This window comes from Stappia indica, assembly GCF_020177335.1.
Taxonomy (GTDB): Bacteria; Pseudomonadota; Alphaproteobacteria; order Rhizobiales; family Stappiaceae; genus Stappia; species Stappia indica_B.
Map to the genome: position 1 here is coordinate 1 of NZ_JAIVMG010000019.1, position 54,809 is coordinate 54,809.

The 54,809-nt window shown below is 58.0% G+C and carries 44 protein-coding genes and 8 pseudogenes; 24 read left to right on the plus strand and 28 right to left on the minus strand.

The window, feature by feature from the left end:
• Positions 1–369: integrase core domain-containing protein (locus LC062_RS19585; protein WP_224912700.1), on the plus strand; the 369-nt coding region annotated here is incomplete at its 5' end.
• A 74-nt stretch (positions 370–443) separates the two neighbouring features.
• Here LC062_RS19585 and LC062_RS19590 read toward each other — a convergent pair.
• The 4 genes from LC062_RS19590 to LC062_RS19605 all read right to left on the minus strand — a co-directional run bounded on the left by LC062_RS19590 (position 444) and on the right by LC062_RS19605 (position 4,966).
• On the minus strand, positions 444–2,426 hold the full coding sequence (locus LC062_RS19590) for a mechanosensitive ion channel family protein (protein ID WP_224912701.1): 1,983 nt from the start codon (positions 2,424–2,426) through the stop codon (positions 444–446).
• A 230-nt stretch (positions 2,427–2,656) separates the two neighbouring features.
• Positions 2,657–3,199, minus strand: coding sequence for a hypothetical protein (locus LC062_RS19595; RefSeq protein ID WP_224912767.1), 543 nt, complete (start codon positions 3,197–3,199; stop codon positions 2,657–2,659).
• Complete coding sequence (locus tag LC062_RS21590; RefSeq protein WP_404829755.1) at positions 3,123–3,878, minus strand: SH3 domain-containing protein; 756 nt, start codon at positions 3,876–3,878, stop codon at positions 3,123–3,125. The genes LC062_RS19595 and LC062_RS21590 overlap by 77 nt, the downstream gene beginning before the upstream one ends.
• A 167-nt stretch (positions 3,879–4,045) precedes the next feature.
• Positions 4,046–4,966, minus strand: a complete 921-nt coding sequence (locus LC062_RS19605) for an ABC transporter ATP-binding protein (RefSeq protein WP_224912703.1) — start codon at positions 4,964–4,966, stop codon at positions 4,046–4,048.
• A gap of 516 nt (positions 4,967–5,482) precedes the next feature.
• On the opposite strand from LC062_RS19605, the gene LC062_RS19610 reads away from it, so the two are divergent.
• Together LC062_RS19610 and LC062_RS19615 are read left to right on the plus strand one after the other, a co-directional pair.
• Complete coding sequence (locus LC062_RS19610) at positions 5,483–6,628, plus strand: hypothetical protein (RefSeq protein WP_224912704.1); 1,146 nt, start codon at positions 5,483–5,485, stop codon at positions 6,626–6,628.
• A 261-nt stretch (positions 6,629–6,889) separates the two neighbouring features.
• Entirely contained in the window at positions 6,890–8,203 is a 1,314-nt protein-coding gene (locus tag LC062_RS19615) for a glycosyltransferase family protein (protein ID WP_224912705.1), read from the plus strand.
• A 16-nt stretch (positions 8,204–8,219) separates the two neighbouring features.
• On the opposite strand, the gene LC062_RS19620 is transcribed toward LC062_RS19615, so the two are convergent.
• The 4 genes from LC062_RS19620 to LC062_RS19635 all read right to left on the minus strand — a co-directional run bounded on the left by LC062_RS19620 (position 8,220) and on the right by LC062_RS19635 (position 12,942).
• Positions 8,220–9,323, minus strand: a complete 1,104-nt coding sequence (locus LC062_RS19620; protein WP_224912706.1) for an AI-2E family transporter — start codon at positions 9,321–9,323, stop codon at positions 8,220–8,222.
• Positions 9,324–9,394: 71 nt separating this feature from the next.
• Positions 9,395–10,624: an HlyD family secretion protein gene (locus LC062_RS19625; protein ID WP_224912707.1), complete on the minus strand. Its 1,230-nt coding sequence runs from the start codon at positions 10,622–10,624 to the stop codon at positions 9,395–9,397.
• Between the two features lie 3 nt (positions 10,625–10,627).
• Positions 10,628–11,101, minus strand: coding sequence for a hypothetical protein (locus LC062_RS19630; protein WP_224912708.1), 474 nt, complete (start codon positions 11,099–11,101; stop codon positions 10,628–10,630).
• A gap of 191 nt (positions 11,102–11,292) precedes the next feature.
• On the minus strand, positions 11,293–12,942 hold the full coding sequence (locus LC062_RS19635; RefSeq protein ID WP_224912709.1) for a hypothetical protein: 1,650 nt from the start codon (positions 12,940–12,942) through the stop codon (positions 11,293–11,295).
• Positions 12,943–13,145: 203 nt separating this feature from the next.
• Here LC062_RS19635 and LC062_RS19640 point away from each other — a divergent pair, with 203 nt between their 5' ends.
• The 4 genes from LC062_RS19640 to aspT (LC062_RS19655) all read left to right on the plus strand — a co-directional run bounded on the left by LC062_RS19640 (position 13,146) and on the right by aspT (LC062_RS19655) (position 19,870).
• Positions 13,146–13,394, plus strand: coding sequence for a hypothetical protein (locus LC062_RS19640; RefSeq protein ID WP_224912710.1), 249 nt, complete (start codon positions 13,146–13,148; stop codon positions 13,392–13,394).
• A gap of 139 nt (positions 13,395–13,533) precedes the next feature.
• Complete coding sequence (locus LC062_RS19645) at positions 13,534–16,275, plus strand: decarboxylase (RefSeq protein WP_224912711.1); 2,742 nt, start codon at positions 13,534–13,536, stop codon at positions 16,273–16,275.
• A gap of 67 nt (positions 16,276–16,342) precedes the next feature.
• A complete protein-coding gene (aspT, locus tag LC062_RS19650) occupies positions 16,343–18,040 on the plus strand; it encodes an aspartate-alanine antiporter (RefSeq protein ID WP_224912712.1) in 1,698 nt (565 codons plus the stop codon).
• A gap of 141 nt (positions 18,041–18,181) precedes the next feature.
• Positions 18,182–19,870, plus strand: a complete 1,689-nt coding sequence (aspT, locus tag LC062_RS19655; RefSeq protein ID WP_224912713.1) for an aspartate-alanine antiporter — start codon at positions 18,182–18,184, stop codon at positions 19,868–19,870.
• 80 nt (positions 19,871–19,950) lie between these two features.
• On the opposite strand, the gene LC062_RS19660 is transcribed toward aspT (LC062_RS19655), so the two are convergent.
• Together LC062_RS19660 and LC062_RS19665 are read right to left on the minus strand one after the other, a co-directional pair.
• On the minus strand, positions 19,951–21,606 hold the full coding sequence (locus tag LC062_RS19660) for a bifunctional aspartate transaminase/aspartate 4-decarboxylase (protein ID WP_224912714.1): 1,656 nt from the start codon (positions 21,604–21,606) through the stop codon (positions 19,951–19,953).
• Positions 21,607–21,944: 338 nt separating this feature from the next.
• The gene (locus tag LC062_RS19665) at positions 21,945–22,355 is read right to left on the minus strand and encodes a histidine kinase (protein WP_404829756.1); all 411 of its coding nucleotides are present in this window, start codon (positions 22,353–22,355) and stop codon (positions 21,945–21,947) included.
• Between the two features lie 235 nt (positions 22,356–22,590).
• Between LC062_RS19665 and LC062_RS19670 the strand changes: the two genes are divergently transcribed.
• Both LC062_RS19670 and LC062_RS21595 read left to right on the plus strand, forming a co-directional pair.
• The gene (locus tag LC062_RS19670; RefSeq protein ID WP_224912716.1) at positions 22,591–23,574 is read left to right on the plus strand and encodes an IS1595 family transposase; all 984 of its coding nucleotides are present in this window, start codon (positions 22,591–22,593) and stop codon (positions 23,572–23,574) included.
• A gap of 63 nt (positions 23,575–23,637) precedes the next feature.
• The gene (locus tag LC062_RS21595) at positions 23,638–24,138 is read left to right on the plus strand and encodes an HNH endonuclease (protein WP_224912754.1); all 501 of its coding nucleotides are present in this window, start codon (positions 23,638–23,640) and stop codon (positions 24,136–24,138) included.
• Here LC062_RS21595 and LC062_RS19680 read toward each other — a convergent pair.
• Positions 24,090–24,278 (minus strand): hypothetical protein, encoded by a 189-nt coding sequence (locus tag LC062_RS19680; RefSeq protein WP_224912769.1) that lies wholly within the window; start codon positions 24,276–24,278, stop codon positions 24,090–24,092. The two genes, LC062_RS21595 and LC062_RS19680, sit on opposite strands and share 49 nt — an antisense overlap.
• Positions 24,279–24,728: 450 nt before the next feature.
• On the opposite strand from LC062_RS19680, the pseudogene LC062_RS19685 reads away from it, so the two are divergent.
• From LC062_RS19685 to LC062_RS19705, 4 genes and pseudogenes are all read left to right on the plus strand, one after another.
• Positions 24,729–26,992: pseudogene (locus tag LC062_RS19685) on the plus strand (DUF3141 domain-containing protein).
• A 265-nt stretch (positions 26,993–27,257) separates the two neighbouring features.
• Positions 27,258–27,572 carry a CoA-transferase gene (locus LC062_RS19690; protein ID WP_263625823.1) on the plus strand — a complete coding sequence of 105 codons (315 nt, stop codon included), beginning with the start codon at positions 27,258–27,260 and terminating at the stop codon, positions 27,570–27,572.
• A 446-nt stretch (positions 27,573–28,018) separates the two neighbouring features.
• Positions 28,019–28,748 (plus strand): annotated as a pseudogene (locus LC062_RS19700) (phosphate acyltransferase).
• A gap of 3 nt (positions 28,749–28,751) precedes the next feature.
• A complete protein-coding gene (locus LC062_RS19705; RefSeq protein WP_224912718.1) occupies positions 28,752–29,204 on the plus strand; it encodes a hypothetical protein in 453 nt (150 codons plus the stop codon).
• Here LC062_RS19705 and LC062_RS19710 read toward each other — a convergent pair.
• Positions 29,152–29,367 (minus strand): annotated as a pseudogene (locus tag LC062_RS19710) (IS3 family transposase); the annotation flags it as partial. The gene LC062_RS19705 and the pseudogene LC062_RS19710 sit on opposite strands and share 53 nt — an antisense overlap.
• A 119-nt stretch (positions 29,368–29,486) precedes the next feature.
• Positions 29,487–30,035: a hypothetical protein gene (locus LC062_RS19715; RefSeq protein WP_224912719.1), complete on the minus strand. Its 549-nt coding sequence runs from the start codon at positions 30,033–30,035 to the stop codon at positions 29,487–29,489.
• 169 nt (positions 30,036–30,204) lie between these two features.
• Here LC062_RS19715 and LC062_RS19720 point away from each other — a divergent pair, with 169 nt between their 5' ends.
• The 4 genes and pseudogenes from LC062_RS19720 to LC062_RS19735 all read left to right on the plus strand — a co-directional run.
• Complete coding sequence (locus tag LC062_RS19720; protein ID WP_224912720.1) at positions 30,205–31,215, plus strand: helix-turn-helix domain-containing protein; 1,011 nt, start codon at positions 30,205–30,207, stop codon at positions 31,213–31,215.
• Positions 31,216–31,392: 177 nt separating this feature from the next.
• Positions 31,393–32,823: pseudogene (locus tag LC062_RS21600) on the plus strand (DUF1254 domain-containing protein); the annotation flags it as partial.
• 1,464 nt (positions 32,824–34,287) lie between these two features.
• Positions 34,288–35,955, plus strand: a complete 1,668-nt coding sequence (locus tag LC062_RS19730) for a YncE family protein (protein WP_224912722.1) — start codon at positions 34,288–34,290, stop codon at positions 35,953–35,955.
• A 236-nt stretch (positions 35,956–36,191) separates the two neighbouring features.
• Positions 36,192–36,844: pseudogene (locus LC062_RS19735) on the plus strand (IS5 family transposase); the annotation flags it as partial.
• 218 nt (positions 36,845–37,062) lie between these two features.
• On the opposite strand, the gene LC062_RS19740 reads toward LC062_RS19735, so the two are convergent.
• Both LC062_RS19740 and LC062_RS19745 read right to left on the minus strand, forming a co-directional pair.
• A complete protein-coding gene (locus tag LC062_RS19740) occupies positions 37,063–38,808 on the minus strand; it encodes a hypothetical protein (RefSeq protein ID WP_224912724.1) in 1,746 nt (581 codons plus the stop codon).
• A 74-nt stretch (positions 38,809–38,882) separates the two neighbouring features.
• On the minus strand, positions 38,883–39,215 hold the full coding sequence (locus LC062_RS19745; protein WP_224912725.1) for a hypothetical protein: 333 nt from the start codon (positions 39,213–39,215) through the stop codon (positions 38,883–38,885).
• A gap of 291 nt (positions 39,216–39,506) precedes the next feature.
• On the opposite strand from LC062_RS19745, the gene LC062_RS19750 reads away from it, so the two are divergent.
• Genes LC062_RS19750 through LC062_RS19760 form a run of 3 tightly spaced genes read left to right on the plus strand, consistent with a single transcriptional unit; the run spans position 39,507 to position 41,344 of the window.
• Positions 39,507–39,983 carry a hypothetical protein gene (locus tag LC062_RS19750; protein ID WP_224912726.1) on the plus strand — a complete coding sequence of 159 codons (477 nt, stop codon included), beginning with the start codon at positions 39,507–39,509 and terminating at the stop codon, positions 39,981–39,983.
• A gap of 3 nt (positions 39,984–39,986) precedes the next feature.
• Positions 39,987–40,955 carry a DNA-primase RepB domain-containing protein gene (locus tag LC062_RS19755; protein ID WP_224912728.1) on the plus strand — a complete coding sequence of 323 codons (969 nt, stop codon included), beginning with the start codon at positions 39,987–39,989 and terminating at the stop codon, positions 40,953–40,955.
• Positions 40,952–41,344: a helix-turn-helix transcriptional regulator gene (locus tag LC062_RS19760; RefSeq protein WP_224912730.1), complete on the plus strand. Its 393-nt coding sequence runs from the start codon at positions 40,952–40,954 to the stop codon at positions 41,342–41,344. Before LC062_RS19755 ends, LC062_RS19760 begins: the two co-directional genes overlap by 4 nt.
• Positions 41,345–41,369: 25 nt before the next feature.
• Here the strand turns inward: LC062_RS19760 and LC062_RS21510 are convergent, their stop codons facing one another.
• Genes LC062_RS21510 through tnpA form a run of 4 tightly spaced genes read right to left on the minus strand, consistent with a single transcriptional unit; the run spans position 41,370 to position 43,665 of the window.
• Entirely contained in the window at positions 41,370–42,449 is a 1,080-nt protein-coding gene (locus LC062_RS21510) for a tyrosine-type recombinase/integrase (protein WP_224912732.1), read from the minus strand.
• Entirely contained in the window at positions 42,368–42,847 is a 480-nt protein-coding gene (locus LC062_RS19770) for a transposase (RefSeq protein WP_224912734.1), read from the minus strand. Before LC062_RS19770 ends, LC062_RS21510 begins: the two co-directional genes overlap by 82 nt.
• 54 nt (positions 42,848–42,901) lie before the next feature.
• Positions 42,902–43,252 carry an IS66 family insertion sequence element accessory protein TnpB gene (gene tnpB, locus LC062_RS19775; RefSeq protein ID WP_263625826.1) on the minus strand — a complete coding sequence of 117 codons (351 nt, stop codon included), beginning with the start codon at positions 43,250–43,252 and terminating at the stop codon, positions 42,902–42,904.
• Complete coding sequence (gene tnpA / locus LC062_RS19780) at positions 43,252–43,665, minus strand: IS66-like element accessory protein TnpA (RefSeq protein ID WP_224912736.1); 414 nt, start codon at positions 43,663–43,665, stop codon at positions 43,252–43,254. Before tnpA ends, tnpB begins: the two co-directional genes overlap by 1 nt.
• Positions 43,666–43,749: 84 nt before the next feature.
• On the opposite strand from tnpA, the pseudogene LC062_RS19785 reads away from it, so the two are divergent.
• The 3 genes and pseudogenes from LC062_RS19785 to LC062_RS19795 form a co-directional block, all read left to right on the plus strand.
• A pseudogene (locus LC062_RS19785) lies at positions 43,750–44,559 on the plus strand (IS3 family transposase); the annotation flags it as partial.
• 335 nt (positions 44,560–44,894) lie between these two features.
• Positions 44,895–46,445, plus strand: coding sequence for a Fic family protein (locus LC062_RS19790; protein WP_224912760.1), 1,551 nt, complete (start codon positions 44,895–44,897; stop codon positions 46,443–46,445).
• Positions 46,446–46,452: 7 nt separating this feature from the next.
• A complete protein-coding gene (locus LC062_RS19795) occupies positions 46,453–46,665 on the plus strand; it encodes an AAA family ATPase (protein ID WP_224912737.1) in 213 nt (70 codons plus the stop codon).
• Positions 46,666–46,731: 66 nt separating this feature from the next.
• On the opposite strand, the pseudogene LC062_RS19800 reads toward LC062_RS19795, so the two are convergent.
• The 9 genes and pseudogenes from LC062_RS19800 to LC062_RS21605 all read right to left on the minus strand — a co-directional run.
• Positions 46,732–46,848: pseudogene (locus LC062_RS19800) on the minus strand (ATP-binding protein); the annotation flags it as partial.
• A gap of 145 nt (positions 46,849–46,993) precedes the next feature.
• Positions 46,994–48,238, minus strand: a complete 1,245-nt coding sequence (locus tag LC062_RS19805; RefSeq protein WP_224912739.1) for a His-Xaa-Ser system-associated MauG-like protein — start codon at positions 48,236–48,238, stop codon at positions 46,994–46,996.
• Positions 48,222–48,560 (minus strand): TIGR03982 family His-Xaa-Ser system protein, encoded by a 339-nt coding sequence (locus tag LC062_RS19810; RefSeq protein ID WP_224912741.1) that lies wholly within the window; start codon positions 48,558–48,560, stop codon positions 48,222–48,224. Before LC062_RS19810 ends, LC062_RS19805 begins: the two co-directional genes overlap by 17 nt.
• Before the next feature lie 25 nt (positions 48,561–48,585).
• A complete protein-coding gene (hxsA, locus tag LC062_RS19815; RefSeq protein WP_224912743.1) occupies positions 48,586–49,131 on the minus strand; it encodes a His-Xaa-Ser repeat protein HxsA in 546 nt (181 codons plus the stop codon).
• Complete coding sequence (hxsC, locus tag LC062_RS19820; RefSeq protein ID WP_318246123.1) at positions 49,128–50,258, minus strand: His-Xaa-Ser system radical SAM maturase HxsC; 1,131 nt, start codon at positions 50,256–50,258, stop codon at positions 49,128–49,130. Before hxsC ends, hxsA begins: the two co-directional genes overlap by 4 nt.
• Positions 50,207–51,616 (minus strand): His-Xaa-Ser system radical SAM maturase HxsB, encoded by a 1,410-nt coding sequence (gene hxsB, locus LC062_RS19825; protein WP_224912745.1) that lies wholly within the window; start codon positions 51,614–51,616, stop codon positions 50,207–50,209. Before hxsB ends, hxsC begins: the two co-directional genes overlap by 52 nt.
• On the minus strand, positions 51,613–51,927 hold the full coding sequence (locus tag LC062_RS19830; RefSeq protein ID WP_224912748.1) for a hypothetical protein: 315 nt from the start codon (positions 51,925–51,927) through the stop codon (positions 51,613–51,615). The genes hxsB and LC062_RS19830 overlap by 4 nt, the downstream gene beginning before the upstream one ends.
• A gap of 116 nt (positions 51,928–52,043) precedes the next feature.
• Positions 52,044–52,847 carry a thermonuclease family protein gene (locus tag LC062_RS19835; RefSeq protein ID WP_224912765.1) on the minus strand — a complete coding sequence of 268 codons (804 nt, stop codon included), beginning with the start codon at positions 52,845–52,847 and terminating at the stop codon, positions 52,044–52,046.
• Between the two features lie 45 nt (positions 52,848–52,892).
• Positions 52,893–52,991 (minus strand): annotated as a pseudogene (locus LC062_RS21605) (hypothetical protein); the annotation flags it as partial.
• A gap of 204 nt (positions 52,992–53,195) precedes the next feature.
• On the opposite strand from LC062_RS21605, the gene LC062_RS19845 reads away from it, so the two are divergent.
• Positions 53,196–54,308 carry a hypothetical protein gene (locus LC062_RS19845; protein WP_224912750.1) on the plus strand — a complete coding sequence of 371 codons (1,113 nt, stop codon included), beginning with the start codon at positions 53,196–53,198 and terminating at the stop codon, positions 54,306–54,308.
• Positions 54,309–54,809: the final 501 nt, after the last annotated feature.

Genomic DNA, 54,809 nt, shown 5'->3' on the forward strand with positions numbered 1-54,809 from the left:
CGCGGCGAGGATGTCGTCCAGACGCTCGAGCGAGTATGTGGCCGTATCGGCTATCCGAAGACGATCAGGGTCGACAATGGCAGCGAGTTCATCTCCCGCGACCTCGATCTGTGGGCCTACGCGAACGACGTCACCCTCGACTTCTCACGGCCCGGCAAGCCTACGGACAACGGCTTCATCGAAGCCTTCAACAGCAAGCTGCGGGCCGAATGTTTGAACGCACACTGGTTCCTGAGCCTTGCGGATGCCCGCGAAAAGTTGGAGGATTGGCGTCGATACTACAACGAGGTTCGGCCTCACTCGGCGATCGGATACAACGTCCCGATCGCGTTACAGAATCCCGGTGGCGCAGCCAGCCCGTCACCGTGAAAAAAGCCGGAAAACTCCAGCCACCGGCGCTCCAAAGTTCGGTCTCAGAGCAACCTACGGTAACGACCCGAGAGTTACCTGCTCAACTCCTCGGCATTCTGCTCAGGTGGATTTGACAACGGCTCCGCAACCTCGGGATCTATTCTCTTCTCCTCTCCGGCGTCAGGGCTTCCGAAAGGTGGATAGTCAAGAGTGCCTTCCAGCCGGTCCAGTTCAGACCGCGTAAGACTCGGAAACGGTAACTGCCCCGACTCACGCCATCCCTGAACAACCGTCTCGGCACGAGTACTACGTGCATTGTCGCGTCCACTGTCTTTTGCCATGTAGACGGTTTGCGAAGGAAACGCGAAATCCGTGCCTGCTTCGCGTACTGCCTTCAATATCCGAAGGTCGATATCCTCACGCACAGCATAAAAATCATTCCATTCGCGTGTTTGTGCATAGACCCGGATATCAAATTTGAGTGAACTGTCACCGAAGCCGGAAAATCGCACCCGCACCGTGTCGCCATCAATCCGCGGATGAGCGTGAAGCATGCGCCGGAGCTCAACCAATAAATAGCGAAGTTGATCGTCTGTGGTATCGTAGCGCAAGCCGATTGTTTCCTTGATCAACATCTGGTCACATTGAGCCCAGTTGATTATCTGCATATCGGCAAACTGCGCATTTGGAATTGATATGACGGTACGATCCAAGCCGCGCAATTTGGTTGAACGAATACCAATCCCCTCAACTGTCCCCTTCTGGTCTCCAACACTGCAGAAATCACCTACCCGGACAGGCCTATCGACGAACAGAATCACCCCCCCAATCAGGTTTTCAAAAGTAGGCCGCACTGCCAAAGCGACCGCGAGCCCCCCGATACCTAGCCCGGCCACCATACTCAGAACTGGCAAGCCGACCGCCTGACCAGCCAATGCGAGAATACAGACCGAACCAACCGCCCCTAGGGTAGCGCCGCCGAGACGAAGCAGATCGGCATCCAGACTCTCATCCGGGATATGCGGAAAAAGTATTATCGCCTCCACCAAGATCCTGACCGCAAGCCAAAAGATGAACGCAAGTCCGCCATAAGTGGCCACGGTTAGCGTCACATCGTAAAATCGAGCAAACGTGCCAGAAAGATGCACCTGAAGTGCGATGAAGGGAAGTAAGGATGTGGTCGAATAGACCAGAAGGACTGGCGCGAGGGTTCTCGCCAGCAGAATTGAAATTCGCCCCGAGCGGACACGCGAGCGCACCATTCGGTGAATTCCCAGAATCGCGATCACGACAACGACAAGCAATACGATCTGGAAAATGACCTTCCAGGCGGGCGTCTCTAACCAGATCTCGTGCAGCGCTTCCGGCACAAGTTGTATTAGTTCTGGGGGGACGAGCGGTCCAGTTTGCTGCGGCCCGAAGTTCGTCCAACTTTCAATGTCCAATGAAGTTTTGAGCGGCAAATGGTTTACTGCAACAAAGAAACGTGGCGCGACACGAATTGTCTCATCTGCAAAAAGGAACTCTCCTTTCCGAGGCCCCTCTTTAACCCGCTCAATACGAAGGGGCGTCTGTGGGATCCGAAAACCATCAGCGTTGGTCCTGGCCAAGGCGTCCAGATCCGGAAAGCCACGCGTCTCTGGTTTTCCGATGCGCCCAAAGATGTCCATGAGGTATTCAAATGTCCTGATCCCCGTCTGGCGACGTGTGGCTACGGGCACACCATCCAAGTCAATGAGATCTACCAGAACATCCGACAGTAGTGCGATATCGGCCTGAAGTTCGAGGCTTGGATCTTCCATGTACTTAGAGACGCTTTTTTCCAAGGCGTTCGCCGCAAAAAGGAAGGACTCCATCGTGTAGCGCGGAGTATCTGTACGGACCTGGGCCCAAAAATCATTGGCAAATAATTCATCGACTGTCTTCTGTGCCCTTGCGGTCTGTGGCGCGACGACAAAAACCGCAAAAAAGAACACACTTATACATACCGAAAAGTAAAAATTAATTTGAATTGCTTTCCTTTGACACGTTCTTTCAGGAAGAGCCTCAATATTTTTTCTGAGATTTCGTGTCATGATTTCTCCAGATATCTACTGCGTTGGCTCGGCTAAAGTAGCCACCGACAGGATTCTTCGCGACGAACCTCACACATTAGATATTTCAGAACTGAAAATTGATTAATGACATCAGCCATTTTCACTGAATCACTTTGAGTGAATTCAAACGAAGCGCATATGGAAATGCCCCCGCTCTATCGCGCGCAAATTCAGAAGAATGAATCCAAAAACAAATGCATAAAACTACCCTAAAGAAATAATACTATCTCTCCCACTCCCTTTTCGCAGTAAATACGCCTGTCAGCAATATTATAAACTTCCTTATATCTCATACCCTCCCACTCTGCAATGCCACAGCTAAATGTGATCGCACGATCAGGAGGCAGAAAGGAGAAACGTTTCTCTTTGAGAGCCGCTCTCAATCGCTTGCTCTGATCCCCGCAAAACTGTGCGGGCAATACGAGAGCGTCGGCCACGCCCGTGGCGACGTCGATCTCGAACCCTATGCGCGCGCCTTCCTTGTCGGTCGCAAGCCACGGTGTGAAATTCTCGCTCGCGACCCCGACCCTCAGTGCCCCTCTGGACAGGGCCTGCTCGAAGGCATCCGCGTGGGCTGGTGCCGCGGTCGCGGGAACGACCAGCAGCACGACGGCGAAAAAAAGGGTTTCATGGACATGGTTAATATGCTCCTCGGAGCGTTGGTGACGGCAATTGTCATCTGCCTCGTCCACCGGCACGGCCACCGCCACCAAAACCTCCTCGACCGCCACCACCTCCCCGATATCCGCCACCCGGCCGCCCTCCTGCGCCGACGCCGGGGCGCGGCCTGTAACTGGGAGGTCGCGCGGTCGAATGCGACGGACGGGGCGGACGCACGATCGGATGGGACGGGCGCGGCGGCCTGACGCCGGGAGGCAGGTCTCCAGGTGGGCGCGCAATCGGATGAGCAGGTCTGGGAGGCCTTGGCGAAACGGCGCCGGGCGGACGATTGCCGGGCCTGCCCGGGCCATAGACCGGATAATCATCCCAGAAGATCGGAAGGCCCACATAAATACCGCTGGAATAAAGCGGATAGCCGTAATACGCACCGCCGCCGGCATAGGCCAGATACTTGCCGGAAGCCCAGCCACGCTGACCGGAGTAGTTGATATCGCACCAGCGATAGCCGTTGGTGCAGCCGAAAACAGTCACGGTACCGCCGGCGGGGATTGCCCCGATCACGTCGTAACTGGTGCCGGGTCCCGCGCGCAAATTCAGGGTCCTGGTCGCTGTGGCGCTGTAGGACTGGGCCAACGCGCCGAAACCTGGCTGGATCGCCAAATACGAAAGGAAGGCAACGACGACCCTTCCGAAATAACGCACCCGCATGCCCCTGGCTCCCGGCGTTTTCCGAACCTTAAACATCGTCAGGCATCGCCCGATAGACCACGCTCTCCGAATGGTACCATATGCGGATTGCCCGACTTGCATGAATTTTCCGGCCCTTCGGCAAGAAGTCCCCGGCAGGTGAACGGAAAGCGGCCAGCGCGCGGGCACGAACGATACTCACCATCCGCTCGCCGCCCGACGGCTTGCCGCGCGCAAGAGCCCGCCAAGGCTCCCGCACAGGTCCTGCGGAGACTTTGCCCTCACGCCCATCATTCGATTTTTGCTGATTGCTGGACGGCGGCCGCACGCAGCAGGTCGAATTTGACCGAGGTGGCGCTCACTTGCCTGTAGAAGGCAATCAGGAAATTGGTGGGGCCCTGAATACGTAACAATCCCGCGGTCGCGGCAACGACTGTGCCCACGTCCGTATTTCCCGCCAACACCTGCCAGCCGCCAATAAGAAGTACCGCAATCATTCCAGCGCCGTTCAAGGCACTCAGGAAAAATTTCGCCGATTGCTTCCACAAGAAGATTCTGGAACGGCTTTCGTAAATTTCGTCAAACTCGGCAGAAAGTTTCGAAATGTCCGGATGCGCCCCGACCAGATTGTCGGTTGCCTTGCGCAAAATTCTGACGCGACTGGCAATCAGCAAATTGACCTGCCGCTGGATGGTCAGCACCAGGACAGCTTGCGGCAGGATCATCGCCAAAGCGATTATCCCGAGCACGGGCTGCGTTGAGGCGATATAGCCGATAATCACGACGAGGGTACCGGCTTGAAGAAGAGGCTCGGAGATCGCCGATCCGGTGAACATGCCGACGTCTTCCGCCTCGGCGGAAACCATGGTCGCGAATGTGCCGCCACCGATACCTTCGCGGTCCTTGCCGGCCTCGCACGTTAAAAGTCCGACCCTGTTTCTGATGGTGCGAACGACATCTTCGCCCAGAATGCTGGAGCGATACCCGAGCAACCATTTCAGGGCGAGGCTGAGAAGTATAAATCCGCCCATTGCCGCGCAAAACGACAACAACGCGGACGGTGAGAGTGACGCGTCTGTCAGGCCGTTGATGATGTTCTTCTGATAATCTAGAGGAACGGCGGCCAGTCCCGCTATCGCCAATGACAAAAAGACGAGAAAAATCTGCCGCGATCCCGTGACCACCCAGATGGCCTTGTAAAGTTCGATCATCCCGCCATCTGCCCCTCAAGCTATTTGTCAGAAGAAGGCTTCAGCATGTTTCCAGATGCGCGCCTGCGCGTCGGCGAAAGGATTGTTGCCTCTGTCGGGTCCTGAGACCGGCCATCCACACAATGGCCTGAGACGAAACGAACGCTTTTCACGACAGAGCTAAGGGCGAATGCCCGAGACAGACGGAACTAAGAAATTGCGCATCACCGGTTCGCCCGCATGCTGGCATCACTCACTCAGAATACATCGGAAGACAGCCCTGTTGCAGGAACTCAGCTCGTCCCTCAGACCGGAGCAGTTTCAAAGGCGGCGGCTGATTCCCTGATTGACCGAAACTGTTGAAACTTCCCCGATGCAGAGGAAATCTGATCAACGGATAATTGATGAAGAAGCGCCTGCAAAGCATATTAACAGTAACTTACATCGTCCCGGTTCGACGCCGGGAATTTTTCGCCTAGACTGATTGCCAAATAACCAGCTTGGAATGAGCAAAAGGAAAAGTGACCGGGGGCCGCAATGTTTGACTGCAAAAGATTTGCAAGTTCCATCAATCTGTTAGCCGTCCTCCCGCTGGCAACTGTGGTGGTCTCTCTTCCGACCCCGGGCTCCGCGGAAGGCCTGAAGCCGTTTGAATACGTCTTTGCGAACGGCACGAAGATCAAGGTGTCCGGCCAACTGAATATGGGCGTGCTGAGCTACGATGACGGCGCCGCGACCAACACCAACTTCGTCGACAACGACAATTCCAGCTCCCGTGCACGTGTCCAACTTTTTTCCGCCCTGGGCGCCTGGAATCTCGAGACCATTCTCGAAGCCGAATACCAACCGCTGGCGTCCAACACGGTCAGCCAGGTGAACACAACGCCAAACTGGAATTTCCCCAAGACCAACCTCCGGAAGGCTGAAATCATCCTCTCCAACGACATGTACGGCAACTTCTATTTCGGACAGGGAAGCATGGCCAGCGACGGGACGGCGGAAGTGGACAAGTCCGGCACGGGGGTTATTGCCTATGCGAGCGTTTCCGACTCTGCCGGCGGATATTTCTTTCGCTTTTCCGGCGGAGGCCTGTCAACGCGAACTGTCGGGTCGGCGTTTTCGGATTTCGACGGTCTGAGCCGCAAGGCGCGCGTCCGCTATGACACGCCTGATTATAACGGCTTCGGCCTGCGGGCTTCATGGGGTCAAGATGTACTCGCGGAGCGGAACAATCCGCTTTACGACATCGCGGCCGTCTACAACGGGGAGACGGAAGCCTTCTCTATCGGCGCGGCCGCGGCCATAGCCCGCAACACGCGCTCGGATACCAATATCTTTTCGGCATCCGTATCGGGTCTGCACAAGCAAAGCGGCGTCAGCCTGACGCTGGCTACCGGAGGTCAGAGCGACGGGGGCATGGGGTATTACGGCTACGCCAAGCTCGGGTACGAGCACAAGTTCTTCCCCGTCGGCACCACCGCGGCGTCGATCGATGTCTATGTCGGGAACGATATTGCCACCACCTCATCGAACAGCAATTCGGTTGGCCTCGCGCTCGTTCAGAACTTCGATGACCAGAATATCAAGCTCTGGGGAACTTGGCGCACCTACCGATATGACGACAACACGGCAAGCTACGAGAATGGCCAGGCGGTCTTTGGCGGCGTCCTGTTCAAGTTCTGAGATCCGTTGCCCGTCAATACAATCTGTCCGGCACGAGGATAGCCGATATCGGCGTTCCCATTTCCATTCGTCCGGGACACTGGGAGAACCGCTCCATAAATATGCGCTGACACTGCAACCGATATCCTGCTCGTGAATATCAATGCGGAAGCGCCGGCTGCACCCTGCCCGATTGATCTGGAGACCAGGGCACAATGAAAGCGAAAGCGGATACGCCAGCTTTCAACCGCCGGCTTGCCTGAGACCGGGGAACCACATTCCATGCACCTTGGCGAGGCGATCGATCATTTGCACAAGACCGACGAAATGTTGCGGCGTATTTCATTGGAGCAGGATCCGATTGATAGCCGAGATCAGGCAGATGGCAGGTCCCGCAAGGTTCTGATTTACAGCAGCGATTCCTTCAGTCCGGGACACCTGCGCCAATGCAGGGCCATCGCCAATTCGCTTGTCGGCTCCTTCGACAAGTTGTCGGTGCTGATCCTCTCCGGATCTCCGATCATCGGCAGGTTCGAATTCCGGTCCCGGGTTGATTTCGTTCGTGTTCCCGGCGTCGGCCAGGTGAGCGATGGTGAACATATGCCCCTGTCGCTCTATCTGAACATCGATCAAACGGTTCAGATCCGCTCGGCGATCATCCGGAACACCGCAGAGGTCTTCGAGCCGGATATCTTCATTGTCGACAAGGAGCCGCACGGGTTGTGCGGCGAAGTGCTGCCAACGCTAACGATGCTGAAAGAGGCCGACACCCATATTGTTCTCGGCCTGCGTGATGTGGTGAACGCTCCCCCACTCCTGCAACGGGAATGGAACCGACTGAACATCGTTCCTGCGCTGGAGAACCTCTACTCTGAAATCTGGATCTATGGTTCGGATGAAACATGCAATCCGGTCGACGGGCTCGATCTGCCGAAGTCTGTCACAGACAAGATCCACTACACCGGTTTCCTCCGCCGCCATTTGCCGGAAAGAACCGAAACCGTTCCCAAGCAGTCCCCCGTGGGTTCAGAACCATATATCCTGGTGAAGCCCGGTGGAGGCAGCGGCGGTGGCCTGGAACTCATCGAGTGGGTCTTGCGAGCCTATGAAATACGCACGAAACAGCTTTTACCTGCTCTCGTGATCCTCCCGCCGTTCCTGCAGGGAGCTTCCGCCGCCAGACTCATCGAGCGCGCCCGGCACTTGCGGGATGTCACCATCATCCGGTTCACGCCGCAGATCGAACCTTATCTCGCCAACGCGGCGGCGATCGTCGGTATGGGCGGTTATAACACCTTCTGTGAAGTCCTGTCCTTCGACAAACCGGCACTCATGGTGCCTCCGGCCACACCGGATGCGGAACAGGCGCTCCGCATCGAACGGGCCGCGTCCCGCAGGTTCGTAAACCGGCTGAGAATCGACAGTCACCTGGACCCAACCGCCTTGGCCGATGCACTGTCGGTCCTGCCGGAAGCGCCTCGCCCTTCATCGGTCGGTATCAAGAACCTGCTCGGCGGCCTTGATGTCATCGGGGAGCGGGTCGGCAGGATGTTCGCATCGACTACCGCCGCTCAATCGGTCGGCAGTTCCCGATAGCTTTGCCACCCTTGCCTTACCCCGTGTTCGGCGGGTCGCTTTCGTCCTCGACGGGCCGGTCGAACAGGGCCCAGGACCGCAGCAGATCATAGAAAACCGCGAGTACCGCGGGACCGAGGAAAAGACCGATCAACCCGTAAGTCAACGTGCCCCCCATGACACCGAGGAAGATCACGAGCGTCGGCGTTGACAGGCCCTTCCCCATGATCATCGGCTTCAGGACATTGTCCATGAAGGTCAATGGTACAAGCAGCGCCGTCAGGAGGATCGCCTGGCCTGCAGTTAATGTCACCCAGGCCCAGATCAGCAATGGCAGGACCACTAGACCCGGCCCGATCTGGAGTAGGCACAGAAATAGGATCACAAAGGCCAGAAGCCCGGCGCTCGGCACCCCAAAAACCTCGAGAACGACGCCGATCAGCAGACTTTGAAGGATCGCCACTCCCACAACCCCACGCGACACGTTGCGAATGGTCGCGCCAGCGAGATCGACAAATTGCGCGCCCCTGGGCGCCAGAATGCGCGAGGCAAGCCGCTTTCCGCTGCCAGCCAGCAGCGGTCCGGGCACAAGAAGGATGCCGGCAACGATTGTAGACACCATGAATTTTATCAGGTCGAAGCTGATCGAAGACAACAGCTTGAGCAGCCGCCCGCCAACCGGCCCTATGATCTCGCGAAAACGCACGAGCGCCTCGTCCAGATCGGTCGAGACCAGCGTCCACGCCCCGGCGATACGCTCACCCACAAGCGGAAACGTTACGACGAACGCAGGTGGGCCGGGCAGTTGCAGGCTATGGTCGCCAGCACCTACGACAAGGCTTTGAACGGTCTCTATGAAGCTGGTCGCGAGAGCAGCAAGAGGCCCAACAATGACGATCAGAGTGGCCAACGTGAGTAGGGTCGAAGCGAGGCCCCGCCGTCCGCCAAGCAGCACGGTCAGCCACCGATGAATTGGAGCCAGAGCCACCGCCAGGACGATCGACCACACAATGATGGGCAGGAAAGGCCTCAGGAGAGCAACGGACCAGTAGACGAAAAGCGCCAGCAACATCAAGCGGATGACAAGGTCGATCACCCGCCCTTCGATCTGGCTGATCTGTTCTTCGTCGATCTTTGCCACCGCAACGTCCTCACACCATTTCCGGCGACCGATCGCGCGGTCTCAGCACTCCGCTCGACCGGTCACGCCTGTCAATGGCCTTTCAGAACAAGGGTCTGAATCGGCAGCAGAAGAGCCTGGATCCGCAGGATGAGCGCGTGAACCAGCCCGACCGCATCGAGCGAGTGATATCCGACTTTCTGAAGGGTGCTCAGGTTCGGGTCGTCAAGTCTGTCGTGATAGCTGGAATAGGCATTGGCGATGCAGGTCGCGCCCTGCGGGAGCCCATCCAGCCCGCCCCTGAAGAGCGGTTCCATGATGACCGTTATGGTACCGGAACTCGACATCTGCCCAACGTCCACAAGTTGGTCGGTGGGCCTGACCTGACCCGAAGCGATGACATCCTGAACCTCGGTCACCACCATCGGAATGATCTGCCAGGGTTTGGAGGGACAGGTGACCTCGCCGATCATGCCCGGCTTGATCACCTGGGCCTCGATCTGACCGAAGCCGGCTGCCAAGGCGTTCACCTTGCGCGTTGGAACAAGAATACCCGCCGGACGCAACATCGGGTTTATCACATCGCCGGGACGCAACGAAAATTGCTGAACGACACCGTCGGTGCCGGCGACAACGAGTGTTTTGTCGAGTTCTATCTGGGCCTGCGCCAGAACTGCTTCCGCGCTTGCCTTTTGCGCCGGCAACTGGAATTCGATCTGGGTATTGAGAGATTCGCGCGCGGCGATCGCCGCGTCTGCCTGGCCGCGCTGGGTTTCCACCCGCACCGCGGCGCGCTCGACCTCCCGCCGTGCGATCGCATCGGGATTGCGTCTGTAGAGTTCACTGCGGGTGTTGTAGTCGTCCTGGGCCTGCTTAAGCATCCCTTGCGCCTGGGCAATACGCCCGTCGGCTTCCTTCAACTGGGCCTTGGCCACGCGTATCTGCGCCTCGATTTCCTCTACTCGGCGCTTGGCTGTTTCCACCGCAGCCTTCTGATCGACATCGTCTAGACGAAAGATCGGTTGGCCTTTAGTCACGGCTTGGTTGATATCGACAAAGGTCTCCGCGACGCGCCCCCTGTATTCCGGCAGGATCGTGACCGTACGAAACACGGAATTCGCAGCCTTGGTCGACGGATGGAAGTAGAAGATCGTGGTGATCAGGCTGAGCGTGAGGATCAGGCAGAGGGTGATGCCCCACCGCAGCTCGTACCAGACCGAGAACAGCGTGATCTCGTATCCCAGACGCTTTCCCTGAACGAACCGGCGAAAGAGAAAATCCGGCAGGACAGTGACGGTCGAACACACCATCAGTTCAAACATCGCTCAAGCCTCCTTCGGCCCCTGCTCGCCGTCGAGACCGTGCGGCCGGCCGGGTTCTTCGGAGTCCGGTTGCTCCGTTTCGTCGACAGGCGGTTCGACCTGTAGGTCGGCATCGCTCTTTCCCGCCATACGGCCGAGTGATTGCGCCATGGAAGACAAAGGCGTGGTCAGGTCGGGCAGCGGGACGAGGGCCAGAAGCAGCGCGGCAATCCAGAAGGCATGATTGTGGGTGAACAACGCGATAAGGCAGAGAACAGCCACGATCTCGAACTGTATCTTCTGCCCCTTGTGCGCCATTTGCTCGGGCAGGTGATGTAGCTTGAAATAGAACACGCCGAGCCCGATGATCATCCCCAGGAGGAGGATCCCGGTCGCCCACATCAGCCAGTCGGTCTGACCCGGCAACGGGATATAGGGGGGCAGGTGATCGATGGCCTCCGGATGTAGCAGGTCTGCGCCGGGGTGTTCTATGGCCACGGAATACTTCCTCGCAATTTCGCGCTACTGAGGTCCACTATAACCGTGAAAACCGGCCCGCACATCAGATGACCGGTCTCTGTCGCGCCGGCACCGTCGATCTGTTCAGGCAATCTAATCAGAGATATATTTTCCGCTGAACGCGCGGCATGTAAATTACTGTTAATCTGGAGATACGCGCTCCCCGCAGTTCATTCGGACCGTATTCGTTTCAGCCGGACATCAGGGGTCCAACCCGGGTCAATCTGTCCGATGGCACAGACGATGTCTTCGATCAGATCCGGATGAATCTGGCGAAATGCGAGATCTGTTTCAAGCCTGGTCCGCAAGGTCGGGATAATCCGCTCGACTTCCCGCAACTCCTCCCGTGCCGGCCCCAACCTGCCAAGCCGCCTCAGAGCCGCGGCGGCCGCCAGATGGACATATCCGTTCGCTGGAGCTCCGATGGCAGAGGTTTCCTGAAGGGCCTTTTCGTAGCGGCCCTCGGTGAAATGATAGAAGAAAAGCCCCATCCTGTAGCTTCCGGGTTGCAGGGGATTTCGCGCATAGGCTTCCTCGATCAGCGGGACGCCGGTTTCCCACTCCATACGCATCGCCATCCGGAAACCGAGTTCGGCGAGCAGTTCGGAATCGTTCGGATTGAACGAACGAGCAATCTCAAGGCTTTTGACGCTCTCTTCCTGCATGCCGGAAAACCACTGTGCAATGGCCCTAGCGTGATAGGCTCGACTGGACCCTGGAGCAATACGGATTGCCTTGTCCGCAAGATCCAGAGCGTGCTCAAGCGGGCGGGGACTGCCTTGCGGCAGGTCATATCCATAGCGCGCCGCATCCGAGTAAAGCATTGAAAGGCATGAATATGCCGCCGCAAAGCCCGGATCCTCGACAACGGTTCGTTCAAGATCACGGCGGAGCGGTTCGAACAATGCAGGATCCAGCGACCTCCAGTAATCCTGAAAATCGAGAATTTTCTGGTATCCCGAGAAGTGTTTCGGTGTCTCGCCCGAAGATTCCCGTGCTTGGCTGTCCAGAATTCCGTCTCGCTGCGCAATGACAGCTGTGACATCCGCAGCTATTCTGGCGCAAAGACCATTGAACTGCTGAGGCTTGAGTTCTCCATCGATCTCGGGCTCTGCTCCATAGGCCCAAATGAAACGTCCGTCCGGCCTTTTCAGCAGCATTTCCACATGCATGGATTCCGCCGATACCGTCACTGAACCGCTCAGGCGGTATTCCGCCCTAAACTCATGCGGGCCTTTTCCTTCCGCGCCGGGCACATCGCTCAGTTCCGTTGTGTCGAATCCATAGACGAACAACTCGGTAAATCTGGTAAGCGCCGCGATCACATTTCGTGTCAACTTGCGGCCTATGCCCGGACATGGAGTGCAATCCCCGTCCTGTTCGAAGGGCTCCACCAGAATACGCGGGCCGCGCAACTTAATTTCAAGGTCCAGAGATCGGCTACCGTGTTCAGCAGCAGGAGGCGACTGATCGCGAAGCCGGAATTCCGGCACATATGCACCTTTCGGGATTTCAATCCGAAGATCGGACGGATCAGTATTCTTGAGATAAAAATGTTCGATTGCCCGGCGCAGGCGGGCCGCCTCGATACGAACGATGGAATCCTGCAGGGGATCGAAATCGTCACCGCGTTTGAATACGCTCGTGGCGATGCTGTAGGCCTTTATCCGGTCGCTACGGCCCGCCAGCGTTTCTTCCACGATGTATGTCAGAAAATTGCGATTGCGTTCCGATGCTTCAAACTCCGAAGCGTCAAGTACACGCTTCAACTCGCGACGAACTCCTTCCACGGAAACTGAATTTTCAATATCGTCACTCATCTCCTAATTACCCTTGGCAACAAGACACAACACAACAAAAATTTCTACAATTCGATGACCCCTGCCCGCCACAGGCATAGATACCAAGGTGAAACGTCACCGTAACGTACCCGTAAAAATGATGATTATTCGTGCCTCTCGGAAATAATCAAGAAAATTCGTGATCCTTCGAGGGTGCTTCGATTTTAGGGGGATACGGGGCCGTGCATGCAATTGATCATGTTGTGGCGCGCTTTCCTAAACAGGCTTCGATCGTCCGCAGATTGTATCTCAGCGACGAACATTTCCGTGCAGTCTGTGAGGATTACCTGCTGTGCATCAACTCACTGACCAAGTTCGAAGCCCGCCCGGACGCGAACTCGCGACCCGAGGTCGCGGAGTATCGCCAATTGCGACAGGAACTCGAACTCGAAATGGCGACTTATGTGAAGGCATCCAAGGTTCTGCGGTGACCCGCGATCGAGAGCAGCTTGGGTCGGCATGATTGACAGTAAACTACATACGCCCAATGGAGCCCAAACAGCAGGAAGAATTAAGATTTCCCTGAGGAAGAAGGGCGAACACAGCGTCGTATAACGGAAGGATTCTGAAGTGGCAAAGAACGGTAGAGCACCCGAAAGCGCCGAAAAGGCGAGAATTGACCATTTTTTTTCACTTCCCGGCGCGCGCGCGGATCGTTGGCGGGCCCTGCATGGCGCCGCGCGAGACTGGGCTCGTGGAAGAGGCCAGGAGAACGAAGTCCGCTCCCTGTTTGAGGTACTCGGTGCCGATGAAGCTTTTTTCGCCTATCCCGGACGCCAGTTGCTCGCCACGCTCCGCGAACGCATCGAAGACGGTCAGGCCGAGGCAGCCGCAACATTGGCCCGCCGCATTTCGGAATCCATCCTGACCCGCTCCTACAAGGACGATGAAGACGGTTGGCAGGCAGCCGAAACCGCCGCTGACGCCCCCCCGGAAGTCAACACGACGACACTCGCACGCGGTCAATTGCATCGCCCCTATTTCGAGATGCTTGTCGTTGCGCCCGGCGCAGCAACCCGAGGCGACAAAATAGTCGAAGGATCGCGCCGCCTGCGTCGCGCCGAAGATCCCTTCATCTACGAGGCTGTGCCGGTGGCCAGCTTCGAAGAAGCGCTCTGCGCCATCATCCTGAACCCCGCGATCTCGGCTGTGACGCTGTATGAGGGATTCGACGTCGAATCCCGGAACGAAGTTCCGATCCTGCGCAGTTTTCTCAAATCTGCAGGCTTTGGTGCTGATAATTTCGACACGGACGATTTGCCATTGGCACTTGCCGACGCAATTAATCGAATTCGTCCCGAGCTGGATGTTTACCTGCTTTCGGACCGTCATGTCGAAAGCATCGCTGGCGATCCCCGTGCGGCCAACATCCGACGCGTGCTCTATTCGGTCGAGGAACTCCTGGAATTGCATCTTTGCGTCCTTGAGGGCGTCGCCGACCGCTTCCGGACGCCGTTCTTCGACAATCTCAAGAAATACGCGATGCGGCCGATCAGCACGTTCCATGCCCTGCCGATCGCCCGCGGAAAATCGGTGTTCAAGTCCGACTGGATTCGCGACATGGGTGAGTTCTACGGCCTGAACATCTTCCTGGCGGAGTCGAGCGCCACCACCGGCGGCCTGGACAGCCTGCTGGAGCCCACCGGCAACATCAAGGGAGCCCAAGAGATGGCCGCCCGGGCCTTCGGGGCCGACCATGTCTTCTTCGTCACCAACGGCACCAGCACCTCGAACAAGATGGTGCACCAGGCGCTGGTGGCGCCAGGCGATATCGTTCTGCTCGACCGCAATTGCCACAAGTCGCACCACTACGGGTTGGTCCTGGCCGGCGGCCAGCCGCTCTACATCGATGCCTTCCCGATGACGGAATACTCAATGTATGGCGCGGTACCGCTTTCCAGCATCAAGAAGGCATTGCTTGATCTCAAGGCCGATGGCCGTCTTGACCGCGCAAAAATGGTCGATCTCACCAACTGCACCTTCGACGGTCACATCTACAACACCCGCCGGGTGATGGAGGAGTGCCTCGCAATCAAGCCGGACCTCATCTTCCTTTGGGACGAGGCCTGGTTCGGCTTCGCGCGCTGGTCGCCTTTCCTGCGGCCCCGCACGGCCATGGGCGCCGCCGATGCGATCGAAGAATGGATGAAGGATCCGGCTTCGGTGGAGGTCTATGAAAAGCAGCAGAAGGAACTCGGCAAGAACCCCTCCGCCGAAAAGCTGCTGGGCACCCGACTGATCCCGGATCCGCGCAAGATCCGTCTGCGCGTCTACCAGACCAACTCGACCCACAAGTCGATGTCCGCTCTTCGCCAGGGTTCGATGCTTCTGGTCAAGGATGTCGATTTTTCCAACGTCGAGGCTCAGTTCCACGAGGCGGTCTTCACCCATGCCTCAACAAGTCCGAACCAGCAGCTCATCGCGAGTCTGGACATTGCCCGGCGGCAGATGGAACTGGAAGGGTACGGTCTCGTCGCAAATGCCATCGAGATCGCCCTCGATATCCGCAAGGAAGTCAACTCCCACCCGATCATCTCGAAATACTTCAAAGTGCTTGGCGCCGACGAAATGGTGCCGGCGGAGTACCGGAAAACCGGCTTCGTCGACTTCCTCAAGCCCGGCACGACCTGGGCCGACCAGGTGCGGTCGATGCACGAGGACGAGTTCTGCCTGGACCCGACCCGCATGACACTCGTTTGCGGCACCGCCGGCTACGATGGCACCCAGTTCAAGAAGCTGATGGCCGACGAATACGACATCCAGTTCAACAAGACGTCGCGCAATTCGGTCCTACTTCAGTCGAATATCAACAACACCCGCAGCGACGTCGCGAACCTCATCCGTGTCCTGCTGCAGATTTCCAACCGGATCGAGCACGACCTGGAAAAGAACGGCGAGAACGGCCGTGCGGCTTTCGCGGCTCGTGTAAAGTCCCTCATGGAGGACGTGCCGGACCTGCCGAACTTCAGCCATTTCCAGGAAGCCTTTCGCTGGGATGCGGGCAAAAAGACGTCAGAAGGCGACATGCGCTCGGCCTTCTACAGCGCCTATTACGCCGACGGCTGCGAGTACCTGCCGCTCGACAGCGAGGAGGTCGACAAGCGCCTGAAGAAGGGACCGGAGATGATTTCGGCCAACTTCGTCATTCCCTACCCGCCCGGCTTCCCGATCATGGTGCCCGGCCAGGTGATCACCAAGGAAACAATCGACTTCATGCGCAAGCTCGACGTGAAGGAGATCCACGGGTTCGAACGCGCCAGGGGGCTCAAGCTGATCCGGCCGGATCACGCCAAGGACCACGTGCGCAAATAGGACAAACGGCGCCGGTACCGATCGTCGCCGCGAACAAGCGGCGCGAATTCAGAACAGGGTGGCAATCATGTGGACTTACATTGCGGAAACTCTCCAAGCGAATCCCCAACTCGCAATCTTCTTCACACTCGCGGCCGGCTATTGGATCGGAGCTCTGCGCTATGGCAGTTTCAGTCTCGGCGCAGTCACCGGAACGCTGCTTGCAGGCGTGGTGATCGGCCAGATCGGCATCGAGATTTCAGGCCAGGTGAAGTCGATCTTCTTCATCATGTTCCTGTTCGCGGTCGGCTTCGGCGTCGGGCCGCAGTTCGTTCGCGGGATAGCCACGGATGGTCTGCCACAGGCGATCTTCGCGGTGGTCATATCGGTTCTCTGTCTGCTGGTCGTCTATATCGCAGCGATCGTTGCGGGCTACGGCCCCGGCTTGGCGGCAGGCCTACTCGGAGGCGCTCAAACGATATCCGCGTCCATCGGCCTTGCGACGGATGCGATCAATAACTCGGGATTATCCCCGGAAGACGCAAAGGCTCAGGCCAACCTCATTCCGGTTGCCTATGCCATCACCTATCTGTTCGGAACGATCGGTACCGGCTGGATCCTCGCGTTTCTCGGGCCGAAAATGCTCGGCACGAACATTGCGGATGCCTGCAAGCGCTATGAGCGCGAAGTGCTTGCTGGCAGTTCGAAAGAGACAAGCATGATAAGCGCATGGCGGGCGCGCGAACTGCGTGCCTATCGCGTGCGGGAAAACGGCGTTGCGGTCGGCAAGACCATCAAGGACGTCGAGGACATGGCGTCTGCCAGGGGCGAACGGCTGTTCGTCGAGCGCCTTCGCCAGAACGGTGCCATCATTGACTTTGCGCCAGACACGGTGCTTCAGGCCGGCGACGTCGTCGGCGTGTCCGGCCGCCGCGAGGTGCTGGTCAAGGTACTTGGACAGGGCGAGGAAATTGAGGATCGCGAGCTCCTCGATATTCCCGTCGAAGGCGTTGACGTGCTGATAACATCCAAGGTGCTTGACGGCCGCGACCTGATTTCGATCGCGAAAGACCCCGCGAGCCGCGGCGTCTACCTCAACTCGATCAAACGCGGATCCATGTCGGTCAACATTCCAGTCATGCCCAAGACCCAAATTCAACGCGGGGATATCGTACGCGTGACCGGTTCGAAGGACAACGTGGAGCGCTTCATCAAGGAATTCGGTTTCGCCGACCGACCGCAGACAATCACCAACATGATACTTGTCGGATTGGCGATCATGATCGGAGGTCTCGTCGGGTCCCTTGTCCTACCGGTCGGTGGCGTACCGATTACGCTCAGCACTTCGGGCGGGGCCCTGATTGCCGGCATCATTGTGGGCTGGCTTCGGACCGTAAAACCTCAGATCGGAAACGTTCCGGCGCCGACGCTGTGGTTCATGAACTCAGTCGGCCTCAACGTCTTCATCGCCATCGTCGGCATCAGCTCCGGTCCGACCTTCATCGCAGGGCTTAAGGAAGCAGGCTTCGGCCTGTTCTTCTGGGGAATATTTGCGACCTCTGTGCCCATGATGCTTGCTCCATGGATCGGCAAGTACATCTTCAAGTTCGATGACGCGATCAATCTCGGCTGCTGTGGCGGCGCCCGTACATCAACAGCTTCGGTGGCAATGGTCGGTGAACAGGCCCAGAGCGACGTTCCGATGCTCGGCTATACGGTTCCCTACGCCGTCAGCAACACGCTCCTGACCCTATGGGGCCTTATCATTGTCCTGATGATCATGTGATCGGGGACGGAAGCCTCTCGACTGAATGCAGTCATCCGGCACAATGCCGGATGATCTTCTTTATAGAAATGGACTTGGCCGGCATGCCCAGAGTCCCGCAAGAGGGCCAAACAAGTAATACTGTTTTTGGGGGGACGCAGAATGGAACTAATAAAGTCCTTTTTCGACGCCTCTGCGATTAGCGTTCTTTTCGTCTGCGTGGCGCTCGGTTTCGCCATCGGCCGCATCAAGGTCGGCGGAATACCGATCGGCGGCATCCCGGGCACCTTGTTTGCGGCCATTATCGTCGGCCAGATTGGCGTCGATGTCGATGCCAACATCAAGACCCTTGCGTTCGCCCTGTTCATCTATTCGCTCGGATATGTCAGCGGCCCCAGCTTCGTCGCCAGTCTCGGACGAAGCACGCTCAACCTGGTTCACCTCTCCATCGTCGCCAGTCTCCTGATCTTCGCGACCATCTGGTCATTCGCCCAGATTTTCGGTCTCGACAAGGGGACCGCCGCGGGCCTGCTCGCGGGAGGAATCACGGAATCGGCGGCCGTCGGAACGGCTTCGGAGGCTCTCGCCAATCTCGGACTCCCGGCTGCCGACGTACAGGCGATGCAGGCGAATATCGGGGTTGCCTATGCCATCACCTATCTTTTCGGTTTTACGCTTGTCGTCTTTTTCGTCAGCGTCATTGCCCCGAAGATGATGGGGGTCGACCTCAAATCGGAAGCCGCGGAATATGCGAGCGCGCTCGGAAGCACGGACGATGACCTTGGCCCGATGCAGGAAGCCGCCCTCAGAGGTGTCGTCGCACGGGCGTATCAGGTGACCCGGCCGGAAATCGAGGATATTGACGTCGAAACCTTCGAAGGCAAGTTCAAAGGGTTCGTGACCATCCAGCGCATTGTCCGCCGAGGCCGTCAACTCGAGCCCTCCAAGGATCAAAGACTTGCCTTGGGTGACCGGATCGCCCTTCTCGGCCGTCTCGATGAACTGCTCGAAGCCGGTGAGTTCGTGGGTGTCGAGACAACCGACCTGCGCGGCTTGGATCTCATCAGCGAGACCAGGACCGTCGTGCTGACGAACCAGGATTTCATCGGCGAGACCATCATGGCGGTCCGATCCAGGATCGACCCGGACTCCCGCCGCGGCGTTCATGTCGTCAAGATTTCCCGTTCCGGGCAAACCCTCAGGCCACGCGCGAGAATGAAGCTCGAAGCCGGCGACGTCGTCAGCCTGTACGGAACACCCGATGCGCTCGACGGAGTGGTGCCCCTGGTCGGTTATGCCGTGGACCAGGGCATTGCCGTCGACTACGTCTATCTCGGCCTGGGCATGATCGCCGGTATCCTGATCGGCATGATCACGGTCCCGATCGCAGGCGCGCCGGTCGCCCTGCATACTGGCGGCGGCTGTCTCATTTCCGGGCTTCTTTTCGGCTGGCTCCGGTCGCGTCACCCGAGATTCGGTGGTCTGCCGCCGGCAACGGCCCTGCATCTGCGCGATTTCGGCCTTGCCATTTTCATCGCCTGCGTCGGTCTGGGAACCGGCCCCCAGGCCTGGGCACTCCTAAAGGCACAGGGAGCGCTGCTTCCGGTGCTGTCGGTCTGCTCCGTCCTCATCCCCATCATCGCGTCGATGTATTATGCGCGCTATGTGCTGAAGTTGAACCCAGCGGTCATCTGCGGTGCCCTGGCTGGTTGCTTCACTTGTACCGCGGGGCTCAACGCAACGGTGCAAGCGGCCGAAAACGAAACGCCGGTCCTCGGATACACGGTGCCTTATGCCATCGCCAACGTCATCCTGACTCTGCTCGGCCCGGTTATCGTTCTGACAGTCTGATCCGTTCCACCCATATTAAAACTGTTCAGCCGGCGCCCCTGGAGAAGCGCCGGCCGGACTTCTTCCGTAGCGAACGTTCGCTATCCGGTGATGGTTTCGCCCTTGGATGCCTGAAAGGCTTGGACGTAGCCGCGCGCGATGGTGCGGACGGCACGTCCGATCTGAGAATAGGCTTCATCGTTCAGATTGGCGAAAGACACCCGGGCCGACCAGTTCGGCGCGGCAAATCCCGAACCGTTCAGCAATACGATCCCGTGGTCTTCCGCAAGCCGGAAGGGGATGTCGAGCGGGTGAATGTTTTCCTTCACCCATGTCACCACATCTTCGCCGACGTATTTCCGTAGCCAGAACTCCAGATCGATGATCCCGTAGTAATGATCGAAATATTTGCCGGGATGGGATTCGATCCCCATGCCCTCGATCAGTTTGTGGAACCGCTTGGTGCAGATCGAGATGCAGGCGTTCTGGTAGAGTTTGTCAGCATCCATCATTTCGACGAGGCCGAAGAGTGTCATCATCACCTGCTGGGGCAATGACAACCCCGCGGTATGGTTTAGCGCCACATCCCGGCTGTCGGCCACAATGCGATCAATGAACTTCAATTCCCGCGGAGCCGGCGTCATCGGCTTGTAGCGCTTGTCGAGGAGCTGCTGGATCTCTTCCGAATGCGCCTTGATCTTCTCGTCGAAGATATTGTCCTGGGCAACAGCGATCACCCCCAACCGCCAGCCGGTGCAGCCGAAATACTTGGAATAGGAATAAACCCCTATGGTGTTCCGCGGGAGGTGCCCGAGGACGGATTCGAACCCAGGGACGAATGTTCCATAGACATCGTCGGTCAGAATGATCAGGTCGGGACGCTTCGTATTCACGAAATTCACCAGGCGCCGGATGGAATCCGGATCCATCGCCGCAGCGGAGGGGTTCCCGGGATTGACCAGGAACAACGCCTTGACTTTCGGATCCTCGAGAACCGTCAGGTCCTCGTCGCTGAACTGGAACTTGTCTTCCTGCTCGGCGTTCATGCGGCCCACATGCAGTCCGTAGTCCTCCAGCTCGGGCATTTCCAGGTAGGGCGTGAAGATAGGCGTTCCGAGCGCGATCATGTCGCCGTCGTTGAGGAGCCGCTGGTTCTTCAATGCCTTGAAGATGTAGCACATTGCAGCCGTGCCGCCCTCGACCGGATAGAGATCGTATTTAACGTCGGGGCGGTGACCGGCACACATCGACCACATCAGATACTCGTGCGTGATGATCTCGTTGTGATGAAGGGCCCGATCGGGAACTGGATAATTGTCGCCAATGATGGAGTCGGTCAGTTCATGCATGAAGGCATCGGGATCGAAGCCGAATTTCAGGATGGCGAAATCGACCGCATCCGAGAGCGTTTGCGCAGGGGGAACCCCTTCCTCTTCCACCCAGTCGGCCAGTTGCGACTGCAACTGCTTCTTGATCCACTTCTTGAAACGCAAATGTGCGCCGTCGCGCGCCGGCATTCCACCAACCCCGGCCTGCGGATCGTAAGAGGTCAGCTTGGACTCCGTCAGCGCGAACTGGCCGAGCAGGAAAAACGCTTCGCGGGCGCGAGTTGCAATCCAGTTCGGGTTCCCGCGCCCCGCATTCAAAAACGCTCTCTGCGATTTTTCCGAACCGGTTCGTGCGAGCTTGATCAGTTCGTCCTTGATCTCAAACGGGCTGAGATCGGAAAGGCTATCAAAATAGTCCCTCGTCAGCATAATCTTTCCTCCTCATTGACCTCTTCTTCTGAAAAAACAGTCGATGTTTCATCTGCATCGCCGCGAGGACGGCTTGAAGCCATTCGAGAGAGCGCGCTGATGCCCCCAAAGTCCGAACCGCACCCATTTTCAGTCCGCCAAGTATTCCAGACCCATTGTTCCGGGCGCCCGGGCAATGTGCCAGGCCGGTTTTGTTGCATTCATTCCGATTATGATTTCCCCACCAGATCTGCCCCGCGCGCATGAGGGTTTATCCATGGCCACGCCGTCTGCAATTTATTCGCCTGGACGCGATGCGACCGAATTTGATTGGAACGCAGCCGGCAAATACCCCTCAATTAAGCGGGCGGAGGTGCCCAATTCAGGAAAAAGCCGATATCGCCGGGAATGCCGCCCGGGAAGTCGATGACCATCGCCTTCAACTTGTAGCCCTGCGGCTTGCCGAATTTCTGATAGCGCTCAAAGAATTCCTTCGCCTTGCCCTGCAAGGTATCCGTCCAATTTGGGTCACTGTTGTTGATCGCACGGCCCTGATCGGTGCAAAGGGTCGAGGGAAAACTGTAGACTAAGGCTTCAAGCTTGCCGTTCTTGACCGCGTTCATCACCAGGTTTCGAACTATGGAGATTTCTTCCTCGGTCACGTGATTTTGCAGAAAATCCTCGGTGAACCTGGCAAGCTTCTCCTCGGCAGCTTTCGCCGCCTTTCGTTCCTCCTCCATTTTTTCCATCTCCTTCTGGAGCATGGTCATCCGGAGTTGGTCCGCAGACATCGGCATTTCGGTTGCGTCCTCTGCCATAGGTCCATACCTTATTCTGAATTCTGTTCAGAACTGATAAACCAAATCCCCGGACGGACAGTGTAACTTACCGTAACGTTCGCCGGCGAACTTGACGCGCCGCAGCAAGATCCTGAGAAAATTTTCCTAATTATATACTTGACGTACCAAGGCGTATTTTGTACCTTGGGATCAAGGAGCTAATGCGATGTTCGATCTGACCAACGAGATTTACCAAGACGCCAACAAGGCCCGTGAGCATCTTGAGGTCATCCATTGGCCGCATGGTCCGAACTGCCCGCATTGCGGCAATGCCGATCCCAAGCGCATTACCAAGCTCAAGGGCAAGTCCACCCGCCCCGGCGTCTTCAAGTGCAATGAATGCCGCAAGCCCTTTTCCGTGACTGTCGGCACCGTCTTTGAGCGTTCCAAGATCCCGCTGAACAAGTGGGTTCTCGCCACCCACCTGATGGCCGCTTCCAAAAAGGGCATGTCCGCCCACCAGCTGCACCGCATGCTTGGCGTTACCTACAAAACCGCATGGTTCATGGCCCATCGCATTCGTGAAGCCATGCAGGAGACCGGCAACGATGCTGGCCCCATGGGCGGCGAAGGCAAGACCATCGAAGCCGACGAGATGTATCACGGCAAGCGTGAGACGCCCCGTCAGTACGCCCGTGGCCGCAAGCCTAACCCGGTCAAGTCCGGCAAGGCCGGCGGCGCACAGAAGCGTGTGATCGTCGGTCTGGTCGAGCGTGGCGGCAAAGCCCGCATGTTCCATGTGAACAACGCCACCAAGGCGTCAGTTCGTGACGCGCTGGTCCGCAACGTATCCCGCGATACGACGCTCTACACCGACGAGTCCCGCCTTTACACCGACACCGGCAAGGAATACGCGGACCACAGGACCGTGAAGCACTCCGCAAAGGAATACGCCCGTCGCGAAGGCGAGACCGTCGTGCACACCAACACGATTGAGAACGTCTTCTCCGTCTTCAAGCGCGGCATGGTCGGTGTGTACCAGCATTGCGGCGAAGCCCACCTTCACCGCTACCTTGCCGAATTCGATTTCCGCTACAATCGCCGCGCTGCCCTAAAGGTATCCGATGCGGAGCGTGCCGAAGATTGCCTTCGCATGGCACGTGGCAAGCGTCTTACCTATCGGCGGATTGACGAAGCCGCGCACGCCTAAGCAGAAGGCGGCAAAATTAAAGATGATGAGACGCAGCAAGCGAATCTGCTAGTCTTCTTGATTATGGAGAACCGGCCCGCAATACCTGCTGATGTCAAACGGCGCGTCCTTGTAGAGGCCGGGCACCGTTGTGCAATTCCCACTTGCCGTTACATCGAGGTCGATATTCACCACATTGTCTCGTGGGCGCAATGTCAGGCGCACGAGTACGACAATCTCATCGCCCTCTGCCCTAACTGCCATAGGCGCGCCGATAAAGGGGAGATTGATCGTAAGAGCCTGCGAATCTATAAATTCAACTTGCGACTTGCTCACGATAAATTCTCCAACCTTGAGATGGACATTCTGTTCGAATTGAGAAAGCTACCAGCCGGGCGGGGGCTCCATTGGCCCCCCTTCAATATGCTGCTGATCAAACGCGTAATTGATGCTGGATATATACGTGTTCACCAACCTCAAGACGGCGGTGTGTTTATTGGCGGAATGAGATCCGACCCAGACCTACTCACAATCACTCAGTCCGGCTCAAAATTCTTAGAATCATTAGGCATGGAACGAGATTGATCTGTACTATCCCTACCGTAGCCGCCCTCTTCTTTCTTTTTCTGATCAGGCGGCGTCTTGAGCATCCGCTTTAGGATCTCGTCGCCATCCTTTTGATTCGTGTTGACGGCTGGCTGGTCGTCTTTCTTGTCAACACCCATCACGTTTCGCCCTTGCATATCCACACGCCTTCCGCGCAAACGCGGGTTCACTGTTGCTACCGACAGTAGACAGGGAACAGAATACTTGTGCTGACGCGACGGGAGCGGACGATTCGGGGATAGCAGCCCCATAAATCACCCGCTCGCCATCTGGCCCGTTAGCTGGCGCTACCCGCTATGGGTGCCCTTGGAGCCGCCGTCGAGGCTCCATTGTAGTGGGGGCGGCTTGGTGCTGGTCTAGGATTCCGAGCCTCGGGTCCAGTGGGTTCAATTCCCACCGCCTCCACCGTTCGCCACTCTACTCCGAGAGTGAAATTTTCCAAGTCTTGACTTTCCTAAACGACCAGCCTGTCACGCTCGGGAATCATGCACTTTCCGATCTTGGTACGTCAAGTATATAATTAGGAAAATTTTCGGACCGCAGCTTCTCCAGTGCCGTGGAGGTTAGTGATGACTTGGTGTAAAGGTCAGGATCTCCCAACGCCCTTGGCGGTGGCGGAATACTGGGTCGACATCTGGCAACGAAACGTCCTCTTCCTCGATACGATGCGCAAACGCGCAACTCAGTACGAGGAGCATGCGGCCGCAACCGCCCCCACGTGCTTGATTACGCGGTCGAACTGATCCTGGACGGGCGGACCCTCGATCGGCCAGTCAACTACCTGCTGACACGGGTTGTTCCTCCGTGCGGGTTTGAAACCAACCCGTCGAAACGCCCCTTCGTCATCGTCGATCCGCGCGCCGGACATGGTCCCGGCATCGGTGGCTTCAAGGCCGACAGCGAGATCGGCGTCGCCATGAAAGCCGGACACCCGGCCTATTTCATCGGTTTCCTGCCCGATGCCGTACCGGGACAGACCATCCTCGATATCGTTGCCGCCGAAGCTAGGTTCCTAGAGGAGGTTATCGCCCGCCACCCGGACGCTGACGGAAATCCATGCGTTATCGGCAACTGTCAAGCCGGCTGGGCCGTGATGATCGTGGCTGCGCTGCGCCCTGAACTATTCGGTCCGATCATCATTGCGGGCACGCCGCTGTCTCACTGGGCAGGCGCCCGCGGCCAGTATCCGATGCGCTACACGGGCGGACTTCTCGGAGGGTCGTGGCTCACCGCACTTGCCGGCGACTTGGGCGCCGGTACGTTCGACGGTGCCGCCCTCGTGCAGAACTTCGAGAACCAGAACCCGGCCAACACCTTCTGGACCAAGCAATACAACCTCTGGTCCAGGATCGATACCGAACCCGAACGATATCTGCAGTTCGAGAAATGGTGGGGCGGCCACATCACGCTGAATGCGGAGGAAATGCAATGGATCGTCGACGAGTTGTTTGTCGGCAACCACCTCGCCTCCGGCAATATCCGCACGCCGGATGGCACCGCCATCGACCTTCGCTCGATCCGCTCACCTATCGTTGTATTCTGTTCCAAAGGGGACAACATCACCCCGCCGCAGCAAGCACTCGACTGGATTCTCGACGTCTATGACAGCGTTGACGACATACGTGCCTGGGGTCAGACGATCGTCTATGCCGTACACGACAAGGTCGGTCATCTCGGCATCTTCGTTTCTGCCGGGGTCGCCCGCAAGGAACACGATGAACTCGCTTCGAACATCGACCTGATCGATGTCCTGCCCCCGGGCCTCTATGAAGCCGTTCTAACCCCGAAGGGCGAAGCCGTCGACAATCCGGACCTCGTCACCGGTGAATGGGTCATGCGCTGCGAAGCCCGCACACTGGACGACATCCGTGCACTCGGCGGGAATGACCTCAGCGATGAACGCAAGTTCGCTTCCGCCGCCCGGCTTTCGGAAATCAACCTGTCCCTCTACCGCGCATTCGCCCAACCGTTCGTCCGCGCCGCCGTCAACCCGCAACTGGCCGGAGCGATACGCCGCCTGCATCCCCTGCGGCTTTCCTACGAGATGTTCGGTGCGAGCAACCCATTCCTGGCCTGGGTCGAGAGCGCCGCGGAAACGGTCCGCGCCGACCGCCGTCCCACCGCCACCGACAACCCATTGATGAAAATACAGGCATTGACCTCGCAACACATCGATGACGGCTTAGAAGCCATTCGAAAAAGCGCTGAGAGGATCTCCGAGGACGCGTTTCATGCCATCTACGGCGTGCCGACGCTGCAAGCGGCCCTCGGCATCGACACAACCTCTCAGAAGCGTCCGCGGAAAGCCGCGCGGAGCAAGCTGCACGAGGCACTGGTCGAACGGCGCGTTGAAACTCTCAAGAAAAGCCTGACACGCGGCAGTCTTGCCGAAGGGCTGGTCCGGGCACTCCTCTGGGTCGGCATGGCCCGCAAAAGCGTCGATGAACGCGGCTTCGCCGCAATCATCCGGCTGCGCGAAACACACCCAGCAAGCCGGCAGATGCCGTTGAGCGATTTCAAGGCGCTGATCAAGGAACAATTCCTCATGCTGATCATCGACGAGGAAGCCGCGCTGGCTGCGCTTCCGGACCTCATGCCGGAGCCGGAAGAAGTGCGGCGCCAGGCCTTCGCCGTTCTGCGTGATATTCTCGAAGCATCCGGCAGCCTCGATGGCGCGATTTCGGAACGGATGCAACGGGTCGCCGGCCTCTTCGGGATCGATCCGGCGCTTTCGTCAGAAAAGGCAAAGCCGCCTCCCCGGCAATCCAGTGCGGGACGCGGTCGTTCATGCGCGCGGAAAGGGCCGTCAAAAGCGACCTCAAGACGACCATGAAAGCCGCCCTGCAACCCGATGCCGCCGCCGACTTGATTGAGGCGGGCTCTGTCATCCTCGTCGGTGGTTTCATGCGCGTCGGGGCGCCGCACCGGTTGCTGGATGCCATCCGGAACGTGGTATCGGCGGCCTCACGGCCGTCTGCAACGAACTGTGCACCCCGGACAAGGGCTCGGCAAACTCGTTGCGTCAGGCCAGGTGACACGGGCAATTGTTTCCCACATCGGCCTGAACCCTCTGGCTCAGAAAAATGCTGGCAGGCAAAATGGACCTCGAGCTGGTAGCGCAGGAGCCCCTGGTCGAGCGGATCCGAGCGGGAGGCTTCGGTCTCGGCGGAATTTTGACCGCGACCGGACTCGGCACGCCTGTCGAGGGCGACAAGCAGGTCATCGAGGTGGACGGTCGGAAATTCCTCCTGAAGAAGCCAATCCGCGGCAATTTCTCCCTTCTTGCATGCCATCATGCCGACTACACGGGAAATCTTGCCTATCTGCTGACCGCACACAACTTCAACCCGGTCATAGCGCTTTCCGGCAAAGCCGTGATTGCCGAGGCGGAGCATATCTACCCGTGGGCATGATCTCGCCGGATCACGTGAAGACGCCCGGCATGGTCGTCGACTACCTGCCTGGCGGGCTGCAGGTCGACGAGCGCAGGTATCCTGCGAATTGGATGGTGCCCGGAATGGGCGGTGCCATGGACCTGGTCGCCGGCGCCAACAAAGTGATCGTAGCCATGATCCACACGGCAAAGCCCCCCAAGATCGTGCCGGAATGCACTCTGCCCCTGATGGTCCGGCTGCGCGTGACGCTTATCGTGACCGAACCCGCCGTCATCGAGCCGACGGATCAGGGCCTTGTCCTGCGTGAACGCGCCCCGAGAATAGAAACCTCCCCCCCCCCTGGAACAAACCTCCGCCCGTCTGATCATCGGCCAGAACGTTCCCGAAATGCAGCTCGCCCCTTGGGGGCGTCCGGCGGAAGTCTAGCCGCCAGTCAGAAAGGGACCGCAACGTCAGAGACACCTTTGAAAGGCGCGCAGGATCCCTCCAAATACGAGCGGCGAATCGAGAAGGCACGCGTTGCGCAATCCGCAAAAACATTGTCGCCCACCCTTGTGGCGAAACTTCCCTGCGCGGTGCGCTGCAAGCGGCAGCGGAAGGCCTGATCGACCCGATCCTTGTCGGCCCGGATACGAGGTGTGGCGGCAGAGTTCGGCCATGACGAAACCTTTTTCATCACCGACGCTTCAATCAACATCTTTCCCGACCTCGACGCCAAGCGCGACATCATCCAGAACGCCATCAACCTGTGGATTGCTTTCGCGGACGGAACGCCGAAAGTCGCGATCCTGTCCGCCGTGGAGACGGTGACGTCCACGATACCCTCGACCATCGAGGTAGCCGCTCTGTGCAAGATGGCCGACCGCGGCCGGATCACCGGCGGTCTGCTCGACGGGCCCCCTAGCCTTCTACAAGGCCATCGATCCGGAGGTCGCCCAGATCAAGGGCATCACATCACCGCTTGCAGGCCATGCCCAGATCCTGGTGGTGCCGAACCTTGAGGCCGGCAACATGCTGGCAAAGAACCTCACCTTTCTCGCCCATGCGGCTGCCGCCGGAAACGTGCTCGGCGCCCGCGTGCCCAACGTGCTCGCCTCCCGGGCGGATTCGGTACGCACCCGCCTCGCCTCCTACGCCATCGCCTCGCTCTACGCGGCGACCCGCCGCCAGGCGTTCACCGTCACGGCGATCTGAGAGATGGACGTCATCCTCGTCATCAATGCCGGTTCGTCGAGCCTCAAATTCCAGGTGTTCACGATCGCCGATGAAGAGCCGGAGCGACGGATCAAGGGGCAGATCGACGGTATGAGCGCCCATCCGAGATTGCATGCCGCAACGGCGGATGGCACCGACATCATCGAACAGATCTACACGATGGCCGAGTTCCCGGACCTGCCCGCAGCCACGCGTGAGCTGACGATCTGGCTGCACAACCTCGAAGGGTTTACGCTTCGAGCCATCGGTCACCGCATCGTCCATGGCGGTCCCGAATTCTCCGGTCCGATGCTGATAAACGAGGGCCGCAGCATCGATAGCACCATGGGCTTTCCGACACTTGACGGACTGAATAGTCCCGAGTTTCGTGGACATTCTCGAGTTACGTTTCCTGCTGTCGTTCGAACTCGACGGGCGACGGCATCCCGTTCCTGACGTGCTTGCGCTTCGGGTTGTAGAACATCTCGATGTAGGCGAACATGTCCTTCCTTGCCTTTTCGCGTGTTCGGTAGGTCCTGCGCCGTATCCTCTCGCGCTTGAGGAGATTGGAGAAGCTCTCCGCCACGGCATTGTCATGGCAGTTGCCGCGCCAGCTCATCTGGCCTCAAGCGCGACCTTGGCCGTGAACCGTCTGCGTGTCTTCATGCTGGATCGTCCTTTCCATCGGAAGGTCCACCTTAGCCAAGCCGCCAAACTGTCTCACAAGGCGGGACCGCCTCAATCAGAATGGACAGCCACACCCGCCCAACCGGCCACGCCGGGGCCACGGCGCCCCACCCCGACACCGCGAAATCCGGCCCCCACGCCGCCGCCTGGTCCGATCCAGTCTATGAAGAGCGCGGCCATTCCATCGCCCTCCGGCATTTCGCCTTCAATCAGCTTGTAGTGATAGACGAGATCGTTTCCCTCGACTTGCGGATCGAGGAGTTCGACGACAACCAAAGTGTTTGTCTCCTGGCCTGGCTGGAAAATAGACAAGGTCGCGTTTGGCGGATCTTCACCAAAATTGTCCTTCCCCGTCTTCCATTCCTCAAGATAGCCATCCATGGTCAGGTGCCCGGCAACCCGGACAGGCCGGTCGGAGAAGTAGAGCGTTTGCGGAGAGACATTGATCAGGCGCAGGGTTCCGGCGGCGGGATCGGCAGCGATCCCTGCCGATGTTTGAACGAACATGAGCTGGATCTTGGCATCGTCGGCAAGTGCTGGCCCAATCAGCACTCCGGAGCCAACCCCAATCGCCAAGAGGGCCTTCTTCCACGTTTTCAATTGGATGCTCCCTGATCAAAGAACAGCAAAAACTCGGCCCGTTGCCCGACAACGCCCCCTATTCCTTTGAGTATGCCGTAGAGGAGAGTGATTGTTTTCTCTTCACGCGCCAGTTTAGACGCTTTAATCTGAAATTCCGCATAATTACCTATTACCGGCAGGAGGCTCCATGGGACAAGCCGTTCCCCTCGTCCGTGCGATAGCCATGATGCCGACGCTGTCCTGGTTGGCGAGGCAAGGCTATTCGGTAGAGCAATTGCTAAAGCGTCATCAGCTCACGTCCGTTCTGTATTGCAGCCCCTTACGTCCAGTCCCTTTGACAAGGGTAGCAAACTTCCTGAAGGAAACTGCCGAAGCCGAAGGCCCCGACCTTCCCTTTCGGGTCGTCACGGAGGCAGATCCACTCGAGCTTGCCCAGATCGGTCGGGTGGCGCTCGGCGCGCGGACACCGCACGAAGCCATCACCCGGATTGCAAACGGGCTGCCCTATTACTGCTCACACGAGCTTTTGACGCTGGAAACGGTGGGTAGAGAGACCATCGTGCGACATGCCTACGGTGTCCGTTTCGATCCGGTCGCCGGACATCTGATGCTCCAGTATGCGGTCGCGGTGTTGGAACGGCTGTGCGGCATGGCCACGGCGACGCGGCCACGGCTGCGCCAACTGGAAGTACTGGCGCATCCGGAATTCGGGGTCGAACATCTGCTCCCCTGGCTTGGAGAGAGCATCATCACCAGCACAAACAAGCAGGCCATAACGGTCTGGATCCCGAGCGAGGTCGCCAATCGGAAGTTCGGCAAACGAACGCGCGACCGGTCAGGTGATCCGCTGTTTGCACATCTCAAGCCATTGCGGGGAGACGGCAGGTTCACCAGCTCGGTGCACGTTCTGGTGGCGGCGATGCTGGAAGACGGCGTTCCCACCGTGATGGATATCGCGCAGGCAGCCGGAATGAGTTCCCGCACGATGCAGCGGCGACTTCAGGAAGAGGGCCAGTCCTTCAAGCAGGTTCTCGATGCCGTTCGTCAGGAACAGGCAGAGCTTGAGCTCAAATCGAGCGGGGCTCCCATGTCTCAGGTCGCGGCAAGTCTGGGGTATCGCCGGCAAGCTTCACTCACGCGGTCGATGCGCCGCTGGACCGGCGTGTCCCCGATCGCTTATCGAAATCAGAGCGACTGAAAGGTCCCGGCTCATCCGCCATCCCTCCATTCTGAGTGTCGGATGAACAGCCAGACCCGCGACCTTCCCGTTTCATCATCAAGGAGATTTTTGAAATTTTGGCGCGTAGAGCGAAGTAAGGACTAACCAGACCGGTTACGCTGCGCAATCAAGTCCTTGGCAGGAAATCCTGGAGGAATGATGAGCCAGTTGCGCATATTTCTGTTGGCGGCTTTGTTCTCAGCCACCCCCGGGATTGTGTTGTCCGAGCCTGGTCCAGCGGCGACGACTTCAGAATGGGAGCGAACGCTTGAGGAGGCATATCTATACGCCTTCCCGATGCTTGTGGCCTACCAGGTCATGTATGACTACAACGTCGACAAGAACTCCGGTGCTTACATTGGCCCCTTCAACCAGATCCACAACGAAGCACGGGTCTATTCGCCGAAGGATACCGCTGTCAGCACGCCCAACAGCGACACGCCCTATTCCTTCGTGCAACTGGACCTGCGCGCCGAACCAATGGTGATCTGCCTGCCCAAGGTGGATCCGAAGCGCTATTACGACGTGCAGCTGACAGATATGTACACGTTCAACTTCGGCTACATGGGCAGCCGGACCACGGGCAGTGACGCGGGGTGCTACATGGTGGCCGGACCGGACTGGCCAGGGGACAAGCCGGACGGAATCGAAAGGGTCTTCCACAGCGAAACCCAATTCGCCTTCACCATCTTCCGGACACAGCTGTTCGATCCTTCCGACCTGCCGAACGTCAAGAAAGTGCAAGCCGGCTATTCGGTCACACCGCTCTCCAGGCATCTCGGCAAGCCTGCGCCGGAAGCGCCTGCCGCGATTGACTGGCCGCCGGCCAGCAAGGCGATGTTCGGCGACGAGTTTCCGAACTACCTGAATTTCCTGCTGCAATTCACGCCCGACAGCGCAGTCCCGCTATCCGAAAAAGCACTGCGTGAGAGGTTTGCAAAAGTCGGCATCGAAAAGGGCAGGACATTCGATGCCGCGAAGCTCCCGCCCGAGCAGCAGCAGGCGCTCACTTCCGCGATCAAGGCGGCAACCGCGAAGATTGGCGCAACCGCCGGCACCGTCGGCGCGAGGGTCAACGGCTGGCAGATCGGAGCGGCGGCCGGGAGCCGGGAGTTCTTCAACGGCAATTGGGCGCTGAGAGCGGCCGGATCAAAGCTTGGCATCTATGGAAACAGTGAGGACGAGGCTGTCTATCCCTTCACGCGCGCAGATACCAACCTTGTTCCGCTCGACGGCAGTCAGCATAACTACACGCTGACCTTCCCGGCCGGGCAGCTTCCTCCTGTCAACGCCTTCTGGTCGGTGACGATGTACGACGGCCGCACCCAGCTTTTAATCGACAATCCGATCGATCGCTACCTGATCAACGCGCCGATGCTGCCCGATCTCAAGAAAAACCCGGACGGGTCGCTGACCCTCTACATCCAGCACGACAGTCCCGGAAAGCAGCGCGAGGCAAACTGGCTGCCTGCTCCGGACGGGCCGATGTTCGTGGTCATGCGGCTCTACTGGCCGAAGACCGAACCTCCGTCGGTGCTGCCACTGGGCGACGGCACCTGGTCACCGCCGGGGATCGAGCCGGTCAGCAATTCCCGAGCAGACAACGTCACCCGTTTCGGCGACAAGTCCCTTGAGACCGTGATCCGCACGGATCAGCGATATGGTGGAGATCCCTTCTTTCAGGGGCCTCGCGGCTGGCCCTATTGGAACCTGCTGGAATACCCCAAACCCATTCAGAACCCCAATCTTTGGCCCGACGCTCAGTCGACCTATTTCCTGTCGAGGTTTGATCTGCCGCCGCGCAGCACGCTGACCCTGAGAGGAGAGTTCCCGCGGGCACGCTATTTCAAATTCGCGCTCTACAAGGCCGAGGGCGGCACCTTCGTGTCCATCGGTGAGGATATCGCCGGGTGGAACATCGCCCCCGATCCGGGCTCGACCAATCCTTTCGTGGTCGGGAACAATCGCCTTCTGGAACCGCGCGACTATACCGTCAGCATCGTGGCGCGGGATGCTCCCGCAAAGCCTGAAGATCGCGCACCGAACACGCTCTATGCCGGAAGCCATGGCGGCGACCTGCAACTCGTCACCCGCATCTATCTGTCGGACGCGGGCAGCGACGGAGCGGGGTGGGCGCCCTCGGCGTCGGCCGTCCGCCGAAGAGGATTGCCGGAACCCGAAGTCACCCTCGCCGACGGTACCCATCTTTCCGGCGAAGCATTGGTGGCCGCCATCGCACGCCCCTTCTCCGCCAACACCGCACAGCCGTTTACCGCCGGGCAATGGACCGCTCTGGTCAACGCCAAGGACAACGACCCTGCGCTTGATCCCGCCACGGCACCTGCCCGCAAAACGCCGAAATGGGAAAAATACTGGAACATCAGGTATTCGATCATCGGCTCGTTCAAGACCCCCGACGAGCAGGCAAAGATCCCCTTTGCCGGGCCCGTTGACGGTGGCGGCGATCCGTCCACCAACTATCTCTTCGTGCAGCTTTCGCGGAAGTTCGGACCCGTTTTCGTCACGCGCGGCAAGTTGCCTGCCTTTCCCGACACCTATGCGGGCGCATCCGGCCTGGGACTTGAGGTCATGCCCCCGGCCCAGGCCCAGTACGTGTCGATCGTAAGCTGCGAGGCTGCGCCCTCCGGGCAGATCGTCGACGGACTCGCCGACATGCAGATCCCGGTCAATGAAAACGGCAACTACACGATCGTCTACAGCCGCGCAGAGGACCGGCCCGGGAACGCAACGGCGGAAAACGGTGTCGCCTGGATCGAATGGAGCCCACGCGGCGAAGGCCTCGACAGCCCCGAAAATCGCAAGGATTTCGGCATGCTGATGATGCGCATCATGGCGCCAAACCCCGACTGGCAGGAAAGCCCAGCAAACATCACCAGACCCGGCGAGGAAGCCAGAGTCATGGGAGCTTATTTCCCCGAAGGAGAATACACGACCAAGGAGGCCTTCGAGGCGCTTGGGAAAAATCCCTGAGTTCATTCGTGACAGATGGACGGCCATGCCGTGCCAGCCCCAAGCTAAGGACCCACGACCATGACGATGAAACATCCGTTCCTGACGGCAATGGCATTGATTGCGGCCCTTGCAGCCTCAACAGCACACGCACAGGACAACGGCGTCGCGGCCAAGGCGAAAAAGGCGGTCTCCGCAGCCAAAGATGCTCTTTCGGATGTGGAAAGGGCAATCAAGGGCCCCATGACCAATCAGGAGGCCGCCAACGGACCGATCCCTGGCGACGTGTCTCGCTATGCCCGGGAACTCGCCTGCCAGCAGGCGATCCCCACACCAGGATATTACTCCTCGCTGAACGGAGCGGAGATTTCCGACGCACAGCGATCGGGCATGTTTCCTTGTGCCAGCTTCACCGGATCTTGGGATGGGCCGAATTCCGTCTATGCGTTCCGCAGTGAAGACGACTATCCGGGAATTTCCTATATCAACAACCGCAAGCCTGGGGAGCTTTATATCGTTGGCGGCGAATACCCTACGCCCGACGACAAGCGCATGGTCGGTCCCTATATCGCCAAGGCCGATGCCACCACGGGCAGACAGATCTGGCGGACTTATCTTGAAAATCCCAACGTTTCGGGTCGCTGGATCGGGAATGCCAATCTCAATATTCTTCCCAACGGCAACATCGCATTTGCCTGGTCACACTTCATCGCATTGGTCGATGGCGACACCGGGCAGATTCTGAAGGTCACTACGCTGCCGTCCGGCGAGGCGCCGGTCGAGGACGTGAACTTCAAGCACCTGACGATCGCACCCGATGGTACGCTGATCCTGAAGGATCAGACACGACCTGTCGGCTGCACGCTTCAGGGCACAATGGCGATCATTGCCTGCACCAGGGAGGGCATGAAATCACCCAATTCGGTGCTGGTTGCGGTCGATCCCGAAACGCTGGAGGTGGTGGACAGTTTGCCCCTCCCCGGTCCTGCGCCGTCACCGCACATCGTCGCGCCCTACAAGAACAGGATTGCTGTCTACGTCCCCTTCGAGGATCACGCGGCGAGGTATTTCTGGGATCCGGCGACCAAGAAACTCCTGGCCGACGAGAGTTGGGTTGCGCATCCTCAGGTGGAAGGGCAAACGGCTTTGACGGCACCCGCAGTGGTCGGCGACTGGATCGCCGTGCAGACCAACGGTCTGTTCACCGACAAGAAGGCGTCGAGCGTGGTTGTCATCCACCAGGACGACGCCAGCCGCATGCAATCGATTTTTCCTTTCGGTGAGCTCAAACCTCACGAATTCAGCTTTGCTCCGCCAAAGAACGGAACGGATCCCGACAACCACATGATCTATTCGGCGGATATGGGCATGAAGAAGGTGGCCGGGATCAAGATCGATCCTGCAACCGGAAAACTCACGACCGCGTTTGTGGTGGATGACATTACCAACACATTCCAGCCGGTCTTCGGCCCGGCCGACAAGCGCATCCTGATGCTGACCAACATCAAGCTTCCGCTTGAGATCGAGCCAATCCCGCTGGCGGTGGAAAAGTCGAACTACACCGAGCAGCTTACCTGGCGCGACGCGGCAACGGGAAAGCTCCTGGCCCAGTCCGATTTCTTTGAACCGCTTACAATCAATTCACTGACGCCACCAGGTTTCGGAGGGCGGGTTTATTTCCCGACCGCGATGGGCAAAGGCTTTTACGTCCTGCAGGCAATGCCAAAAACACAGGAAAAACAACAATAGAGCGCCGGTCGCGGTTGAATCCAACCTTGCAGCCAGGGCATTGCTGATCCCAGCCGTCAGAGCTGTGCCAATCGGGTTGGCAAAGCCTGGCGGTACTCCAAACGTCATGATCATGCTAGGTCGTGTTGACAAAGTGGATTCACAAATCCGTTGATCCGTGATTCAAGGCTGTCTTTTGGGAGGCAGCCTTGGCACGTGGCGATTTGACAGACGCGGAATGGGAATTGATCGAAGCGTTGCTTCCGTCAGAGCGGGGCCGAAAGTCCCGTCCAGCTCAGGATAACCGCCGTTATCTGAATGGTATGCTGCATGTGCTGCGCGTTGGCTGCCCCTGGCGCAACAAGCACGAGCGCTACGGGAAATGGAATTCGGTCTATGTGCGCTTTCGCCGGTGGGCAGAGCAAGGCGTCTGGGATGGTCTGCTGGAAACGCTGGTGGATCTCGGGCTCACCGATGACTGGCAACACATGATCGACAGCACCACAGTCCGCGGCCACAGTCAGGCCGCCGGCGCAAAAGGGGGACTCATAAGGAGGCTTTTGGTCGATCACGCGGCGGCTTTACGACGAAAATCCACGCCCGAACGGACGGTCAAGGACGCCCTCTCGGCTTTGTCCTGACAGGCGGTGAAGCATCCGACTACAGCGCCGTTCCCGCCCTACTGGATATGCCTTTCCGCAAGCCTCGGCTGTTCCTGGCTGACAAGGGATACGATGGCGATGCAGTGCGCCAAAGCCTGCTGCTGGCTGGCATCAGCCCTGTCATTCCGCCAAAGTCAAACCGCAGGGAACCGATACCTTGCGACTTCCGGGCCTACAAGGACAGGAACCGGATCGAGCGAACGTTCAACCGGCTCAAACAGTTCCGCAGGATCGCTACACGATACGATACAACCAAAGCATCCTTCGCAGCTTTCCTCAATCTCGCGGCTGCACGTCTCTGGCTCCGAAACTTTGTCAACACGACCTAGCCAAAAACTATTCAGTTTTCGGGGAGCAAAGCCTGTTCGATTTTGAACGCCGGAAGCCCAAGCTGGCCCATGCACACAAAAATCTCGCCGCCAACGGCGGCGTTTCCGGGCGCCGCGCGGCGCCCGCCCTGTGTCTGCTAGGGCCCCTTGATCAAAGCGGGTTCGCTGATCTCATCGTCGGCGAAATCTATTCGGGCTGTATGCTCAAAGTCTTCGTAGCTCCCCATGTCGCGCAGGAGCATTTCGTATAGCTCCGGTGACATGACAGTCACTGTTTTCGGGCGTGCGAGCAGGTTTTTGACAGTTTGTGCCCAATTCGGAATCGCATCGGCATTTCTGCTTTCAAGAAATCTGCTGCGCGCCGCAAGCCATTCGCGAACGAAAGCCTTGATGGCCATACGCTCCGTTTCATCTTCAGCGATTGGCCGCAGCTCTGGGTTAGCGATGGCGAGCCCCGCACGGATGGCCGCGCGCGTCACAGCCTCGCTCCAAGCCTGATCGTCACTGTGGACCTCAACCTCGGCCCACCCCATGCTGACCGCAATCTGGACCATGATTTCAGGTGTTTCTTGGGCCGCTGCTGAGGTCGATATGAGCGTCGGCTCGACTGTTATGATTGCCCCCGTCTCCTTCAGCCCGATGCGATAGCAATCCGGGTTCCCCTGATCGACCCACGTGATTTTCTCCGCCACCACGTCCGGCAGTCCTGCCAGCCCTGCGTTGAAGTGGGTCTTCCACGCCTGCCTTGCCAAGGAACCGCTCTTGGCAAGGTCTCCGGAACAGCTGATCCGCAATTTTGACTGCGGCGTCTCGTTTACAGACGAGGCTTCAATTTCGTCCTGAGCTGCCTTTAGCTCTGGTGCCGCGAACAGGTATTCATTCCACTCGCGAAGTGCTTTTTCCTGGGCTGCTGTGAGGCGCGATACGTCTATCGGATCGAAATCCGGGAGCGTATCCTTGGGCACTTTTTCCTCAAGATAGGGCGCATCTTCATAGGACGGTGTCATCCTCTCAGGCGATGCTTCCCGCCTTCCACGCCGTTCCGCACCAACGTGTTGAATAAAGTCGGAGCGAAGGTGTTTTTGCGGTCCGAGAGTTTCAGCATCAGGCAGTTCAGCGTCCTTGAGGAGGGTGTCAAGGTCTGCTTTTTTCAACCGTTCGCCGCCACGGCGTCTTGCGACCTGGTTAAAGGCCCTCAACACGGGGATGCGGTTACCTTTCGGGGTAACCGCGACGATTGCTTTCTTGCCGAGAGCAAGACGCAAGCCGGTAGCTTCGAAAACCGCAGCGATGTCTCGCACGCCGCCTGAAGATGTCAGGAGATCGAAGATCAGGCGCTTTGCTTCATCCGGCGCGACATCGCTAGATCTTTCTGCGATCGCGCGTTCAGCAGCGGAGCACAATGCGCTTGCTCGATGATGTCCAAGGCCCTGGCGGTCCATCGCATTGGCGATGTCGTCCAGACCTTCCCGGCGAAGGTACTTGAGGACGCTCGCATTGTATGAGCCTGATGTGAACGCTTCGCCGTGGAGAAACTCGGAAATCCGCGACAGTTTTTCCAGTCGAGGAACCGTGTGACGCATGGGTATTGCGCGTCCGTCCAGGTCGACCCGCAGGTAGACCCGATGACGGTGACGGGATGTCCGACCACCCTTGCCCCATTTCAGATGCTCGGCTTCAAAGTACGGCTGTCCTTCAAGAGAGAACTCCTCCTCAAACCGTGTCCAGAATTCCGTCCATTCGGTCTCATCGTATTCGACCGAAGGGCTTGCCCACACGTGGACGAGCGGCTTTCGGCTCCGGCAATCGGCGGCCATCGCACACATTTCAGCGAGCGCTTCATATAGGGTGGCTGCCCAAAGGCCGTGCATTTGGATGGACACGTCCTCATTGTCATGGGCGGAGAGGAGGTGTGTCGCGAGCGCTCCGGAACCGGTGTGCGTGACCAAGCCACAAATCATGGGTCCTGTGCCTCCGGAATATGGTCTATCCGCCTCTTCAGTTTGAGCGTTTCCTTGAGCAGGTTTTCAACTTCGGCATGATACTTTGACAGACCTCCAAGTCGGGCGGCCTTGGCTGTTTGTATCAAGGTTCCAGCAAGACGACCTGCATGTCGGCTGTAGGTAGCGAGCGCCTGTTTATCCCCTGCGGAAAGAACGGAGCGGACCCGGACGGCGGCGACTGGCTTGCTTTCCATGTGGGCGACCAGAACGTCCCTGAGAAAGTCTGAGCGGGTCTTTCCGAAAGCGCTGGCGAGATCATCCAGGCGTCGGAACTCTTCTGCACTCAAACGGGTCGCGGCGGTCCTTTCGAGCTTCCGTTTGTCACTACCAGATCGCGTCATTTGCGGTTTGCTCGCCTTTTAGAATTGGGGGTGCACGGGGGCTTGCCCCCTGCCCAGACTGCCATGTGACCGCTGCGCGGTTTACATGGCACCGCTGGCTCACACCGTGAAACCTGCCAGCGCACTGTATGGACGACCTATGCAAGGAACAAACGGTCAAAAAATATTTTTATGGGTTTGATTCTTTCATGAGAATTCCAATCATTGGTTGTTGCCAAGTATCGATGGAGGTCCGAAATGACTGGCGACGCAGAAAATCACGATTACAAAACTGAGCTAACGACAGAAGCTGCTCCCACCACTCAGATTTTACGCCTTCGTCTACAGCAATTTGCTCGTGCACTTCGCAAAATAAAGGCAGAACTCGAAACGACAGGACGGCCAGCTGGAATCGATTTGTCCGACAATGCATCCTCCTTACTCGCTGCCACAGCGATAAGTGTCGCCTTTCCCGTCGAGGACTTGCAGTCAATGACCTATCGGCGTGCTTTGGCAGCTGCAAAGGCTGGAAAGCTTGGCGATTGGCGTGAAATTGCTGTCGAAGAAATCGCTTGCCTCATCGATATCGTTGAAAAGGCGAAAACAAGCCTCCACACGCTCGATGTGTTCGACAAGCCACCTCTACCCCAGTGGTCGAATCTCCCGGCCCAACATCTTGCGCGGGCAATCAATTCATACGCTCACCTGGTCTTTCAAGCCCCTGTGGTGAGGTAAGCGATGGTGCATCCAGCAACACGCCGCGCCTCCCTGCAAGCGCTATCGGCTCTTGATACAACGGTCGACATCGGCTTTGTCTTTCCTCCTCGGGAGGCCGAGGATCGGGGACGAGGCATCTGGACAGGTCGCGACCTGGTGCCCGCAGATGTCGCGGAACTGCTTCCCCGGGCGGCAGCCGCCAATGCCCGAGGTGCCGCCATATTTATGCGTCTCGGGCCATCGGCCCGGGACGGGCATCCCGGCATCGTTATGCTCGATGATCTGAATGCTGACGCTGCAACGCGCATTGCGCTTGACGGCTTTCAGCCCGCTTTGACTGTGGAGACGTCACCGGGAAATTTCCAAGTTTGGATCAAGCTCATCGCCGCTGGCGAACTGCTGTACCCAGTTGTTCGTGGTGCAGTCAAACACCTGTCGGAACTTTTTGGCGCTGACCTTAGAGCCGTCAGTCCAATGCAACCGGGCCGATTGCCAGGCTTCACCAATCGCAAGCCAAAGCACCGCCAGGCAGACGGACATTTCCCGTTTGTCCGTCTGGTGGATGCCAGTGGCTGTATCGCGTCCGCCGGACCAAACTTGGTTGACGAGATAAAGGCGAACCTCCCGGCACAGCGCGGCCGCGCCCAAGGCGCTGCCTCTGAAACGCCGCCGGTGGCGGCGGTGTCTGGCCGTCCTGCTGCCACGGAGGATTTCGATGCGATCGACAGGATCCGCCAAGCGCAGGAGGCCCGCATTTGGGCCGAAGCCCGACGCGGAAGTCGGCCAATGGATGCCTTTTCTGCATCGGAAATCGACTTCGCCGCTGTGGTGGTTGCACTCGGCGAGGACGTTTCCAGACCGATGCTGGAGGCCTGGCTCAGGATGCGCCGGCCGGAAAAGGCAGCCGGATATGCGGCCCTCACGGTCCAGAATGCCGACCGATACTTGGAGGACCAAACCAGCACGCCGCAACCGTCGGGCCGCCCATGAAGAGATATTTGACACGGCGGGAGGTCGCGGAAATCTATCCGATCTCGGAAAGCTCCCTTGCGCAACTCGCGATGAGGCGCGAGGGGCCACGGTATTTCATGCCTCAGAAGCGCGCCCTTTACCTTGCCGAGGACGTGGAGGAGTGGATTGAGGCACATGCTGTCATTGCGCGGTCGCGCCCGATGCTGAGATCACGCAAGTTCATCGAGGAGAAACCTGTCACGCTGCAACAAGCTCCCGGGCCAAAGGCGGAAACCACTCGACGGGAGCCCATCCAGGAAGAGCCTAAAAAGGTGGGGGCGCAAAAAGGCAAGAAGCGCGGGAGGCGGCGCAAGAGCTTGGTGCCGTCAGCCAATTCCTGGCTCCGAAACAATCCCGATCATCAATGAGGGGTTGCTGCCGGAGCCAGGATGCTCATACCGCAATGCGCAGGCTACCGGCTGCTTGACGCTCGCTCTCCATTTTGCGTAGGCGCGCCACTGCATCGCTCACCCGCGGGTGTCGATAGCGCAGCAGCGACTTGATATCGACGTGGCCGGAAAAGTCCATCACCTGCTCAGCGGTCCAGCCATGATCAAAACAACGCGAAATCGCCTCATGCCTGAAATCGTGCCAACGCCAATGGGCGACACCAGCACGTAGACGTGCCCGCTCGAACGCGTTCTTCAATGCCTCAGCGGAAATCGGGAAGATATGTCCTTCCCTTTTCTCGCGGCCGGGAAGCTCTTCGACGACGACCTGCGCGGCGTAGGTAAGCAGAATATCCCTTCCGCGCCCGTTCTTGGCGTCGTGCAGATAAATCGTTCCGCCGTTGTGGCTGTAATCACTCCAGCGAAGGCGCAGCAGTTCGGACCGCCTGCACCCGGTCTCCAGTGCGAACCGGGCGGCCGGTAGAAGAAGTTTGTTTCGTGCACAGGCGAACTCGTGGAAGAGCCGGTCCTCCTCATCCGGTTCGAGCCGGATAATGCGCTCGTCCCGTACCTGGGGGCGACTGACCTGGTCCAACGGAGAGCCAAGCATCTTAAGATCAATCGCTGCCTGTCTCATGACCGGCATCAGCAAATTCATTTCCCGGCGGACGGTGCTGGATTTCACCTCTTCCAGCCGCAGTGCCTTCCACTCAACCCAATCTTGGCGGGTAATATTCGCCATGCTCATCTGACAGAATGGGGGATAGCGTTTGATGAAAGTGGAGAGACGTGCGGCTTCGCCGTCTTTGCCCTTTTTGTCGCTTTGCTGGACTTCCCTAATGGCATTCTCCAGCACTTCACCGAGGGTGATCCGCTCCGGAGCCCGGTGGTCGCGACGGCTGCCATGGTTGCGGTCATTGAGGACCTGGACGACGGCGGCATCGGCATCCGCCAGCCGGTCGAACGTTTTCGCGTAGTCGGGGAAGCCTTTTTGACGAATTTTCACCTGATAGCCCGTGAGACGGCCGTCAGAGGAAATTCGTTCATAGACGTGACGGTGATTCTTGAGACGTTTGGTCGGCACGGGACTTTGGTTCCTTGAAATAGGATTTGTCCCAAATTTGTCCCAAACCTATGAAAGGAACAAATTTTCACCGTAGAAATTTCGCTAAGCCATTGAAAACATTGGCGCACCCGAGAGGATTCGAACCTCTGACCTCTGCCTTCGGAGGAGAGCTGCGTGTCCTGGCTTTCTTCAACCTCGGCGATGGCTGTCTCGAGGTCTTCGAAGGCCAGTTGCCGTTCGTCTTCGCTGAGCTTCTCCGACCTTTTGCCGTGAACCGCGTGGTTCAACTCCGCGATCAGGTGCTCCAGACGCCTGTTGATCTCCTTGAGCGTATCCCTTTCGCGCAGGAGCGCGGCGACAGCATCACGCTGGTCGGCGGGGATCGCGGAAAGATCGATGGCGACAGTGGAGGGCATGGGCCGAGAATAGCCCGGGACCGCTCCGGATGCCCGCCATTTCCGGCACCTGATTCATTCTGCCGCAGTGGGCCGGCTGATCTCCAGAGCCTTGACCTTGCGCCAGTCCAAACCGGCGAACAGGGCCTCGAACTGCGCCCGGCTCAACGTCATCACGCCGTCCCGAACGGCCGGCCAGGTGAATGTGTTTTCTTCCAGCCGCTTGTAGGCCATCACCAGCCCGGACCCATCCCAGAACAAGATCTTCAGTCTGTCAGCTCGCTTGGCCCGGAAGACGAATACAGCGCCGTTGAACGGATCCTCCTTCAGCACCGATTGCGTCAGCGCGGCAAGCCCATCGTGGCCCTTCCTGAAGTCGACCGGCCGCGTCGCCACGAAGATGCGGACATTGTGCGAAGGCAGCATCAAGATGAAGTCCCGAGTGCGTGAACGATCTCCGCCACCCGCACCGCGGGCGTGTCGGCTGCCAGATCAATCGTCACATCGCCGAAAACGATGCGGAGCACGTCGTCCGATCGCGATGGGGCCTCCTGAGCCCGAGCAGCAGACGGTTCACAAAGCACGAGGGGCGCGAAGGCTGTCGGTTCTTCGGCGGTCTCGGCGGCGGGCAGGATCAGCTTGCCTTGTTTGGCTAACCGGCGCCATGCAGAAAGGTGGTTCGGCTTCACGCCGTAACACGCCGCCACGCCGTTGACCGTCGCACCCGGCGCCAACGTTTCCGCGACAGCCTGCGCCTTCACCTCATCCGGCCATCGACGTTGACCAGACGCATAGATCTCGACACCCAGAGATTTGAGAAACGAATTTGTAGCACACATTGCGAAACGCACTCCCAACAGTGAGATGCGTATCAAGTCGCAACATGCATCAGGACGAGCAACGTGGGCTCCAGACGTCGCTTACGGAGAACCGACGACGTGGTTCTGCGCGAGCGGATGAAGGCGATTGCCCATGAGCGGCGACGGTTCGGCTATCGACGGCTACACGTCCTGCTGCGCCGCGAAGGGCATGTGGTCAATCACAAGCGCCTGTTCCGCATCTACCGGGAAGAGAAGCTGTCGGTACGTCGACGAGGTGGCCGGAAACGGGCAATGGGCACAAGGCGGCCGATGCTGATCCCCATGGCCCCGAACGAGAGATGGTCACTCGACTTCGTCTCGGACCAGTTGACCGACAGCCGGCGCTTCCGGGTCCTGACAATCGTGGATGACTGCACCCGCGACTGTCTGGCCTTGGTCGCCGACACATCGCTCTCGGGTCTTCGCGTAGCCCGCGAACTGGAAGCGCTCCTGGCACGGCGCGGCAAGCCGAAGATGGTGGTCAGCGATAACGGGACCGAGTTCACCTCGAACGCCATCCTGAGCTTCGCTGATCGAATGCAGATCGACTGGCACTACATTGCGCCGGGAAAGCCCATGCAAAACGGCTTCATCGAGAGCTTCAACGGCCGGCTGAGGGACGAACTGCTGAACGAAACGCTGTTCCCGTCGCTCTCGCACGCCCGAGCAACTCTTCAGGCCTGGAGGAACGACTACAACCTCAACCGCCCACACTCCCGGCTCGGTTGGCTGACCCCGACCGAATATGCCGACACCTTGAACCCGAAACGGGATCTGCCGCTCCGCTCGCTCGCGAGCGCCGCGTCAGACCCCGTCAATAACCCCGGCCATTTCGGCCAAACCCACCGCCAGAGTCTCCGTCAAACTGGATAAAACTTGGGGGCAACGTCACAGGCAATGCCGAGCCACGGTCGGTGTCTATTTTCCTTGCGGGGAGAAAGAGGCAAAGCCTCTTGGCTTCCCCGATCAATGAGCAATGCGCTGCTACGCAGCTCTCAAATTTATATGTCAGAGATGGAAGCCGAATGGCCGAGACCACAGGCTCGGTTCACGACATCCCGTCCCCAGGTGTGCGCCCAGCGGATCAAAAAGCGGCAATATCGTTTTTCACGATATTTTTCTATGAGAACCATTATTCATGTGGCAGAATCATATTTCAGGAAGAATCCTTTCTGGAACCACGCAACCCCGAGCAAGGCACGGATTTCATGGCTTCGGCCGCACAGCACCAGTTTTCAGGCCCAATATCCGTTTTTCAGGAAAGACGCCTTCCTGAAACCGCGACGCCTGCCGGCTACAGCGCGCTGATCGATGCCTATAGGCTCGAAGTCCCCCTGCCACGCACGCTCTGCGCCATCGGCGCTCATCACCGCATGCTGGAGCGTGATGGCTGGCGGATGATGACACCGCGCCATGCGCCAGCGGCCAGCCTCGAAGGCCACCTGACCTTCGCCCTCAAGTATGAAGGGCTCGACCTTGCCGTTCTCAAGTGCCTGTTCCTCAAGGTTGGCCCTGACCCGATCACAGCTATTGTGCGCGACAAACCGACCGGCACTTACGCAAGGCGCGTCTGGTTCCTCTATGAATGGCTCACCGGGGAAGCGCTGGACCTGCCCGATGCCCGGACCGGGAAATATGCCCCCGTGCTCGATCCCGATCTGCAATGGGGCATCGAAGGTGAAACCGTTCCACGCTATCGGCTACGGAATAACCTGCCCGGCACTCCGGCGTTTTGTCCGCTGGTCTTTCGCACAAAGCGGCTTGAAGACTTCATCGCCGAGGGCCTGGCGCAACGCGCCAGAGACATCGTGGCCGATGTCCCGCGCGATGTGCTCGCTCGTACCGCCGCCTTCCTGCTGCTCAAGGATTCCAAATCCAGCTATGCGATTGAAGGCGAAAGCCCGCCGCAGGACCGTATCCAGCGCTGGGGTCGCGCCATTGGCGAAGCAGGCAAACAGCCGCTTGATGAGGACGAGCTGCTGCGCCTGCAACGCATCGTCATTGGCGACGCCCGCTTCATCAAGCTGGGCTTTCGCGACGAAGGTGGATTTGTCGGCGACCATGACCGCGATACCCGCCTGCCGCTGCCGGACCATATCAGTGCACGTCACGAAGACCTGCTGTCGCTTCTGACGGGCATGATCGCCTTCGACCGTGGTCCCGCGCAGCACATGGACGCCGTCATCGCCGCCGCGATCCTCGCTTTCGGCTTTGTCTATATCCACCCGTTCGAGGACGGCAACGGCCGTCTGCACCGCTATCTCATTCATCATGTCCTGGCTGATCGCGGCTACAATCCGCCCGGCGTTGTCTTCCCGGTCTCGGCAGCGATTCTCGACCAGATCGATCAGTACCGCACCACGCTCGAATCCTATTCGCAGCGCCTGCTGCCCCATATCCGCTGGGAGCCAACCGAGAAATTCAATGTCCGCGTCCTGAACGAAACCGGCGATTTCTACCGCTTTTTCGATGCCACCCCGCACGCCGAATTTCTCTATGAGTGCGTCAAGCGCACCATCGAACACGATCTGCCCTACGAGACGCAGTACCTGCGCCGCTACGATGAATTCCGCCGCCGTATCGAAGACATGATTGATATGCCTGAGCGCGCCGTCGACCTGCTATTCCGGTTTCTCAGCCAAAATGGCGGCAAGCTGTCGAACCGCGCCAAAGAGAAGGAGTTCGCCGCCCTGACGCCTGCAGAAGCAGAGCGGATCGAGGCGATCTACGGCGATATCTTTTTAACCGAGACCATTTGAGGACGTTATGCATTTATCGCGCATCAGGATAGAGAATTTCAGGAACTTCAAGCTGCTCGATGTCGAGCTCGCCGGCAATATCGTCGTCGGCGGCGAAAATAGGGTCGGCAAGACCAACCTGCTCTACGCCCTGCGCCTGATATTCGATCCGACTGTCAACGGCGGAGCAAAACCCGGCCACGCGCCGGAGCAAAAGTCGGCCACTGTGGCGCACGCATGAGAGCCCCGGGAGGGCGTAGCCCGAGCGGGGTTCTCATGCGTGCGCGGCGCTTTTTTGAGAAGGGTCTCAGCCAGCCTTTCGGGCGCGGCTTTGGGCGAGACGATAGCTGTCGCCGTTCATCTCAAGGATGTTGACGTGGTGGGTGATGCGATCGAGTAGAGCGCCGGTCAAACGTTCGGACCCCGCGTATCGGTCGGCAAATGCGGCGCGATCCGTGCGAACTGCTCTTCCGTCAGCCAGAAGTAGTCCCGATTCATCAATGATCTCCCTTCGGAGACCGTGAATCACAAAACGGCGCTCATGGGAATCCCATTTATGGGTCTGGGCCCTAGTCAACGACTTCAACTTTTTGATCGCTCACATAGCTCAGAGTCGCTAGAAACATCACAACTGCTGCGACCTCGTCTTCATCCAGAACAACGCCACTTATCGGCTCGTGCGACCAAGCCTTCAAACGATCGTAGAAGTCGACGCGCTCCAGGCCTGTCATACCTTTAGGATCGATGAATATTAGCGGATCGTAGTGGGTACGGATTGCATCCGAAAGTGCATCGACGGAACCGGAGTGCATGTACGGCGCCGTTTTCGTTACGTTGTATAATGGCGGCGTCCGGAACATGTATTTGTCGTTCACATCGAGGGTAACGTTGAAACGACCGTAATCGACCCCGAAGCCATTTTTGCCGAAGCCCACCTGAGGGCTCGCTATGGCGTGAAAGCCCAGGTCGGAAAAGTACGGCCCGTTGTGGCAGGCAACACAGTTGCCCTTGCCATAGAATATCAAACCACCCTTGATTTCCTCGGGACTTAGGGGGGCACCGCGAAAAACGAAATCGTGGAACCGCGTTGGCTTCACCCTGAAGTTCGTTCGGATAAAGGCAGCGATCGCCTCTGCTGCGTCTGAAAATTCGAGTTCGGCCAAGGAAACACTCTGGGCCTTCGCCAATGCATCACCGAGTTCCGGATTCTCACGGACGCGCTCGATCAGGGTCTCGTAGACTGAATTCGCTGTTTCAACGGTTTCCGTCTGAAGTTCCAGAGTACTCTTGTTGTCGATCAACATCTCGCCGATTTCAACGGGCGGCAAATGTGCGGCGACGATCAGCGGATCATTCGAGGGCGCCTCGTCGCCGAACTGGCTGTGAACGGCGCTCCCGTTTCGCTCCACCTTCCCGTCCCAGAAAAGAACGTCAAACCCTTTGCCTCCGCGGCCCCACAGGGGCAAGACATTCCGTGGAATGATATCACCACCCCTGAACACGCGCTCGGCACCTATCCCCTCCCCCTCGGTACCGATAGCGATAGGAAGACCGTCGGCGGACCCGAATTTATCGAGGTGACAAGAGGCGCAAGCGGTATCCTCGCTCAGCGAAAGGAGTCTGCTCTCGAAGAGCTTCTTGCCGACTTCGACGAGAGGTTCCGGCGACGCGACATGCGTTTCCGACGCCGGAACAAGTCCGTTTTCGATCGCGGCCTCTCGGAGGACACGGCTTCGTAGGTCGTCCGCTTCCGCCGAGCAAATCGCCCCACCCAAAAACCAAAGGCCGAGAAGGATTCTAGTAGCGGATTTCATGAATGCGAACGACCTCTCTTAGATCTGCTCCTTTTTCCTCAATCGCAACCAGGGCCATTTCACTCAGTTCGTTTTCCGTCAGTCCCCACCGGATGAGAGACTTTCGCATCAAGTCGTAGTCCTGGCAGTCGATGAGACCGATCTCGGCGGACTTCACGTCCATCACATTGGCCTTGGAGGGCGTCATGACCAGCCGCTGTTTGGCCAGCAGATGATTGCGCATGGCATTGTCACACTTGAAGGTAAGTTCGGAAAACTCGGCCTGGTTCATTTTCTCGACGCCCAACTTCCAGATCGGTTGGGCGATGAACGAAACAGCCAACCCTAGGATACATCCTGCGAGAAAACTAATCGGCGACGATACCAAACGCATTGAGCACCTCCAGCGTAATCGTACCTGTTACCCGCAATCCGTAGTCACTCTGGAACTTGGAAAGAGCTGCCTTTGACTCCGAACCAATGATGCCGTCGATCGCGCCATTGTAATATCCGTACGCCATCAATCCTGACTGCACCCTTCTTGCGATCGCTTTGAATTTCTCCGAATTTCCGGGAAGTGTTTTAGGTGCGGCGGCTGGAGGACTAGGCAAGACGGATGTTGGCGGCGTGCTGGTGGTGTTCCGGTTCGTAGCCGGCGGATTATAAATTGTTGAACCTGAGCTGCGCGGCGCAGAATACCCCCCGCCGGAAGAAGACCGATGACTTGAATGCGATCTATGGCTTGAGTGAGAACGGTGGGCCGCCAGCGTATAAGTGTGTTGGCTCTTGAGGTTGTCGAATACAGAATTTTTCTTGGCAATATCGGACACAGGATCAGACGGCGTATTCGCCGCGGTGTCGCCTCCCCAAAATCCCGCCGCCAAAAGCGATGGAATCACGAACTTCTTTTTCATAGTGCCCCCACACTCGAAAATCCCCGCTCTTCCGGATACCACTCGAAAAAGCCGGTACACCTATTAATAGCAGAACAATCACTGCAAGTCGGTAAATACTTCTGTTTCCAATCAGAAATAGAATTTGCGCAGAACCGTCGGTATGGCTCAGGGACGGTGCAGAGCGGGAAATTGTACAAGACCGTTTCAAGGCCTCGAATGTTGGCGATATCCACTCCGGCCGCGATTGGGTCAAAATTTTGGGAACTGTCGAAGAACTCTCGGCCCCAGTTTTGTCGGCCGTACCCGATCGGCTCCAACTGCATGATCGCCCAGAACGAGATATGAGGATGGTGGGTCGTCACGTACAAAGACAGGTCTGCCAATCCGTTCACATTGGCGTTGAGGATCACCGTCCTCAATTCAATCCGATGTCCATTCTTTCCCAGGAGTGCAAGGTTCCGCTCGAGCGTTTCAAAGGCGCCGGCTTTCACCACGATGTCGTCATGCGTTTCAGGTGACGCAGAATAACAAGGAATTCCCCAGAGGATGCGAGCGCGATCCAAGCGCTGGAGGATCGGTTCGTCGTTTTTGTCGAAATGCTGTCCGTTGGTGAGGATATGAAACTCGATATCCGGCCTGCGCTCCTGCACCCGGAGCAGGAAGTCAAATAGCCTCTCTTTGTGAAGCATCGGTTCGCCGCCGGAGATGCCAATCGTCGTGCCGTATGGTCCCAACAAAGCGGCTTCGTAAAAGGGATCAAACAAATCCACGTGGTGCGCCTTGGGAGGCTGGGAGCACATGACGCATTTCTGATCGCATTGCTCGGTCACCAGAAACGTATTGTGAGGCGAGCCGTTCCTGATCAACCGATGGAGCGACCTCTGGCCCGGCAATATCAGAACGACGTCACCGTCCAGGGCGTCCGGGTCCGGAGTTCTAACCGTCAGGGACAGTCCACAAACGTCGTATTCGACAAAGCCCTGACCGCGGTGTATGACGCCGGCAGTTCCCTCCTCGGAAGGGCCGTCATTCTGGAGCCGGATCACAAGCGGTACCGAGATGGGAAAGGGGTCGATCGCGACCCTCAAAGGGATCATTTCAGCCTTGCCGCCAGTTCGGTCCGATACTTCGGTGTCCCGAGCCAATGACCAAGCGATCGTTGCACTTTGGGGTCTTCCGAGTAGATCAACTCGAATGCGAAATCGAAAAGCGCCGTGTGATGTTGGCAGTGAGCCGTTTCGTGTCGAGGGATATCGATGCGACCATATCTTGAAAGGTCATCGATGACGTCGGGACCGCAGTAGGCCTGGTAGACGCAGTGGATGCAATCCGGATCCTCAAAATTTGAAGCCGCCGAATTGAGAACGTCGCGCTTCCGCGCATCTATCCCGCTGTCGACATCTCCGATGGAGAGATCCAAACGACCGATCCGTGAGACCATGCGCGCTTCGTCGGTGGGATAGTACTGCCCGTCGAAGTCGACGACGAGATAGTCATATCCCAGCCAATTTGGGTTCCTGAGATCGACATGATTTTGGACGCCCGTCCTGAAAATCCGCCGGAGCAAATGGCTCAGATAATACTCTTCGACCGCATCGTCATTTTCCCAATTATGCTCGACCAATCGGTCGACGAACCGCCTATAGAATTCCATCCAGGCCTCTTGCGTATCCCTGAAGTCATACCGCTTTCGCGCAAATCCCTGGTAATTGACACGGCGGAGATAAATTGAACGGAGACCAAGCTCAACGAAGCTCCGTATTACGGTGTCAGGGTCCGGCAGATTGTGAACGTCGAGCGTCGGAAGGGCTGAAACCTTTGCCGTTCCGAATTCGGAAAACGCCCTCTGGAGATTGCTCCGGAACTCGCTGTGCACGACGGATTCCTTCGTTCGCTGTGACCGATGAACCTCCTCCACACCATCGAACGATGTGCTGATGAACGTGTCTGCTGCGCCTAGAAATTCCCAAGCCTCCTCGGAAACGGACTGAAGATTGGTGCACACGACGAACTCGGCTTGTCGGAAATTATTGCGGCAAAACTCCCGGACCTCTTCCAGTATATCCAAGCGGAGCAAGGGCTCTCCTCCTTGGAATTCGATCTTTATGGTCTCGGTGTCCAGCTTTGAAAGGGATCCCAAAAACTGTCGCAGGATCTCGTCATTCCAATCGAATCCGGATGCCGTCTCCGGCGCGCGAGATACCTGGCAGTAGTCGCAGGTCAGATTGCATCTCAGCGTGGGGATCAGAATGAAGTAATTGAGTTTCGAAACTGGATTTATCCGCCTTGCCCAGCGACCGCAAAAGCCATCGAAGGCGGCGTCGCTCGTGTCACGGTAGGCGTGACCATGACGCCTCAGAAACTCGAAGTCATCGTCCGTCAGGATGCCGTCGACGTACCTCTCGAGAAACCTCTGGTCGCTTCTGAAGAAGCCACCAGCTTCGTTCGTGAACAAGAGCTCCCCATGATCATGCTCGCGGAATTTGAGTGGCCAGACCTTCATTGTCCGAAAACCGCGACATTGAGAGCGTGTCTGCTGTCCTTGCCTTCTTCCCGTATCTTCTCGCGATAGATCGAATAAAAAAGCTGCTGCCTGAAATCATCGAAATCGAGGTTTTCCGGAAGCCCAATTTCCAGATATCCATCTCGGGCATCGATCCGCGCAGTCGGAAAGAGGTACCCGATCCGGGCGACGGCTGAATTCAGAAAGGCTGTCAGCTCGACTGGGATATCCAGCCGAAACTTCGAGAGCGTATTGTGATTTTCACTCGGCTCATTCACCTGAATTGGCTTTCGACTGTCATCGGGATGCACTGAATTACCTCTGAATCAGATGCAGTCCTAGATACCAAAACCCTTGATTGAAGTGAAGTTGAGACCGGGGCAGCCGAATTTTCGTTATCTCGCCAATTCAGCCCGGATTGTGGAACTCAGCGTTGCGCCCGACGCCAGCCCGCTGCTCGAGCCTCCGTTTCGGAGCAAAACCATCGTTCACCCCCACCCGTATTGATCTGAGTCTTCTCGTAAAATTCCTGTCCTGGAACATGATAGATCCGTGCGCCGGTCGAAACGCTTATGTTGCCTTTGATGTTGCAGTTTCCTCCACCATTCCCTATCCGGACGGTTCGGTCCTCCTCGCGCTGCTCCTGTTGTTCGGATTGCTTCCGGGCGCGGTACTCCCAAGGCTTCTCAAACGCCCCCTGCCAAACGCCACTTTTTTTCGCCGACGCATTCGCCTGGTATTCGGCATAGGCACCATTGCTGTAACGAGGCCAGTCCAAAGCATGTCCGGCAATTACAAGCGCAACCGCAACACTCTCGCCGTCTGCGCGATAACAGTCCCCCACGTAGCGACCGTATTGATCCCATTCGACGAAGTTGCAGGTTGTTGGTCTGGATGCCGCGAGGTAGCTGTCAAGGAAGTTCGCCGACTGACGTCCGCAACGATACCTTTCACCACCTTCACGGAAACAGTGCTGATCAGTTTCCGGCGCGTCGATGCCGTTGAACCGAATTCGCTGACCGCGAATTTCGATGGTGTCTCCATCTATTATCGAAGCCCTTCCGACAATGGTTTCTCCGGGTCCTTCGGATCCGCGGCTCCACAATCCGGCGAGTTTTGGGACTCCTTCGTACCAGACTGAAAGCCCCGTACTGGCGATCAGGAAAACACTGAAACCAAGCGCGATGTCGGTCAGTCTTATTTTCGACGGCTTGGACGCGCGCGACGTCACATTCAGGCTTACGATATTTCCTCCGACGATACCTTTGCATGCCGGGTAACGCGAACACCCCCAAAATTCGCGTCCCTTATTTCGTCCGCGTTTCGCAACCCTTCGTCTCATCTCGGCCCCACACTTAGGGCAACGAATTCCCATCACAGCATCCCGATTTTTCGCCAAGACTAATCCGGAACGTTTTCGCCCTCCCCATAAGCAGCATCAGTCGCCAACTCAATCGCCCTTTCAAGCCGTGCTCGACAAAATTTGGCCGCGGCCATTGTAATATACAACCAGTACCATCTGGAATATGGGTTGGCATGTGCTGCGGTGCGTACATTTGATTTGTTTGGAGATATCACGTTGTCTTCGATCACGATGCGCCAACTCGGCGTCTTCATGTCCCTGATGGCGGTCAGTGTCGCTTTGCTCGGAGGGGCCGCTTATGCGGGGACCATCGAGAAAGTGCGCTGGAGAGGACACGACGTCCTGAAGCTGACGGGTTCGATCGACGATGATCTGGTGACGGATTTCCTGTCCGCCCGGGACCACGCGGAGGTCTGGCCACACGGTGCAAAAGTCCTGCTTCTCGACAGCGGAGGCGGAGCCGTTTTAGCCGCACTCGCAATCGTAAATCTCATGGACCAGGGTACTTGGCAGACGGTCATTCCGAACGGAGCCGAATGCGCCTCCGCTTGCGCTTCTATCCTTTTTGTTTCCGGAGCCTATCGAACGGTCGAGCCGTTTGGAAAACTGGGGCAACATTCCTGCTCCAAAGGTGGCTTGCCGGACGATAAATGCAACGATCTGATGTCAGAGAACGCCCGGGCGCACGGGGTTTCCTATGGCTCAATCAAAGCTTTCGCTCGTTACGCAAACCCTGAGGAGATGATCTGGTTCTCCCGCGAGGATGCGGACGGCTGGGGTCTCACGCGTTATCCAGGAGAAAAGGAAAGCGGCTTCGAGAAGAGCGAACCCCGTGTCATCAACATGCTGACGGGAGTGAAGCCGGATCCGCAGACCGCGTGGCGGCTCGATTTTCATAACGACGGCTACAAGGCCTTCAGTCGCCCTTCAGCCGACGACGAACGGGAAATGGAAGTCGGCTTGTTCTGCAACGAGGCCATTCCAGGAGTGTTCATCGCGACCATGGACATCACCGGTCCAGTCGAGGTGGTCAAGAAGAACGTAACGGGCGCCTGGCTCGGTGCCGATGGCGTCAAATTCATTGAGGCGATGCCTTTGATCATACCTGCGGATCCGGTGGTCACGCGAGTGTTCCTCTACATTCCCCCAGAGGCCCTGATCCATTTTCTGAAGAAGACGCGAGAGTTCGTCTTTCACGTCGATTTCAAGAAGCCCTTCACGGCAATGAGAGCAACGACGCAGCTCGCAGGCAGTCGAAAGAACCTGATTTTCGCGGCGAACCACTGCGGGACCGAAGCCTACGGATTGGATGGTCAGCCCATCGAGTGAGCTGTCGACTTAACCTTATTGGCTTACGAATGACATGACGGTTTCGATGGGCCGTCGTCCCATGTTTCGATATGGCGGAGGCCTTCGTGTCGCTGAGATATCGATGCTCAAGGTCCGCGCCAACAGCGCATCGATGATCGACCATGCGCCGTAGACGACGCCCGGCGTTTGAAGCACCTCGCGAATGTCGGCGTCCTCGATCTCGGAGACCCCAACGCGATGGTCGCACCGGGGGCAAGGGCCAGTTACGGCGGTGTACAGCTGTAGATGAAAGTTCGGCTCATGCATCGGCCAACTTGTAGGCTGACTTGAGAAGTGCAATTGAATAGCCCCGAGTTTCGTGGGCGCCCTCGGGTTACATTTCCTGCTGCCGTTCGAACTCTGAGCTACTCCCCATCGGCTGGACAGGATCTGGCGTAATTTAAGCTACTCGTTGCACCTGCTGATCGGGTTGGTTGATATCATTTCTCTGCCAATAGGCCAGCACCGGAGGCTTGCCGC

Excerpts from the sequence above, each read along its gene's own strand:
- LC062_RS19610 (WP_224912704.1), top strand. The coding sequence starts at position 5,483 with ATGTTTGACTGCAAAAGATTTGCAAGTTCCATCAATCTGTTAGCCGTC.
- LC062_RS19805 (WP_224912739.1), bottom strand. The coding sequence starts at position 48,238 with ATGAAATCCGCTACTAGAATCCTTCTCGGCCTTTGGTTTTTGGGTGGG.
- LC062_RS21595 (WP_224912754.1), top strand. The coding sequence starts at position 23,638 with ATGGAGAACCGGCCCGCAATACCTGCTGATGTCAAACGGCGCGTCCTT.
- LC062_RS19750 (WP_224912726.1), top strand. The coding sequence starts at position 39,507 with ATGACTGGCGACGCAGAAAATCACGATTACAAAACTGAGCTAACGACA.
- LC062_RS19660 (WP_224912714.1), bottom strand. The coding sequence starts at position 21,606 with ATGCTGACGAGGGACTATTTTGATAGCCTTTCCGATCTCAGCCCGTTT.
- tnpB (WP_263625826.1), bottom strand. The coding sequence starts at position 43,252 with ATGCTGCCTTCGCACAATGTCCGCATCTTCGTGGCGACGCGGCCGGTC.
- LC062_RS19635 (WP_224912709.1), bottom strand. The coding sequence starts at position 12,942 with ATGAGTGACGATATTGAAAATTCAGTTTCCGTGGAAGGAGTTCGTCGC.
- LC062_RS19605 (WP_224912703.1), bottom strand. The coding sequence starts at position 4,966 with ATGATCGAACTTTACAAGGCCATCTGGGTGGTCACGGGATCGCGGCAG.
- LC062_RS19795 (WP_224912737.1), top strand. The coding sequence starts at position 46,453 with ATGCATTTATCGCGCATCAGGATAGAGAATTTCAGGAACTTCAAGCTG.
- LC062_RS19665 (WP_404829756.1), bottom strand. The coding sequence starts at position 22,355 with ATGACCATGCTCCAGAAGGAGATGGAAAAAATGGAGGAGGAACGAAAG.
- aspT (WP_224912712.1), top strand. The coding sequence starts at position 16,343 with ATGTGGACTTACATTGCGGAAACTCTCCAAGCGAATCCCCAACTCGCA.
- LC062_RS19670 (WP_224912716.1), top strand. The coding sequence starts at position 22,591 with ATGTTCGATCTGACCAACGAGATTTACCAAGACGCCAACAAGGCCCGT.
- LC062_RS19760 (WP_224912730.1), top strand. The coding sequence starts at position 40,952 with ATGAAGAGATATTTGACACGGCGGGAGGTCGCGGAAATCTATCCGATC.
- tnpA (WP_224912736.1), bottom strand. The coding sequence starts at position 43,665 with ATGTGTGCTACAAATTCGTTTCTCAAATCTCTGGGTGTCGAGATCTAT.
- LC062_RS19680 (WP_224912769.1), bottom strand. The coding sequence starts at position 24,278 with ATGGGTGTTGACAAGAAAGACGACCAGCCAGCCGTCAACACGAATCAA.
- LC062_RS19625 (WP_224912707.1), bottom strand. The coding sequence starts at position 10,624 with ATGTTTGAACTGATGGTGTGTTCGACCGTCACTGTCCTGCCGGATTTT.
- LC062_RS19730 (WP_224912722.1), top strand. The coding sequence starts at position 34,288 with ATGACGATGAAACATCCGTTCCTGACGGCAATGGCATTGATTGCGGCC.
- LC062_RS19690 (WP_263625823.1), top strand. The coding sequence starts at position 27,258 with ATGGACCTCGAGCTGGTAGCGCAGGAGCCCCTGGTCGAGCGGATCCGA.
- LC062_RS19590 (WP_224912701.1), bottom strand. The coding sequence starts at position 2,426 with ATGACACGAAATCTCAGAAAAAATATTGAGGCTCTTCCTGAAAGAACG.
- LC062_RS21590 (WP_404829755.1), bottom strand. The coding sequence starts at position 3,878 with ATGCAAGTCGGGCAATCCGCATATGGTACCATTCGGAGAGCGTGGTCT.
- LC062_RS19705 (WP_224912718.1), top strand. The coding sequence starts at position 28,752 with ATGGACGTCATCCTCGTCATCAATGCCGGTTCGTCGAGCCTCAAATTC.
- LC062_RS19790 (WP_224912760.1), top strand. The coding sequence starts at position 44,895 with ATGGCTTCGGCCGCACAGCACCAGTTTTCAGGCCCAATATCCGTTTTT.
- LC062_RS19615 (WP_224912705.1), top strand. The coding sequence starts at position 6,890 with ATGCACCTTGGCGAGGCGATCGATCATTTGCACAAGACCGACGAAATG.
- LC062_RS19720 (WP_224912720.1), top strand. The coding sequence starts at position 30,205 with ATGGGACAAGCCGTTCCCCTCGTCCGTGCGATAGCCATGATGCCGACG.
- LC062_RS19755 (WP_224912728.1), top strand. The coding sequence starts at position 39,987 with ATGGTGCATCCAGCAACACGCCGCGCCTCCCTGCAAGCGCTATCGGCT.
- aspT (WP_224912713.1), top strand. The coding sequence starts at position 18,182 with ATGGAACTAATAAAGTCCTTTTTCGACGCCTCTGCGATTAGCGTTCTT.
- hxsA (WP_224912743.1), bottom strand. The coding sequence starts at position 49,131 with ATGAAAAAGAAGTTCGTGATTCCATCGCTTTTGGCGGCGGGATTTTGG.
- LC062_RS19770 (WP_224912734.1), bottom strand. The coding sequence starts at position 42,847 with ATGCCCTCCACTGTCGCCATCGATCTTTCCGCGATCCCCGCCGACCAG.
- hxsB (WP_224912745.1), bottom strand. The coding sequence starts at position 51,616 with ATGAAGGTCTGGCCACTCAAATTCCGCGAGCATGATCATGGGGAGCTC.